At 68.2% G+C, this 56,715-nt stretch carries 50 protein-coding genes (1 of these 50 cut by a window edge); 17 read left to right on the forward strand and 33 right to left on the reverse strand.

From position 1 onward, the window contains the following. Window positions 1–64 precede the first annotated feature (64 nt). Window positions 65–985, reverse strand: coding sequence for an AraC family transcriptional regulator (locus E9536_RS22350; RefSeq protein ID WP_136470662.1), 921 nt, complete (start codon window positions 983–985; stop codon window positions 65–67). Window positions 986–1,124: 139 nt separating this feature from the next. Between E9536_RS22350 and E9536_RS22355 the strand changes: the two genes are divergently transcribed. After that, window positions 1,125–2,090 carry an SDR family NAD(P)-dependent oxidoreductase gene (locus E9536_RS22355; protein WP_136470663.1) on the forward strand — a complete coding sequence of 322 codons (966 nt, stop codon included), beginning with the start codon at window positions 1,125–1,127 and terminating at the stop codon, window positions 2,088–2,090. A gap of 562 nt (window positions 2,091–2,652) precedes the next feature. On the opposite strand, the gene E9536_RS22360 is transcribed toward E9536_RS22355, so the two are convergent. From E9536_RS22360 to E9536_RS22405, 10 genes are all read right to left on the reverse strand, one after another. Further along, complete coding sequence (locus E9536_RS22360) at window positions 2,653–3,057, reverse strand: cupin domain-containing protein (protein ID WP_060194527.1); 405 nt, start codon at window positions 3,055–3,057, stop codon at window positions 2,653–2,655. 4 nt (window positions 3,058–3,061) lie between these two features. After that, window positions 3,062–3,541: a carboxymuconolactone decarboxylase family protein gene (locus tag E9536_RS22365; protein ID WP_059693446.1), complete on the reverse strand. Its 480-nt coding sequence runs from the start codon at window positions 3,539–3,541 to the stop codon at window positions 3,062–3,064. Window positions 3,542–3,696: 155 nt separating this feature from the next. After that, window positions 3,697–4,197: an Ohr family peroxiredoxin gene (locus E9536_RS22370; RefSeq protein WP_136470664.1), complete on the reverse strand. Its 501-nt coding sequence runs from the start codon at window positions 4,195–4,197 to the stop codon at window positions 3,697–3,699. A gap of 295 nt (window positions 4,198–4,492) precedes the next feature. Further along, on the reverse strand, window positions 4,493–4,960 hold the full coding sequence (locus E9536_RS22375; RefSeq protein ID WP_211097483.1) for an MEKHLA domain-containing protein: 468 nt from the start codon (window positions 4,958–4,960) through the stop codon (window positions 4,493–4,495). Window positions 4,961–5,038: 78 nt separating this feature from the next. Then, on the reverse strand, window positions 5,039–5,842 hold the full coding sequence (locus E9536_RS22380; RefSeq protein ID WP_136470665.1) for a lipid II flippase Amj family protein: 804 nt from the start codon (window positions 5,840–5,842) through the stop codon (window positions 5,039–5,041). 222 nt (window positions 5,843–6,064) lie between these two features. Beyond that, window positions 6,065–7,069, reverse strand: a complete 1,005-nt coding sequence (locus E9536_RS22385; protein WP_136470732.1) for a DedA family protein/thiosulfate sulfurtransferase GlpE — start codon at window positions 7,067–7,069, stop codon at window positions 6,065–6,067. 181 nt (window positions 7,070–7,250) lie between these two features. Then, window positions 7,251–8,522, reverse strand: coding sequence for a patatin-like phospholipase family protein (locus E9536_RS22390; protein ID WP_136470734.1), 1,272 nt, complete (start codon window positions 8,520–8,522; stop codon window positions 7,251–7,253). 10 nt (window positions 8,523–8,532) lie between these two features. Further along, on the reverse strand, window positions 8,533–9,315 hold the full coding sequence (locus E9536_RS22395) for a 3-hydroxybutyrate dehydrogenase (protein WP_136470666.1): 783 nt from the start codon (window positions 9,313–9,315) through the stop codon (window positions 8,533–8,535). A gap of 15 nt (window positions 9,316–9,330) precedes the next feature. Further along, window positions 9,331–10,110, reverse strand: coding sequence for an acetoacetate decarboxylase (locus E9536_RS22400; RefSeq protein WP_081078915.1), 780 nt, complete (start codon window positions 10,108–10,110; stop codon window positions 9,331–9,333). Window positions 10,111–10,480: 370 nt separating this feature from the next. Then, window positions 10,481–11,482, reverse strand: coding sequence for a bestrophin family ion channel (locus E9536_RS22405; protein ID WP_027792590.1), 1,002 nt, complete (start codon window positions 11,480–11,482; stop codon window positions 10,481–10,483). 224 nt (window positions 11,483–11,706) lie between these two features. Here E9536_RS22405 and E9536_RS22410 point away from each other — a divergent pair, with 224 nt between their 5' ends. After that, on the forward strand, window positions 11,707–12,915 hold the full coding sequence (locus tag E9536_RS22410; RefSeq protein ID WP_124840323.1) for an NAD(P)/FAD-dependent oxidoreductase: 1,209 nt from the start codon (window positions 11,707–11,709) through the stop codon (window positions 12,913–12,915). A 112-nt stretch (window positions 12,916–13,027) separates the two neighbouring features. Here E9536_RS22410 and E9536_RS22415 read toward each other — a convergent pair whose 3' ends face one another. Together E9536_RS22415 and E9536_RS22420 are read right to left on the reverse strand one after the other, a co-directional pair. Beyond that, a complete protein-coding gene (locus E9536_RS22415; protein ID WP_027792592.1) occupies window positions 13,028–13,528 on the reverse strand; it encodes an Ohr family peroxiredoxin in 501 nt (166 codons plus the stop codon). 292 nt (window positions 13,529–13,820) lie between these two features. Beyond that, the gene (locus E9536_RS22420; RefSeq protein WP_124919896.1) at window positions 13,821–15,338 is read right to left on the reverse strand and encodes a PLP-dependent aminotransferase family protein; all 1,518 of its coding nucleotides are present in this window, start codon (window positions 15,336–15,338) and stop codon (window positions 13,821–13,823) included. Between the two features lie 192 nt (window positions 15,339–15,530). On the opposite strand from E9536_RS22420, the gene E9536_RS22425 reads away from it, so the two are divergent. Together E9536_RS22425 and E9536_RS22430 are read left to right on the forward strand one after the other, a co-directional pair. Next, a complete protein-coding gene (locus E9536_RS22425) occupies window positions 15,531–16,274 on the forward strand; it encodes an SDR family oxidoreductase (RefSeq protein ID WP_136470667.1) in 744 nt (247 codons plus the stop codon). An 80-nt stretch (window positions 16,275–16,354) separates the two neighbouring features. Further along, on the forward strand, window positions 16,355–17,392 hold the full coding sequence (locus E9536_RS22430; RefSeq protein ID WP_027792595.1) for a LysR family transcriptional regulator: 1,038 nt from the start codon (window positions 16,355–16,357) through the stop codon (window positions 17,390–17,392). A 92-nt stretch (window positions 17,393–17,484) separates the two neighbouring features. Here E9536_RS22430 and E9536_RS22435 read toward each other — a convergent pair whose 3' ends face one another. After that, entirely contained in the window at window positions 17,485–18,789 is a 1,305-nt protein-coding gene (locus tag E9536_RS22435; protein WP_124817519.1) for a HipA domain-containing protein, read from the reverse strand. Further along, window positions 18,779–19,063, reverse strand: a complete 285-nt coding sequence (locus tag E9536_RS22440) for a helix-turn-helix domain-containing protein (RefSeq protein WP_021158233.1) — start codon at window positions 19,061–19,063, stop codon at window positions 18,779–18,781. Before E9536_RS22440 ends, E9536_RS22435 begins: the two co-directional genes overlap by 11 nt. 299 nt (window positions 19,064–19,362) lie before the next feature. Here E9536_RS22440 and E9536_RS22445 point away from each other — a divergent pair, with 299 nt between their 5' ends. Continuing rightward, entirely contained in the window at window positions 19,363–20,604 is a 1,242-nt protein-coding gene (locus E9536_RS22445) for a DKNYY domain-containing protein (protein WP_136470668.1), read from the forward strand. Window positions 20,605–20,829: 225 nt separating this feature from the next. Beyond that, window positions 20,830–22,047 (forward strand): acyl-CoA dehydrogenase family protein, encoded by a 1,218-nt coding sequence (locus tag E9536_RS22450; RefSeq protein ID WP_136470669.1) that lies wholly within the window; start codon window positions 20,830–20,832, stop codon window positions 22,045–22,047. Window positions 22,048–22,102: 55 nt separating this feature from the next. Here E9536_RS22450 and E9536_RS22455 read toward each other — a convergent pair whose 3' ends face one another. Together E9536_RS22455 and E9536_RS22460 are read right to left on the reverse strand one after the other, a co-directional pair. Then, window positions 22,103–23,290, reverse strand: coding sequence for an LLM class flavin-dependent oxidoreductase (locus E9536_RS22455; protein ID WP_136470670.1), 1,188 nt, complete (start codon window positions 23,288–23,290; stop codon window positions 22,103–22,105). A 288-nt stretch (window positions 23,291–23,578) separates the two neighbouring features. Beyond that, window positions 23,579–24,763, reverse strand: coding sequence for a porin (locus E9536_RS22460; protein ID WP_136470671.1), 1,185 nt, complete (start codon window positions 24,761–24,763; stop codon window positions 23,579–23,581). A gap of 487 nt (window positions 24,764–25,250) precedes the next feature. Here E9536_RS22460 and E9536_RS22470 point away from each other — a divergent pair, with 487 nt between their 5' ends. Together E9536_RS22470 and E9536_RS22475 are read left to right on the forward strand one after the other, a co-directional pair. After that, window positions 25,251–25,595 carry a DUF3088 domain-containing protein gene (locus tag E9536_RS22470; RefSeq protein ID WP_027792602.1) on the forward strand — a complete coding sequence of 115 codons (345 nt, stop codon included), beginning with the start codon at window positions 25,251–25,253 and terminating at the stop codon, window positions 25,593–25,595. Window positions 25,596–25,647: 52 nt separating this feature from the next. Continuing rightward, the gene (locus E9536_RS22475) at window positions 25,648–26,646 is read left to right on the forward strand and encodes an ABC transporter substrate-binding protein (protein ID WP_060084561.1); all 999 of its coding nucleotides are present in this window, start codon (window positions 25,648–25,650) and stop codon (window positions 26,644–26,646) included. Window positions 26,647–26,729: 83 nt separating this feature from the next. Here E9536_RS22475 and E9536_RS22480 read toward each other — a convergent pair whose 3' ends face one another. Continuing rightward, complete coding sequence (locus tag E9536_RS22480) at window positions 26,730–27,050, reverse strand: hypothetical protein (protein ID WP_027792604.1); 321 nt, start codon at window positions 27,048–27,050, stop codon at window positions 26,730–26,732. Between the two features lie 407 nt (window positions 27,051–27,457). On the opposite strand from E9536_RS22480, the gene E9536_RS22485 reads away from it, so the two are divergent. After that, on the forward strand, window positions 27,458–28,732 hold the full coding sequence (locus E9536_RS22485; protein ID WP_136470672.1) for a hypothetical protein: 1,275 nt from the start codon (window positions 27,458–27,460) through the stop codon (window positions 28,730–28,732). A gap of 51 nt (window positions 28,733–28,783) precedes the next feature. Here the strand turns inward: E9536_RS22485 and E9536_RS22490 are convergent, their stop codons facing one another. From E9536_RS22490 to E9536_RS22500, 3 genes are all read right to left on the reverse strand, one after another. Beyond that, the gene (locus tag E9536_RS22490; protein WP_136470673.1) at window positions 28,784–29,926 is read right to left on the reverse strand and encodes an FAD binding domain-containing protein; all 1,143 of its coding nucleotides are present in this window, start codon (window positions 29,924–29,926) and stop codon (window positions 28,784–28,786) included. A 39-nt stretch (window positions 29,927–29,965) separates the two neighbouring features. Next, window positions 29,966–30,841, reverse strand: coding sequence for an alpha/beta hydrolase (locus tag E9536_RS22495; protein ID WP_027792607.1), 876 nt, complete (start codon window positions 30,839–30,841; stop codon window positions 29,966–29,968). A 294-nt stretch (window positions 30,842–31,135) separates the two neighbouring features. Further along, the gene (locus tag E9536_RS22500) at window positions 31,136–31,855 is read right to left on the reverse strand and encodes a TetR/AcrR family transcriptional regulator (protein ID WP_027792608.1); all 720 of its coding nucleotides are present in this window, start codon (window positions 31,853–31,855) and stop codon (window positions 31,136–31,138) included. Between the two features lie 344 nt (window positions 31,856–32,199). On the opposite strand from E9536_RS22500, the gene E9536_RS22505 reads away from it, so the two are divergent. The 3 genes from E9536_RS22505 to E9536_RS22515 are packed head-to-tail and all read left to right on the forward strand — an operon-like array spanning window position 32,200 to window position 35,396. Next, a complete protein-coding gene (locus E9536_RS22505) occupies window positions 32,200–32,931 on the forward strand; it encodes a YoaK family protein (RefSeq protein WP_136470674.1) in 732 nt (243 codons plus the stop codon). A gap of 48 nt (window positions 32,932–32,979) precedes the next feature. Further along, entirely contained in the window at window positions 32,980–33,921 is a 942-nt protein-coding gene (locus E9536_RS22510; protein WP_027792610.1) for a glyoxalase, read from the forward strand. Between the two features lie 14 nt (window positions 33,922–33,935). After that, window positions 33,936–35,396 carry an alginate export family protein gene (locus tag E9536_RS22515; RefSeq protein ID WP_136470675.1) on the forward strand — a complete coding sequence of 487 codons (1,461 nt, stop codon included), beginning with the start codon at window positions 33,936–33,938 and terminating at the stop codon, window positions 35,394–35,396. 38 nt (window positions 35,397–35,434) lie between these two features. On the opposite strand, the gene E9536_RS22520 is transcribed toward E9536_RS22515, so the two are convergent. Beyond that, the gene (locus E9536_RS22520) at window positions 35,435–36,340 is read right to left on the reverse strand and encodes a LysR family transcriptional regulator (RefSeq protein ID WP_027792612.1); all 906 of its coding nucleotides are present in this window, start codon (window positions 36,338–36,340) and stop codon (window positions 35,435–35,437) included. 120 nt (window positions 36,341–36,460) lie between these two features. On the opposite strand from E9536_RS22520, the gene E9536_RS22525 reads away from it, so the two are divergent. Next, window positions 36,461–37,111, forward strand: coding sequence for a DsbA family oxidoreductase (locus E9536_RS22525; protein WP_119336824.1), 651 nt, complete (start codon window positions 36,461–36,463; stop codon window positions 37,109–37,111). A 181-nt stretch (window positions 37,112–37,292) separates the two neighbouring features. Beyond that, the gene (locus E9536_RS22530; protein ID WP_136470738.1) at window positions 37,293–38,234 is read left to right on the forward strand and encodes an MBL fold metallo-hydrolase; all 942 of its coding nucleotides are present in this window, start codon (window positions 37,293–37,295) and stop codon (window positions 38,232–38,234) included. Between the two features lie 91 nt (window positions 38,235–38,325). Here E9536_RS22530 and E9536_RS22535 read toward each other — a convergent pair whose 3' ends face one another. Beyond that, window positions 38,326–39,240: an AraC family transcriptional regulator gene (locus E9536_RS22535; protein ID WP_027792615.1), complete on the reverse strand. Its 915-nt coding sequence runs from the start codon at window positions 39,238–39,240 to the stop codon at window positions 38,326–38,328. Window positions 39,241–39,651: 411 nt separating this feature from the next. Here E9536_RS22535 and E9536_RS22545 point away from each other — a divergent pair, with 411 nt between their 5' ends. The 3 genes from E9536_RS22545 (at window position 39,652) to E9536_RS22555 (ending at window position 45,384) form a co-directional block, all read left to right on the forward strand. Then, entirely contained in the window at window positions 39,652–42,558 is a 2,907-nt protein-coding gene (locus E9536_RS22545; RefSeq protein ID WP_136470676.1) for a winged helix-turn-helix domain-containing protein, read from the forward strand. A 158-nt stretch (window positions 42,559–42,716) separates the two neighbouring features. Beyond that, on the forward strand, window positions 42,717–44,606 hold the full coding sequence (locus E9536_RS22550) for an amidohydrolase (RefSeq protein ID WP_168799557.1): 1,890 nt from the start codon (window positions 42,717–42,719) through the stop codon (window positions 44,604–44,606). A 106-nt stretch (window positions 44,607–44,712) separates the two neighbouring features. After that, window positions 44,713–45,384 (forward strand): phosphohydrolase, encoded by a 672-nt coding sequence (locus E9536_RS22555; RefSeq protein ID WP_136470677.1) that lies wholly within the window; start codon window positions 44,713–44,715, stop codon window positions 45,382–45,384. Between the two features lie 79 nt (window positions 45,385–45,463). On the opposite strand, the gene E9536_RS22560 is transcribed toward E9536_RS22555, so the two are convergent. From E9536_RS22560 to E9536_RS22605, 10 genes are all read right to left on the reverse strand, one after another. Further along, window positions 45,464–46,576 (reverse strand): alkene reductase, encoded by a 1,113-nt coding sequence (locus E9536_RS22560; RefSeq protein WP_136470678.1) that lies wholly within the window; start codon window positions 46,574–46,576, stop codon window positions 45,464–45,466. Window positions 46,577–46,749: 173 nt separating this feature from the next. Then, window positions 46,750–47,967, reverse strand: coding sequence for an MFS transporter (locus tag E9536_RS22565; RefSeq protein WP_027792620.1), 1,218 nt, complete (start codon window positions 47,965–47,967; stop codon window positions 46,750–46,752). A 524-nt stretch (window positions 47,968–48,491) separates the two neighbouring features. Further along, window positions 48,492–49,409, reverse strand: a complete 918-nt coding sequence (locus E9536_RS22570) for a LysR family transcriptional regulator (protein WP_136470679.1) — start codon at window positions 49,407–49,409, stop codon at window positions 48,492–48,494. A 75-nt stretch (window positions 49,410–49,484) separates the two neighbouring features. After that, on the reverse strand, window positions 49,485–51,746 hold the full coding sequence (locus E9536_RS22575; RefSeq protein WP_060317661.1) for a molybdopterin cofactor-binding domain-containing protein: 2,262 nt from the start codon (window positions 51,744–51,746) through the stop codon (window positions 49,485–49,487). Continuing rightward, window positions 51,746–52,246 (reverse strand): (2Fe-2S)-binding protein, encoded by a 501-nt coding sequence (locus E9536_RS22580; protein ID WP_124817479.1) that lies wholly within the window; start codon window positions 52,244–52,246, stop codon window positions 51,746–51,748. Before E9536_RS22580 ends, E9536_RS22575 begins: the two co-directional genes overlap by 1 nt. After that, the gene (locus E9536_RS22585) at window positions 52,243–53,523 is read right to left on the reverse strand and encodes a cytochrome c (protein WP_059693322.1); all 1,281 of its coding nucleotides are present in this window, start codon (window positions 53,521–53,523) and stop codon (window positions 52,243–52,245) included. The genes E9536_RS22580 and E9536_RS22585 overlap by 4 nt, the downstream gene beginning before the upstream one ends. Further along, window positions 53,520–53,765, reverse strand: coding sequence for a hypothetical protein (locus E9536_RS22590; RefSeq protein WP_124545382.1), 246 nt, complete (start codon window positions 53,763–53,765; stop codon window positions 53,520–53,522). The genes E9536_RS22585 and E9536_RS22590 overlap by 4 nt, the downstream gene beginning before the upstream one ends. 169 nt (window positions 53,766–53,934) lie before the next feature. Continuing rightward, window positions 53,935–55,059 (reverse strand): FAD-dependent monooxygenase, encoded by a 1,125-nt coding sequence (locus tag E9536_RS22595; protein ID WP_136470681.1) that lies wholly within the window; start codon window positions 55,057–55,059, stop codon window positions 53,935–53,937. Window positions 55,060–55,210: 151 nt separating this feature from the next. After that, a complete protein-coding gene (locus E9536_RS22600; RefSeq protein WP_247873494.1) occupies window positions 55,211–56,347 on the reverse strand; it encodes an amidohydrolase family protein in 1,137 nt (378 codons plus the stop codon). Between the two features lie 28 nt (window positions 56,348–56,375). Continuing rightward, on the reverse strand, window positions 56,376–56,715 hold the 3' portion of the coding sequence (locus E9536_RS22605; RefSeq protein WP_136470683.1) for a cation acetate symporter. The gene runs 1,319 nt beyond the window's last position; 340 of the gene's 1,659 nt are visible here — the last part of the coding sequence; its start codon lies off the right edge, out of view; it ends in the stop codon at window positions 56,376–56,378.

Below are 56,715 nucleotides of genomic sequence, written 5' to 3' on the forward strand. Positions count from 1 at the left end.
CGATGGCGTGACTGAAACGGGTTCTGGGGCGCCAACAGAGGCGGTAGCGTGCCGGGCGATGACGCTAGCCGCCCGTCCCGCCCGTGATGTCATGTCGATAGGCACGAGGAGAGCAACCCACGATGCGCTTGAACGCATGTCCGAACGCGCTATCCGAGTCGTAGCCGAGCATTTGCGCGATTGCCGATATCGATGCGTTCGAGCGCCGCAGTTCCCGCATCGCGAGCTGCACGCGCCAGCGCAGTACGTACTCGAGCGGCCCGAATCCCAGCCGCCGCTTGAAGTGCAGCGCGAACGTCGACCGCGATACGTGGCAGCAGGTCGCGAGTTCGTCGACCGTCCAGCGTCGCGCGGGCTGCGCATGAATGGCGACAAGTGCCGTGCTCACCCGGGAGTCCGCGAACCCGGCAAGCCATCCGACATCGCTGTTCGCGCCGTCGTCCACGTAGCGGCGCAGGATCTCGACCAGCATCATGTGGCCGAGATGCCGAACCATCAGCGACGCCCCCGGCGATGGTTTGCCGAATTCATGTGCGAGCCGCTGCAGCGCCCAGCGTAACACCGCCGCCTGCTCGGAGTCGCCGCTCACGATCACCACGGGCGGCAGGCTGCCAAGCAGCAGCGGCATGCCTTCCTCGTACGAGAAGCGACCGCCGATCAGAAAGCAGTTCGCCGGTTCGCCATAGTGCGCGATGCCGTGTTCGACGTTCCGGTACACGTCGGCAGCAGGGACCGGCGTAACCGATGGATCGCTCGCCAGCGAAAATGCCCGCGGCGATGCGAGCAGGAAGCAGTCTCCCGTGCGCAGCCGGATCGGCGCCCCGGCGCCGTCGACGGTCAGCCAGCAACTTCCCTCGACAACCGCATTGAACTTGATTCCCTCGGGCGGGGGAATGGCAACCGCCCACTGGCCGCCTGCTCTCAGGCCGGTGAAATACGAGTCGCGCGTTTCCAGCAGCGACAGCACTTCCGACAGGGGATCCACGTTCAAGCTCCGGACGATCTCGACGAAAACTCGGATTCTATTGCATTCACAGTCCGGGGGCGCCGCCGGAAAATGGCCTCGTGCAGTGACGCGACCGACAGGCGGGCGCGTGCTTCACGCATCGTTCCAGGAGCCTTCGATGACGAGCAGGCAACACCCCCTTCATTCCGGATTCGGCGCAGCATCGACGGCAAGCGACGTACTGGCCGATCTCGACCTTCGTGGCAAGACCGCCATCGTCACGGGCGGCCATTCGGGCCTCGGCCTGGAAACGACGCGCGCACTGGTGCAAGCCGGTGCGACCGTCGTCGTCGGCGCGCGGGGCGTCGATGCCGCGCGCGAAGCAACGCGCGGCATCGACGGTGTGGAGATTGCGACACTCGACCTCGCCGATCTCGCGAGCGTGGCCACGTTCGTGGCGCGGTTCGTCGATGGGCGGCGCAACGTGGACATCGTCATCAACAGCGCGGGCATCATGGCGTGCCCGGAGACACGCGTCGGCGATGGCCGGGAAGCGCAGATGGCCGTCAATCATCTTGGCCATTACGCGCTCGTCAACGGGCTGTGGCCCGTGCTCGCGCATGGCGGCGGCGCCCGCGTGGTCGCGGTGTCGTCGCTCGGGCACCGGCTGTCGCCGATTCGTTGGGATGACGTCCAGTTCGCACACGGCTACGACAAATGGCTCGCGTATGCGCAGTCGAAGACCGCCAACGCGCTGTTCGCGGTGCAGCTCGACGCGCTGGGCGCCCCGTTCGGCGTCCGCGCCTATTCGCTGCACCCGGGCAAGATCGCGACGCCGCTGCAGCGTCATCTGACACGTGAAGAGATGATGGCGCAGGGCTGGGTGGACGAGCACGGTGTGCCGGTCGATCCGACTTTCAAGACGCCGGCCCAGGGTGCCGCAACCCAGGTATGGGCGGCAACGTCGCCGCGCCTTGCGGCGATCGGCGGTGTCTATTGCGAGGATTGCGACGTCGCGGTCGTCACGCAGGGAAACGAGGAATTCGGCGTGCGGCCGCATGCGATCGATCCGGATGAGGCGGCGCGTCTGTGGGCGTGGTCCGCAAAGCTGACCGGAATCGATGCCTTTGCGGCGAGCCGCTGACGCCCGAGCGCGTATGAAGGAGGGCACCGGCACCGGCGGAGACAGGGCATGCGGCCGGCGCGAGATCCGCGCGCGGCCACTTGGTCACGCGTCGCGCGAAGCGCGCGGCTCATCTCCGCGATCGGTATTGCGGAAAGCGAGTCGGGGTTCGAGGCAAGTGCATCGAAGGTTGATGCGAGTTGGCTGATCGCGAAGCTTGAGAGGGCGATTGATTCCAATCAAGAGGGGGCAGTTCACGGCGGCTGATTGCCGCCGAGAACACTGTGCATATATCAGGGGTGGTAAGCAAGATCAGGCCGGTGGTCGCATCCGCCGTGTCAACTGGGTCAGGTTCCGACGCCACCGCGGTGTGCCGGCGCCCGATCGGGCGATCGCCCGTCGCGTATCCGTTCAAGTCGCCCGATCGCCTCAGCGTGGCCTCGAACACGAATCAATCCGCTGCTGTCTGCCGATCCGAAGTGGATCGAGTCGTCGCCGTACACGAATCACATGGGTTCGACGCACTGTCGCGATTGAAACCGGAGAAGCGGCCCGGCATTGCCGGGCCGCGACGACGATTACCTTACTTCACGGGGGTGAGGACCGGCGCGCCTTTGTTCTTGATCAGGAACACGACGAATTTTGCCGGCTTCGTGCTGCTGGCATTCCGCCCGACCGTGTGGACGTCATCCGGGCCTTCGTGGAACGTGTCGCCGGCATGGAGCGTGACCTCCTTGCCGCCGTTCAGGCCCATCACGATGCTGCCGTCGAGCACGTAGACGAACGCGTGTGCGTCGTGACGATGAACGGGGTCGACGCTGCCGGGCGGATAGTCCACGACGATCATCTGGACTTCCTTGCCCGGATACTCGGGCAACGGCTCCGTGGTCAGCGGCGTGACCTTCGCTTGCGGTGCGGCGACGGCCGGCTGAACGGCCATCAGCAGCGACGATACCAGCGGCGCGAGTACGAGCATGATGCGTTTCATGTCGTCACTCCAGGTTGGCCTTGTCGAGCCCGAACATCTTGTCGAACGATCCCGGCACGATGCGGAATGCGACATTCAGCCGGTTCCAGCTATTGATGGCACCCACGAGGACGGTGAGATCCGACAATTCCTGCTCGGAATAGTGTTCCCGTACGCGTGCGTAGAGATCGTCCGGCACGCCATGCGCAGGGAGGCGGGTCAGTACCTCGGTCCATTCCAGCGCGGCGCGCTCTCGGGGTGAAAACAGCGTCGATTCGAGCCAGATCGCGACGTGATGCAGGCGCAATTCACGCTCGCCATGAATCTTTGCCATCTTGATGTGCATGTCGACGCAGAATGCGCAGCCGTTGAGCTGCGATGCCCGGATCTCGACGAGCTCGCGGACCGGCGCCTCGATCGTCGTCTTCTGAAACAAGCCGTCCAGCTCGATGAGCTTCCTGACCAGTTCCGGCGATTGCTGAAAGTAGTTGATACGTTGCGTCATGATCTGTTCTCCTGATCGGTTGAAGCGGTGCCGTGGGCGCGTCGGATGGCGATTCGCCGCAGCACCTGCCCGGCAACCATCGTAATCGTGCGTCCCGGGAGCTAGTAGTGCCGGCAAGGTGCGCACTCTGTTGCCGCTTCCGAACCAATCGCCCATCATGCCGACACGGCGATGAAGCCGCATATGCCTTGTCGTGCCATCTTCGTATAAGGACAGAGACGTTCGGTGTCGCGTACGAGACCTTCCGCGACGGGCAACTCGACACCCGGCATGCGGACGGTGACGTTGGCAACCAGCGCATATCCGCCATCTACCGGATCGCGGCCGAACGAGACTTCGACGGTGACGGTCGTTTCCCGGATATCGACCCGCGCGCGTTGCGCCAGCAGGCTCAGCGCGCCGTGAAAGCACGCGGCGTAACCGGCGGCAAAAAGCTGCTCGGGATTGGTGCCGCCGCCCGGGCCGCCCAGTTCGGCGGGCAAGCGCAGATCGAGGACGAGACTGCCGTCGTCGGATTTCGCGACGCCCGATGCACGGCCGTGCCTGGACGTGCCGCCAGAGACCGTGACCGTGGTCGTGTAGAGCGGGGAGAATTCCTTCCCGCGATATTTGTCGAGCAGTGTCAGCGGCGGAGGTTGCAACCTCTCGTTCTCCATATGCCTCCCGGTTGCCGGTATGGCCAACGCGAGCGGCTCTCGAACCTTGGGTATCGAGGCGATGCGTTGTTCTTCGAAGCGAATCAGCGCAACGGCGCAGCGCTTGCCTGCCAGTCAATCCCCACGAGCGCCATCCCGTCGATGGACCACACGTACTTGCATGCTAGGCAAAGACGAGCCGACGCACCAGATCGACTCGGGATGCATGGTGTTGCCCGGTCCGCACCAATGCAGTCGATGGAAGAGTGGGGCGTGCAGGGCGGCCAAACCCTGGTCCAGACACCGGGTCGTCCGATCAGATGTCACGCGTGCGCGGGATGACAACCGCCTGGCCGTGCAGTGTGCCGTCGGCGTCGAGCAGTTGCCACAGCGTGGCTTCCTCGATCATGAAGCGCTGGCCTGACTTGGTGACCCGCACGCCCTTGTAGCCCGCCTCGTAGCCGAGCCGCTGTACGCGTGCGAGGAATTGCTGCCGCTCCTCACGATTCGGGGCTTCTGCTGAAAGCCGGGACGGCAGTCGGGTGATTTCATCCCAGCTGTACCCGAACCGGCGCTGCGCGGCCTTGTTGCCGTAAATGAAGACCGGGTCGGGATCGGTGTTGTGCGCGAGTACCGCGAACGGCGCACGCTCATAGAGCCATTCGGTAGCTTCGTCCACGTGCATGGCCTGATGCACCAGGGGGCGGCCAAGCAGCCGGGCGTAGCTGTCGGCAAGGAGCTGATAGAACGCTGGATCGCGGTGGAGTGGGATCATCTGGGACATCTCGACGGAGATCGTGGGACCCGTCTGCGCGACTGTGAGGGTGCTTACGATACAGCATCTGCAGACGACTATTCCTGGTTAAATGATTTCCGCGACACGGACAATGACCAACGCCGCCGGAACGAGCGCCGCCTGAGCGCACAGCGTGCCGAGAACTCGCGCACCGGCGAGCGTCGTGATGGCCCGCCGGAAGCTGTTTTCCGATATCCGGCCTTCGATGACATCGTCGGTCATGACAGAAACCTGCGGGTCGATGACGACGGCCAGCACCACGGTCGCGAAGCCGTTGATGACGGACGACAGGTTCGCGCATGTCACCCTCAGGTCGGGTTTCAGGTAACCCGCATACAGCGACGCGAACACACCGACCGTCCAGATCGCCATGGCTGCCACGTTCAGCACGATGACTTTCCAGGACACGCCGGTGCTCGCGGTCAGTTGCGTGACGTTGTGGCGGGAAGGCAGTCGTGCGCCCACGCGAAGATAGTTGACGCCGGCGGGACTGCAGGCGTCGACCAGCAGCCGCGGAATCGAGCGGTTCACCTGGAAATGTTCGACGGCGCGGCTGAAATAACGCTGGAAAGTCGGGATCAGGAAGGCGCCGGCAATGCTCGCCACGGTGGCGCTCAGCAGGAAGAGCCGAAAATCGGTGAGCAGCCCGCTGCCCATCCGATGCGCGATATCCATTTCGACTCGTTTCGCGATGAACGGCCCCTGAAAGGAGTTGGCCGTCCGGGAAACCAGCGCGATGATCCCGAACAAGGAAAACGACAGGGCGATCCGGCGCGTTCGAACGCCGGCGATCCGCACCGCATAGGCCAGTGTCGCGATCACATGGATGACGAATGTGAGCCCGCAAATGATCCAAAGCTGACTGTCCATGCTGTGACGGCGCGTTTAACGGAGGCATGAGTGTACCCGAGCAAAGTACCGGCCCGGTTGTCGCGAGGCGCGCAGTCGCGGGAGCGCAAGGCCCGGCTCGTCGAGGATCGGGGTGGGAGGACGCGCGAAGCCGGGGCAGCAAGAGTCGTGATGCCGATTCGGTCGTCCGCCGCACGAGCCGGGCGATACGCGCTGCTTCGGCGCATGAAGGCGCCATGGCAGTCATTGCGTGAAAAGCTGCTGCCCGGCGGCGCCGATTGCCGTGTCGTTCATCGCGATCATCGGTTCCACGTCGAAGCCCGCGACACGCCATGCCTCGATGCCGCCGGTGAGCGGCAATGCGAGCTTGACGCCGGACAGCCGCAGCTGCCTGGCCACCGACGCAGCAGACGCTTCGTGCGGACACGCGCAATAGATGACCAGCGTCCGGTTCGTTCCAAAGCGCTCCATGATCTGGCGGGGCTGGCGTTCATCGGCGATCAGCGCGCCCGGAATGACAAACGGATCGCGCGTTCTCCACTCGGCGGAACGGATATCGATCACGGCCGGCCGCGGCTTGTTCGCGAGCAGCGCATGCAATTCGCCCGCGCTGATCCGCGCCTTCCCGAGCGCATTTGCCATCATCTGCCTGCGGCAGTAGCCATACAGAAAGTACAGCACCGGGGCGATGCCGATCACGACGAGCGCTTGCCAGCCGAGCCGGGCGACAGTCGCGAAGATCGCATCGATCTGCGAGGCGAACAGCGTGCCGATGGCGAGGCCGATCGATGCCCACAGTGCAATGCCGGCGCAATCGTGCAGGACGAAGGCGCGCACCCGGACGGCCATCGCACCGCAGAGCGGAACGGCAACGAGCGAAAGGCCGGGTACGAACCGCGCAACGACGAGCACGCGAACGCCCCAGCGCCCGAAAAAGCGCTCGGTCGTCGTGACGCACGCTTCGCGCGACGGCGACAGGCCGCAGACGGTGTGAAGCGTGCGCTTGCCATACCGTTTGCCTCCCTGGAACCAGACCAGATCGCCGAGCAGGCCGCCGACCACGGCGGCACCCAGTATCGTCAGGAAATGCAGCAGCGTCGACGACCCGACATGCGTGACGAGCGCGGTGCCCGCACCTACCGTGATCAACGTCGGTATGGCAGGCAACGGGAGGCCGAGCGAAGACCCGAGCACGTTCAGGAATACGACCCATGTGCCGTACCGCGCGATCAATTCATGCGACATCATGATGCTCTCCTTGAGGCTGCCGCGTAGCCGGTCCGGTCCCGAAGACCGGCTGCGGCGCCGCCTGATCCGGTCTTGCAGGGCGGATACGTCGAGTCGGGGGCCGCACCGGCCGGGTCGCTCGTCACGCGATGCGGGCGCTTGAACGACCGCCTTGCTGCCCCGTGGCGGGTGTCGACGCGCGTTACCTGGCGACGGACGATTCCTGCTCCGGCGAATGTTGCCGTGCCGGCAACGCATCCTTGCCCGACCAGCCGGGTTCGTCGACGTCTTGCCGATAGCGGTGCACGTCCCGCGTGACGAAGCCGATTTCCCGGCTCGGAATCTCGAACCACTCCGGGTGCCCGAACGTACGGCGAATATCCTCGAGGCCGCTTGCCCAATGCTCGCGCATCGTGTCCTTGCTGAACTCGTAGTCCTTGTAGTGCCCCTCGAACGTCTTGTTCTTGTAGATCAGGTGCACGACGTTCACGGCGCTGCCGTCCGCCGTTTTCTGCGCGTCGCGCAGCAGCGGGTGGGCAAGCCGAACGTGTTCGGGAATATGTTCGAGCAACGCCTTGATCATCTGGGCGTGCTTTTGGTTCTGCGACATGAACGCGGTGATGGCGCGCGTGCGGCTCGAATACTGAATGTCCTTGGTGCGCTCGCTGACGTCGAGAAAATCGCCCGGCAGCTTGCCTCGCGCGCTCCACAGGTCGAGCTGGAACACGAGCGTGTCCTTGTGCTGGCTTTCCCGGATGATCTCGGTGAGCGGCGTGTTGGACACCAGGCCGCCGTCCCAGTAAAACTCGCCGTCGATCTCGACGGCGGGAAAGCCCGGCGGCAATGCGCCCGACGCGATGAAATGCTCCGGCGCCAGACGCATTTTCGAATTGTCGAAATAGACGAGATTGCCTGTTCGCACGTTGACCGCGCCGACGGAGACGCGAATGTTCCCGTCATTGATGCGATCGAAGTTCGCGTACCGCAGAAGCGTGTCGCGCAAAGCCGACGTGTCGTAATAGCTGACCTGGTCGGGACGCTTCCTGCCGAATCCGCCGAAAGGCGCATGCATGCGCGGAGCGAAGAATCCGCCCTGGCCTTCGATCAGTGTGCGCGTGGCGGCCCATGCGCTCGACCACCTGCGCCCCACGTCTTCAAGCCCCGGCCAAGCCGACAGGTACGCGCCGACGTGCGAGAGCGGGTCGGTCGGCTGGCTGACGGTGTTCCAGAAGCCGCGCAACGCTTCCGTGCGATCGGCAGGCGCGTTGCCCGCGATGATCGCGGTATTCAGCGCGCCGATCGAGACGCCGGCGATTTGCGTCGGTTCCACGCCGACCTCGGCCATGCCTTCATAGACGCCGGCCTGGTATGCGCCCAGGGCGCCGCCGCCCTGCAGCACGAGCCCGATTTCGTCATAGGCGGGGAGCTCGATCCGATGGGGCTGCTTCAGCTTGTTTCGCTGGCTCGATTGCATGGTGTTCTCCTTACTGCATGAACCAGCCGTGGCTGACCACGATCGATTGTCCGGTGAGTGCGTTCGACTCGAAGCCGGCCAGGAACGCAACCGTGTTCGCGACGTCGGCCACCGACGTGAATTCGCCGTCGACCGTTTCCTTCAGCATCACGTCCTTGACGACCTGCTGTTCGGAGATGCCCAGGACTTTCGCCTGCTCGGGAATCTGCTTGTCGACCAGCGGGGTCCTGACGAAGCCCGGGCACACGACGTTCGCGCGGATGCCGCGCGACCCGCCTTCTTTCGCGACGACGCGCGCGAGGCCGAGCAACCCGTGCTTCGCGGTCACATAGGCGGACTTCAGCGGCGACGCTTCGTGCGAATGCACCGAGCCCATGTAGATCACCGAGCCGCCCTTGTTCGACGCGTACATGTGCCGCAGCGCAGCGCGGGTCGTCAGGAATGCCCCGTCGAGGTGAATGGCCAGCATTTTCTTCCAGTCGGAGAACGTGTAGTCCTCGATCCGGTTGACGATCTGGATGCCCGCATTCGACACGAGCACGTCGATGCCGCCCAGCCGGTTCACGGTATCGGCCACGCCCGCATCGACGGCTTCCTCGCAGGTGACGTCCATCGCGACCGCCGATGCTTTCCCGCCGCCGGCGACGATGTCGTCGGCGACCTGTCGTGCCGCCGCGAGATTCAGGTCGGCGATCACGACCGTCGCGCCGTCCGCCGCGAGCTTGCACGCGCACATTTCGCCGATACCGCTTGCTGCGCCCGTTACGAGCGCGACCTTGTCATTCAGTGCCATATGTCCTCCGGGAGCTTACTGGTTGACCGCGAGCTTCAACGGCTCGGCGGGGGCGAGGTAGTCATGGGCGACTTCGCCGATATCGAGTGTGAGATTCGCAATGACGTGACGCGCGCCGATCACCTTGCGAACCGGCAGATCGGCAACCGATGCGAGCGCATGCGGCCGCAGCTCGAGCGCGGCAGGCCCCTCCCATGCGCCGATCACGTCGACGTCGCGCAGGAAGAAACGCACCAGTTCGCAGATGCGCGCCGAGCCGTCGACGTGCGGAATGACCTTGAGCAGATAGTTGGGCGTGTCGGCGAGCTTGCGGCGCTCCGCTGCCGTGTCGAGCGCGCGGTACTTGTAACCCATCGTGCCGGTGGCGATGCGCTGCGTGCCGTAGTCGAGCGTGCCGAGCAGCGTGTCCTTGCCGTCGATGCAGAGCCTGGGCGAGGCCAGTTTCTTCGGAAATCCCCAGATCTCCCGTCCGGCTGCGATCGGGCCTTCGTCGTCGAGGTACATCGAGTGCGTGAAGTTGGCCCGGTTGCCGTCCGCGTCCAGAACGGAGATCACCTGACCGCTTTCCGTGTAGTCGCCGAATCCCGACGAATCGGGCATGCGGATGAACTCGTAGTGAACGACGGCATGGTCGACCGTCAGCGGTGCCGGCACGACGGCACGGAGGGCATCCAGGTCCGTCTCATACGAGATGATGAAGTACTCCCGATTGACGAAGCGGAAGGGCGGACGCGGATACGCCGGATTGGGGACGGGCATCGCGAACGCTTTGCTGCGGATATCTTCTTCTGTCACGGATCGTTCCTCGGTAGGTGAGGTGCCGGGGGCACCCGTCGCGACGGCGTTTGCCGTCGCGACCAATGACGCGTGAAGACGCGACGCGGCGCAGATTCGCCGCATGGTTTCGCGCGTTGCGCTTGCGGTGTCGTCCCTGTGCTCCGGAACGCACCGGGCAGCATGTACGGCCACCGTCAGCGCCAAGCGTAGGCGATGTGGCCGCGCGGCAGTAGCGCCGCGAAGGACCTCACCATGTTGTCTCGGCGACAACAATCGACGAAAGGAGGATTGCCCGGCAGGGCACGCGGTGCGGCCCGAACGACGGCATCGACGGCGGCACGTGCAGCGTGAATTCGTGCCGAGCGGCGTCGGAAAGGCGCTGAACGCCCTATAGCGCGATGATCGTGCGGCTCGACGATTCGCTTTCGTGTTCTCCGAGCATCGCCTTCAGGTCGCGCTCGATCGTGCTGCACAGCGTTGAAATGGGTACATCGTTCGCGCCGCCTTCAAACGGATTCTCGGTGCTTTCGCCCACCTGTTCGAGCGACGTATACATCCACGAAACGGCGACGCTGCACGGCACGACCAGCCATACCATGTTGCCGTGCATGAAGCCGCTCACGCTGTCGTTCAATCGATTGAATTCGTTCAGAAGACCGAACGGAAGCGAAAGGCAGAAGAACCGCACGAACAGCGAGCTGACGGTCGCGTACTGGCGCGGATAGGGGAAGTTCTTGAATCGCTCCGACCTCGACTGGAGATCGACGAAGTCCCCGATCGTCTTTTGAAGCTCCATGTAAAAACCCGAATTCAGCTGGCCGGCCAGGTAAAGCGTCTTGAGCGACGTACCTTGAAGGCTCAGCACGCATGTCGTGATGGAGGAGGACGACAGCGCCTGCGCCGTTTCCGCGGGAGACAGGTATTGGGGCAGCAGTTCCCTGATGTCCTTTTCCCATTCGGGAACACGATAGAAGCGGCGGTACTCCGCGTTGTAGCGTTTGGTCGTGCTTTCCCAGACCCGCGGGCGACGCAGGTCGTATCGCAGCGCGGTCAGCCAGGCGAGGTGGCGGTATACCAGCTTTCGGGCAACCTCTTCATCCGCGACGAAGTCGCGCGCAATTTGTCCCCAGCGGCGGCTCTTGCTCAGGATGCCGGTCCAGATTTCGAGCGCGTCCGCTGCACGGTTGTACGTCTGGACGTTCTTGAAGCCGACGATGAACGACGTCGCGGTGCCGAGGAGCACCACGATCGTCAGGGGGATCGACAGCCACGTGATCGAAAAGAACTTGTACAGCACGACCGGAACGGAACCGAAAATGAGCAGCTCGTAGATCTTCCAGCGCGTCCAGATCAGGAATTCCGATAGCTTGTACGATCTTCCGAGATGCATTTCATTTGCCTCATCGACGATTCAGGTGGGTGACGAAGGGGGCGGCAACGCACGAACTTCGCCGCACATCATGCCTGCGATCGATTCCGGTGACATGCGATCGATTGGTGCCGCGAAGGCAACATCGTGAGCACGGTTGCGGATCTACTGCACGCGGCCGCATCGCCCTACGATGATTTCGCGCGGCGGATGGCCGCGGTCGACATCAACCGAGGGCAATGATCATGTCGCAGAAAATCCTGATAGTGGGTGCCGGTTTTGCCGGCGTGTGGGGCGCACTGGGCGCGGCTCGCGTGCTGGACGGTGCCGGCGTCACGAGCAGTGACGTTGAAATCACGCTGGTTTCCCCGAAGCCGGAGTTGCAGATCCGGCCGCGGTTGTACGAAAGCGGGCCGCAGCAAATGGCCGCGCCGCTGCTGCCGCTGCTCGATGCCGTCGGCGTGAAATTTCTCGAGGGCAGTGTCGAGGAGATCGACGTTCGCGAGAAGACGGTCGGTGTTGCTTGCGCCGACGGCGAGAAGCGCCTGATCGCGTATGACCGGCTGTTGCTGACCAGCGGCAGCAAGCTGAGCAGGCCGCCGGTGCCGGGGCTCGCGGAACACGCGTTCTCCGTCGACTGCATCGAGGACGCGGTCGCACTCGACGCGCACTTCGCGACGCTCGCGAAACTGCCGGAATCGCCGGCACGCAATACGGTCGCGGTGGTCGGCTGCGGCTTCACGGGTATCGAGGTCGCCACCGAGTTGCCCAAGCGATTGCGCGAGTGGTTTGGCCCGGATGCGAAGCGCCGTGTCGTCGTGATCGGCGCGCAGGACGACATCGGTCCCGATCTCGGGCCCAATCCTCGCCCGTACGTCGCTGAAGCCTTCGATTCGCTGGGCGTCGAAGCCGTGCTCGGTTCGCGTGTCGTGTCGATCGCGGCCGACGGCGTTCGCACCGCGTCGGGCACGCATATCGAGGCGATGACCGTGATCTGGGCAGGCGGAATGCGTGCCAGCCCGCTGGCGGCGCAAGTCTCGTCGCATCTCGATGCGCTCGGACGTGTCGCGGTCACGGCCGATCTTCGGGTCGCCGACGCACCGCACGTGTTCGTGGCGGGAGACGTGGCGCGGGCACGGTGCGACGACGACGGGCACGATGCATTGATGTCGTGCCAGCACGCGATCGTGATGGGGCAATTCGGCGGACACAACGTCGCCGCGGATCTGATCGGTGTGCCGACGCTGACGTACCGCCAGCCGTTCTATGCGACATGCGTCGACCTTGGCGAGTGGGGCGCTGTCTACTCGGAAGGCTGGGATCGGCAGATCAAGCTGACGCACGCGGAAGGAAAGGCGCGCAAGCAGATGATCAACACGCAGTGGATCTACCCGCCGGCGCCGAATCGTACCGACGCGCTGGCAGCGGGTAATCCGCTGGCATCGTTCGGCTGACCGGTCGGCAACCCGCGCGTGTCACGAGATGCGCGGCGGGGCGCGCAGTCACGCGGCGGCGGCTGAAGAGTGTCGGCGAACAAGACGCCGCCGCGGCACGCAAGGCGTCGATTCAGTCGACGACGGTCATGATGTTGACGGTGCCTTGCCGCGCCATCTTTGCATACGGGCACAGGCGCTCGGCGGTGCGGACCATTTCCTCCGCGAGGCTGCGATCGACGCCCGGCATCCGCACCCGAACGTCGACGAGCAATGCAAAGCCGCCGTCCATCGGATCGCGGCCGAACGACACCTGCACTTCCACGGCCGTATCGGGGGCCTCCATTTCGGCGCGTTTCCCGAGCAGATTGAGCGCGCCGTGGAAGCACGCCGCGAACCCTGCCGCGAACAACTGCTCCGGATTGGTCCCGTTGCCGGGCCCGCCGAACTCGGCGGGCAGGCGCAGGTCGACCGCGAGATTGCCGTCGTCGGAGCGGGCCACGCCGGATGCGCGGCCGTGTCCCGTCTCACCGCCGGAAACGGTGACGGTCGTCGTGTAAAGGGGTTGAAAGTCACGGCCCCGATACCTGTCGAGGAGAGACAGCGAGGGGGCTTGCAGCTTCTTGTCATCCATGATGCTTGCTCGAGTTCAGCGACGCGCTTCGACGGTCGAAACGTCTTGCGAAGGGGGCTGCACGTCCCACGCAAATTGCGTCTGCCGCGAATGGTGGGTGTCGAGCGATCGTATGACGAATACGGCAATCGCCCGGTGCAGCCTGATTCCTGGTTCGTCCACGAAAGAACGACGTTTCCATGCTAGAGGCGTGCACATGGCGGCGGTATAGCCGTTCAGGGCGATTGTCTGTTTCCCGTCGGACACCAATCCGGAACCCGGTGCGACGGGCGCAGCCGCGAATTTCCGTGCGTCAGCGGTCCAGGCACGCGCGCAGCGTGTGTGCGTGACGGTGCGCTTCGGCCGCATCGACGATGTTCGCGAACCCGATGACGAGCCCGCGCGGCGTCTGTGGCGTGTGGCTGTTCGTATACCAGATCGAGAGCGGCAGGATCGCAAGGCCCGCTTCGCGGGCGCGCGCGGCAACGGCGACGTCGTCGACCGGCCCGTCGGGCCCGTCCGGGAACTGCACCGCGAACTGGATTCCGCCGGGCGGCAGCTCGACGATCAGCCGCTCGCCGAATGCCTGCCGCAATGCGTTCACGATCAGCGTGCGCCGCTCGCCGTACAACGCACGCATGCGCTTCAGGTGCCGGGCAAAGTGCCCCTGTTCGATGAAATCCGCCAGGGCGGCCTGCAGCAGGGTCGGCGAGCCGGCATTCATGCTGCATGCGACGCGATCGACACGCTCTACCGCGCGCTCGGGCACGACCGCGTAGGCGAGCCGCAAACCGGGATACATCGCCTTGCTGAAGGTACTGCAATAGATCACGTGATCCCGGCGGTCGAGACTCTTCAGCGCCTGCAGCGGGCGGCCGAGATAGCGAAACTCGCTGTCGTAGTCGTCCTCGACGATCCAGCCCGACGTCTTTTCCGCCCAGTCCAGCAGCGCGATGCGCCGGGCAAGCGACAGGGTGTGCCCGAGCGGGCTCTGATGCGACGGCGTCACCAGCGCGAAGCGCGCGTGCGCGTCGAGCTGCTTGCCGCGCTCGACGTCGATGCCCTCGGCGTCCACCGGTACCGGAACGAGCTGCACACCGGTCTCGGACAGGAAGGTGCGGGCCAGCAGGTAGCCGGGATCCTCGAACCATACGCGATCGTTCGGCCGCGCGAGGCTGCGCAGCACGAGTTCCAGCGTGGCGCGATAACCGCCGGTGATGAACACCTGTTCCGGCACGCAGGTGACGCCGCGCGACAAGCCGAGATAGGTGGCGATGTGCTCGCGTAGCGGCCGGTAGCCGGCCGGATTCGGGTAGCCGAGCAACGCGCGTTCGGCGCTGCGTGCACGTTGAGACACGAGCCGGTGCCACACCTTGCGCGGAAACGCGTCCAGTGCGGGGAGCCCCGGTTGCAACGGGCGCGGCTCGCCGCTCAGCGCGACCGCGATCGGCTGTGGGCGGCGCGGAGGCGGAAGCTCGCGCGACTTGCCCGGCACCCGGAGAGGGGCGTCGTCGGGGCGCCATGCCTGCTCGTCGCCGCGCGCGGGCGTCGGCCGCGTCAGCGATTTCGGCAGGGACGGCGAGACGAACGTGCCGGCCGCGCCGCGCATTTGCAGATAGCCCTCGTCGACCAGGATCGTGTACGCCTGCTCGACGGTGCCGCGCGCCGTGTTCAGCTGCGTCGCGAGGCCGCGCAGCGCGGGCACGCGATCGCCGGGGCGCAGATGGCCCGCCGCGATCGCGGTTCTGAATCGCTCGCAGATCTGCAGGTAGATCGGCAACTGATGGTGCCGGTCGATTTCGATGGTCAGGGCGGGCGTTTGGGCGGGCATCACGGTCTCGTGGGCGACGGGAGCGGACGGCATGGACCAGTCCGATCGACGATTCTTGGCACTGATGGATAGGACATGATTCTTCCACAATTGCGCCATGCGATGCGACGGTCATGACCGTTTTCATCGGAGGCGGCGAGCGTCACGCGCCGCGCGCGTTCCAGGAAAACCCTTTCGTCAGGAGATTTTGCGATGAAGATCGTTGTCATCGGTGGTTCGGGCCTGATCGGCTCACGCGTCGTCACGTTGCTCGGCGAGGCAGGGCACCAGGCGCTTGCGGCGTCGCCGCGCACCGGCGTCAATTCCATCACGGGCGAAGGCCTGACCGACGCATTGACGGACGCCGACGTCGTCGTGGACGTCGCGAACGCGCCGTCATGGGAACCGCAGGCGGTGCTGGATTTCTTCCGCACGTCGGCCCGCAATCTCGGCAAGGCCGAAGTGGCCGCAGGCGTGCGCCATCACGTCGCGCTGTCGATCGTCGGCTGCGACCGGATGCCGGAGAACGGCTATTTCGCGGCCAAGGTCGCGCAGGAACAGGCGATCGAGGCGGCCGGCGTGCCGTACACGATCGTGCGTGCCACGCAATTCATGGAGTTCATCGGCGGCATTGCGGATTCCGGCACCGAAGACGGGACCGTGCGCATCGGCGACGGACTGTTTCAGCCGATTGCCGCGGAAGACGTCGCGGCGCTGCTCGCGCAGATCGCGCTGGCCGGGCCGCTGAACGGCACGGTCGAGATCGCGGGCCCGGATCGCGCGCCGTTCGCGGAGATCGTCGCGCGCTACCTGAAGTCGGTCGGCGACACGCGTGCGGTGGTGACCGATCGCGAGGCCCGCTATTACGGCGGCCGTGTCGAGGAACGATCGCTCGTGCCGCTCGGGGCAGCGCGGCTCGGCACCATCGGCCTGAACCGGTGGCTCGCAAGAAGCTGATTCGCGTGTCGAAGGTGGGGGTGCAGGCGTACGCCTGCGACGGGCAATCGGGATGGGCGGGATGTCTGGGGGCAGCGGAAATGAATCGATCGGATACGTCGGAGCACGGCGTTCGTCGCGACTTGCCAGGGCGCGCCGACGCGTTGTCGGCCAGCTTCGGTGCAAGCTACGCGGGCATCCTTGCGTTCGTCGCGGTGGCGAGCGAGGGGAGCTTTACCAAGGCCGCCGAACGTCTCGGCGTCGGCCGGCCGGCCGTGAGCCGCAACGTCCAGAAGCTGGAGGCGCAGTTGAGTACGCGGCTGTTCCAGCGGACCACGCGCATGACGGAACTGACCTGCGAAGGCCAGCGATTCTTCGAGAACTGCCACCAGGGCGTGGCGCAGATCGTCGAAGCCATGAACGACATGCTGGAACTGCGGGAGGGGCCGCCGCGCGGCCTCATCCGGATCAGCTCGGCGGTGGGTTTCGGCCGGAAGATCGTTGCGCCGCTGCTGGAAACGTTTGCGAAAGCCTACCCCGACATCGTCATCGATCTGCTGCTCGACGATCGGCCGGTCGATCTGGTATCCGAACGAATCGACGTGTCGTTCCGCAATGGACGCATCGAGGATTCGAGCATCATCGCCCGGCAACTGATTCCGATGCAGATGGCGCTCTGCGCGTCGCCGTCGTATGTGGCCGCGCACGGGCTTCCGCAGAGTCTGGAGGATCTGGGCCGGCACGAGTGCATCAACTTTCGCTTTGCGAGCGGCCGCATATTCGAATGGGAGTTCAACGTCGACGGCCGCGTGCAGAAATACCTGCCGAAGTCGCGGCTGACGTTCAACGACGCGGACCTGGTGCTGCGTGCGGTCCTGAACGGTTCGGGCATCGCGCAGATGGCGGGTTACCAGATCCGCGACCATATCGCTTCGAGCGAACTCGTCGTCGCGCTCGCGCAGCATGTGCCGGAAGATCGCGGCCACTATATCTGCTATCTCAGCCGGCAGCATCTTCCGACGCGCATTCGTATCTTCGTCGACTTCATGACCGAGCAGATACGCGCACTCGACCTGAACTGCATGACCCGATTCAATCCGGATGTCGCGGTTGCGTCGCCGACCGGACTCGCGGCGTGACGAGCTGGTGATGCGCATCCATCACGGGCCAGGGCCGGTTCGTCAGGCATCGGCCGCGGTGAGCGGACGGCACGCGACCCGTGCGCGGCCGCTTACCCGCGCCCCTGCCGCAGCGCGCGGCCCATCTCCGCGATCGGCATCGAGACGATCGAGTTCAGCAGGCGCATTTCCCCGGCGTCGGGGCGCGCGACCTCGCGCACTTCGTCGAGCGTCTGCGCGACGCTGCGATCGAGCGGTTCGAGAAAGCGCCGCAGCTCGTTTTCGGCTGCCTTCTCCCTGAGCCCGAGCGCGTTGCCGAACGCGACCAGCGCACCCAGGTCGATGTCGGCGAAGCGCGTCGCCGCGCCGAGCGGCATCGTCAGCTCGCAGTGCGGCCAATGATCGCCGCGATGATCGGGCCGGTGCGTGGGCGTGTGATAGACGACCGTGCTGACGATGTCGTAAAACGGCGCGAGCCGGTAGCCGCGCGCGTCGACGAAGAACGACAGGTTCTTCAGGTGCGCGTCGCCGTTGCCGACCACCACGTTGAAGATCGTCCAGCGGAACACCGACAGGCGCGCCAGCGCGCGCGTGCTGGTCTGCCCGATCGCGCGGCCGAGTTCTTCCGCGTTCGCGCGCTGGTACTTGAAGCCGCGATCGTAGTTCAGCAACTGCATCGCATCGATCGTATGCAGCCGTGCGGCCGGCTCCGATGCGGTATCGCGGTCGAAACGGTCGATCACGTAGCACGCGGACGGCGCGCGCAGAAAGTGCACGTCGGGCACGTCGAGGCCCATCCGCTTCGCGAGCTTCATGCAGAAGAACTCGTTGATCGCCGAATGCGGATAGCCGGCGGCGCGCATGTCCGGTTTCAGCAGATGCATCGACGGTTCGCTGCCGACCGGTTCGAACAGCGTGTAGTCCGGCGCGTCGCCGCGCAGGATCAGCAGCAGCTTCTGCTGCGCGCCGGCCGCCGACATGCGCTTGGGCGCGGTGGCCGTCAGCGCGCGCTCGGGCATCGCCTGGATGCGGCGTTCGAGTTCGTCGAGCGGGAGCGGCTGCATGCTGCCTGCCGCTTCCTGCTCGCCTTCCGCGAGCAGCGTGAGCGCGCCGGCCGATTCGCGCCCGAAGTACGCGAGCAGCCCCCACGCGTCGGCGGCGTCGACCCTGGCCTCGCGCGCAAGCGACGTGCGCATGCCTTCTTCCGGCAGCAGGTTGTCGAAGAACCACTGGACCGGGCGATCGGTCGAGGTATCGGTGAAGGTGCCGGCGCGCAGCGGGAAAGCGGGGGACAGCGGGTACGCGCGTGGCGATGCCAGCCACTGTGCGTCGTACGTGAACGACCAGACGCCTTTGTCGTCGGTCAGCGCGCCCATGCGCAACCCGTTCGCGGAGGCGATCAGCGTTCTACTCGCCATGGCGGCTCCTGCGGCGTTGCGCGGCCTTCAGCACGTTTGCTGCCGAAATCTCGATGGACGATTGCGCGAGCAGGGTGATGCCCAGTTCGCCGAGCAGCAGCAGGATCTTGCCGACCTGCGCGGTGGGTTTCCCGGCCTCCACCTGGCTGATGAATTTCGGCGAAAGCCCCGTGGCGTTCGCGAGTTCGTCCCGCGTAAATCCCTGCTGGAGCCGTGCCGCGCGGATGAGGTTGGCGAGTGCGCCGATCGTGCCGACGGGCAGGATCTCGTGCATGACGTCCTCCGTGCTTCGTATCTGATCGGGAACAGTATTGCACAACTCGTTGGCGCAGGCATCAATTCGTATCCGAGCGGAAACGAATTGATCGTACCGGCAACGGAATGCCCGTTTCGTTCCCGATCGGGAACCGGATGCAGCGAAATGACGATCGTCGACGTGTTCGTATCCGGGCGGATACGCGACGGATCGACCGAATGTCCCGAAGGAGGCCGGGGCAGCGCACGTCGCCATGGTTAGAATGACCGCCGCACGTCCGTTCATTCCGTGGCCCGTCACCGGGTCGACACGCGCCCATGACCTTGCAAGAACTCGAAAAACTGATGCGAAGCCTGTTCGAGGATGAGAGCCTCGACATCGTCCGTGACACCGGCTACAGCCTTTCCTTCGTCGTGCCCGGCAAGGTCCGGGACGTCAAGGCCGCGCTGCTCGCGCGCACCGACCCGGCCGGATGGGACGGCGAGGCGATCCACTGGTTCTACCGGTGCGACGACGAGGACTGGGCGCTGTATCTGCGCTCGGTTCCGCATTCGGTGTACTGCATCGCGACCGTGCAGTCGCTGCATGCGCGCCACATGCAGCAGTACGAGGATGCGGCGCGGGTCACGCCGGAGCAGCAGGCCATCTACGACGCCGAGGAGGCGCAGCGCCGTGAGGAGGCGGAAGCGCGGCGGCGGCGCGACACGCGCAACGAGCCGCTTGCCCCGCTCGGCGGGCCGTTCCATAGCGATGGCGAACGCGTCTGGGCCCGCACCGGCAGCGGGCACCAGTATCGCGCGCTCAACAACTTCGATCTGGGCAGCTTCCGGCACCTGGTCGACCACTTTGCCGTCGATGCGTCGGGGCTGCGCTACTACGCGGGCGGCGCCGCGTTCAGCTACGACGATGCAGGCGAAGGGCTCGTTGCCGACGGCGATGCCGCCACGCTGGAACCCCTGGGCGGAGGCTGGTATCGCGATGCACGGCAGGCTTACCACGTCGAGCGCGACATCCACGATCCCGATCGCGGCCCATGCCACCTGACCGTCGTCAAGGCCGACGTGGCCAGCCTGACGCATATCGGCGGCGCGTACGCGCGGGATGCGAAGCACCTGTTCTGCGCCGGTGTGCGCAAGCGCGGCATCGACGATCCGGCCGGCGTGGTGAGCCTCGGCTACCGGTATGCGCGGCTCGGCGCGCAGATCCTTTACGACGGCAAGATCGTGACGAAGCCGGGGCGCGTCGACGTCGAGACCGCGCGCGGCGTCTTTCACGACATGCTGATCGACGCCGACGGTCACGTGCTGTGGGGGAAGAACTACCGCAAGCCGCTGCCGGGGATCGACGCACGAAGCCTGCGCTTTCTGAACTGGGCCTTTGCGGTCGACGACCAGCGCGTGTACTACCGCACCAATACGAACCTGGCCGTGTGCGAGGGCGTCGACCGTGCGAGCGTGGAGGTCGTGCCGCCGATCCGCATCCGCGACAAGCACGGGCTGATCGACATCCGGTATCCGGAGGGCATCGTGCGCGTACCCGACCCGTCGACGGAATCGTGACGGTCGCCACGCGCGACCGCGCCGCGCCGGGGTATCGCGCAACGGCGCGATGGTGCGATGGCGCGCGACCATTCCCGGCACACGCATAACAAAAGCTGAAATCGGCTTTTCACGCACACCGGGGGCATCCCTATACTTTGCGGTGCCGTATGTGCGCCGGTTCGCGGATGCCGCGATCGCACCGCGCAGCGGCATTCCCGAATCTCTCGTACAAGGAACCGCAGAATGACCGCCCGTGATGCCGTCGATCCGCGCGACGCGTTGCGCGACGCGCTCGCCGCACTGCCCGATCTCGCGAGCGCGATCGGGCAGGATGCCGCGCAACGCGAGGCGCGTCGCGAATTGCCGTTCGACGGTTTCGCACACTTCCGGCGCTCGGCGCTGGGTGTGCTGCGGATTCCGGTCGCGCGCGGCGGCCTCGGCGGCACGCTGGTCGACCTGTTCGACACGATCGCGACGCTGGCCGCCGCCGATTCGAACCTCGCGCACGCGCTGCGGATCCACTACGACCAGACCGAGACGCTGCGGCTGTCGCCGCGCACGCCGTTCAACGACGTGCAGCTCGAGCGGGCACTGGCCGGCGCGATCTTCGGCGGTGCGTCGACCGAGCGCGGCACGTCGCGGCCGGGCGAGAACACCACCGTGCTGCGCCGGGACGGCGAGCACTATCGCGTGACGGGGCGCAAATACTATTCGACCGGCACCGCGTTCGCCGATTTCGCGCGCATCAACGTGGAGAACGAGCAGGGCGACGCGGTCGCCGTGATCATTCCCGTCGCGCGCGACGGCGTACGGGTGCTCGACGACTGGGACGGCATGGGCCAGCGCATGACCGCGAGCGGCAGCCTGCTGCTCGACGACGTGCAGGTGTTCGCGGACGAAGTGGCCCCGCGCGACGGCTCGACGCTCGTCGGCCGTCATTGCGGCGCGCTGCGCCAGCTGCATCTCGTCGCGACGGGTGCGGGCATCGTGCGCAACGTGGTTGCCGATGCGCGCCGTTACGTGCTCGCGCACGGCCGCCCGGTGCTGCACAGCCCGGCGCCGACCGCGCGCGACGATCACTTCATCCAGCAGGTCGTCGGCGAACTGTCCGCGCACAGTCACGCGATCGACGCGCTCGTGCGCGAAAACGCGCGGGCGCTCGACCGTTCCGCCGACGCGATCGAGGCCGGCGACGCCGATGCGGATGCACACGTGCTCGACAGCGCGCTCGCAACCGCGCGTACGCAGCTCATCGTCAGCAAGCTCGCGCTGCACGCGGCCGAGCGGCTGTTCGAAGTCGGCGGGGCATCGGCGACGGCGCGCGAACACAACTTCGACCGGCACTGGCGCAACCTGCGCACGATCTTCAGCCACAACCCGCTGCTGCACAAGGCGCGCGTGATCGGCGACTACGACCTGAACGGCGTGACGACGCACCTCACCGAAGGCCGCGTGTTCTGACCCGGCCGTGTCGAAACGGTGAGTGCCGCGGCGGGCGATGCGTCCGCAGTCCGCGTCAGCGCCGCAAGCCGGCGTCGTGCAGCAGCGGCAGCACGCGCTCGCCGAAGAAGTCGAGATCGGGCTTGAAATCGTAGAAGCTCAACTGGATGCCGTCGATGCCCGCACGGTGCAGCCGCACGATGGTGTCCGCCACTTCCTCCGGCGAACCCGTGATCGAGATGTTGCCGCCGATCGCGCGCGCGTCGGCCTGCGCGCGTTGTTCGAAGCCGCCTCGCCACGCATGCGCGTCGCTGTCGAAACGGTGGAAGCTGCCTTCGTCCGCATGCGCGACGATCGCGTCGCGATACGCGCGCGCTTCGGCTGCCGTTTCGCGGCAGATCACGAGCGGGTTGAGCAGCGTGCGGATCGTCCGGCCGCGCGCGGCGGCGGCCGCCTTCACGCGCGCGGTATGCGCGGGCAGGGCGTCGATCGCGCGTTCGGCGTCGGGGCCGGCAGGGCTCGTGACGAACACGATGTCCGAATAGCGCGCCGCGAACTCGATGCCCGCGTCGGAGCCGGTCGCGTTGATCAGCAGCGGGCGGCCGTAGCGTGGTTTCGGCGTGACGAACGCGCCGCCCAGCCGCCAGCCCGACAGCGCGGGCGTGTAGCTGAAATTGTCCGGTTGCGCCCACAACTGCTGCACCGCGTCGACGAACTCGGCGGCCATTTCGTAGCGCCGGTCGTGCTCGATCCGGTTCCAGCCGAACATCTCGTGCTCGATGGCGCGATGACCGGTCACGACGTTGATGCCCCAGCGCCCGCGCGAGATGTGATCGAGCGTCGCGGTGAACTTCGCGAAATGCAGCGGATGCCACGGCCCGTACAGCACATGGCTCGTCGCGACCAGGATGATCCGCTCGGTGCGCGCGGTCAGCGCGGCCAGCGTCATGAACGAGTCGAGCGCGTGGCCGTCGAACACGCCGCCGTAACCGCCTTTCGGCAGCCATTGCGACAGCGCAAACACGAGATCGAAGCCGAGCGCTTCCGCGCGCGCGACCAGCTCGGCGTTGTAGTCGAACGTCCAGTCGGTCGTGCGCGGCAGCGTCGACGCGCTCCAGCCGCCGGCCTGGATCGGCAGGAACAGCCCGAGCATCAGCGGCTGCGCGAGCACGCGCGACACGGGGCTGTCGGGGAAATCCGCCGGCGAGCGGACGTCGACGAACGGTGACGTCGCGACTGGAGCGGCGACGGAGGGGGCGCTCATGATGGCTTCCTTGCGGGTTGGGCACGCACCGCGCGACAACGGCGGGCACGTGCGGCGGCGAATCGCCCGGGTGCGATGCCCGATGCGCCGGCGTGCCGACGCAGTGCCGCACGCCGGCTGCTGCGCGGCACGCGGGGAGGGAGTCGGTCATCGTCGAACGCGTATCGCGCCTGCGGGCAGCGCACGGGAAACGCACATTCTCGGCAACCGGGCACGGCGCGGCAAACAACGATTCCCGCTTTGCTTATCGCGCGTCACCGCATCGCACCGCACCCGCTGCGCATGCCGTCAGAACTTCACGCGCAGCCCGCTGACGAGCGCGACCTGGCGGTTCGTCGACGACGCGCTGCCGATGTTCGAGATCGCCGCGATCCTGCGATAACCGCCCGCCGTCGCCGTGCTCGCATCGCCGGCCGCGAGCTGGTAGATGCCCGACACGTAGATATCGGTACGCTTCGACAGCGCATAGTCGAACCCGAGCGTGAACTGGTGCCAGCGCGGCTTCAGCGTCTGGCCGCCGGTGCCCGGCAGGCCGCTCGCGCGCCCGTCGGTGAACGTATAGACGCCGATCAGCGTAGCCGCCGGCGTGATCTGGTAACGCGCGTTCACGTCGTAGTTGTTGAACTTGCGCGACGAGCCGTCGAGATAGTTGAGCTGCGTGTGGCTCCACGCGAAGCCGAGCGTCGCGCGGCCGAGCGCGTAGTTCGCGCCCGCCACGCCGATCTGCTGCTTGAGCACACCGCCGTTCAGCCCGTAGAAGAACGCGCCGCTGTAGTCGTTGCCGGTGGTCGAGGTCGCGCCGCCCACCGCGCCGGTCGTGTTCGACGTCGCATTCGGGTGATTGAGTCGCACGTAACCGCCGCCGACCGACAGCGGCCCGTTCACGTAGTTCGCCGACACGCCCCACGCATTGTTGTTCGAGAAGCCGGTGCCGGCGCCGCCGTTCGCCTGGTTGCTGAACGCATAGAGCAGGTCGGCCGTGAAGCCGGCGATCGTGTCGCTGCGGAACTTCACCGCGTTGTTCAGGCGGAAGCTCTGGTTCATGTTGTCGTTGTCGCCCACGTGCGTGGCCGGCGACCAGAAGCCGGACCCCGAGTACTGCGCGACGAGATCGGTGATCGGCTCGTACTGGCGGCCGAAGGTCAGCGTGCCGATGCCGGACTTGGCCAGGCCGACGTACGCGGAACGGCCGAACTGCCGGCCGCCCTGGCCGAGCCCGCCGTCGCTCGGCCGGAACCCGCTTTCGAGCGTGAAGACCGCCTGCAGGCCGCCACCGAGATCTTCCACGCCTTTCAGGCCCCAGCGGCTGCCGCTCAGCTTGCCGCTCGTCTGCTGGATGTTGCTCGCGCCGCCCTGGTTGTTCGTATAGGCGAAACCGGCATCGACGACGCCGTACAACGTGACCGAACTCTGCGCATGCGCGCTGACCGAACCGATCGAAACCAAACCCAGGACCACCGTTTTTTTGATCATGACTTTCCTCTGTTTTTATGAGTAAGACTGTAAGGAGCACGATGCTATTGACGCGGGGTGAACCGGCGAACGGTCGATCCGTGGTTTGTAAATCGCTGCGCGGCCGATTTGTAATGTGCATTGCTGCAAGTCCGGCATGTGCGTCGCGATCGCGTCCGGCACCCCTGCTGCGGCGAACGCATCGCTCGAACGGCGAACGTCGGGCGCCGGCTACCCGCGGCCGCCGTCATATCGATCGATGAAATGGTTCGATATCCGCAATGTCCGCGATGCACCGGGCGATGCATTTACGCAACGGCCATCTGTGCGGCGCACGATCGATGCGCTACGCGCGCCGGCATATCGATTTCTCAAAACGTTGGTAGGGCGGTGCGACGCGCAACGGTAGAGTCGGGCATCCGGCCGCGGGCCGGCCTGCTCCGGGACCATGACTGCGCCGACGTGCGCATGCGTCCCGGCTGAACAACGAACACGGGAGCCGTTTGACATGAGTCGCGATGTACTGTTTTTGCTGGAACCGGGCTTTGCCGATCCGAAGCATCCGGGCCAGCGTTTCGTCTGTCCGCACGGACTGTCGATCGAGGGGCTGTTGGCGAGCGCGCCCGAGCATGCCGGCCGCATCGACGTGAAGCGCGTCGGCTTCGAGCGGCCGCGCCACGCGGTGATCGAGGCGCTCGACGATGCGCACCAGGGCTTGCCGGTCCTCGTGCTCGGTCGCGACCAGCCGGCGCCGGACGACGCGCAGACGCTCGGCGACGTGCGGTTCGTCACCGACGCGCGCCGCATCCTCGAACTGCTGGCCGAGCGCCACGGGTTCCCGGTGCTGCATTGATGCAGCCGTGCGGGCTTCCGCTCAATTCGCAACCGATCGACAGGAGGATTCGATGGCGTCAACGTCGGCGGCACGCCGCCGCCTGATTCTTGCCGGCGCCGCAGCCGTGGCGGCGCCGTTCGCCGCGAAGGCCGCGTTCGCCACGCCGGCCGTCAACACCGATCTCGCCGGCACGACGTTGCGCGTCGCGACCTACAAGGGCGGCTGGCGCGCGCTGCTGCAGGCGGCCGGCCTCGGCGACACACCGTACCGGATCGACTGGCGCGAACTGAACAACGGCGTGCTGCACATCGAGGCGCTCAATGCAGATGCGCTCGATATCGGTTCGGGCAGCGAAATTCCGGCCGTGTTCGCCGCGCGCCAGAAGGCCAGCGTCCGGCTCATCACCCGCGTGCGCGAAGACCTGAACAACCAGGTCACGCTCGCACGCAAGGACACGCCGATCCGCAGCATCGCGGACCTGAAGGGCAAGCGCGTCGGCTACGTGCGCGCGACGACGTCGCACTACTTCCTGTATCGCCAGCTCACGGAAGCGGGCCTGGGCTTCGACGACATCCAGCCGATCAACCTGTCGCCGACCGACGGGTTGTCGGCCTACGATCGCGGCGACATCGACGCGTGGGCGATCTACGGCTACAACGGCCAGCTCGCGCGCAATCGCTACGGGGCGCGCGTGCTGAAGACGGGGAAGGGTTATCTGTCGGGCAATTTCCCGGTGTACGCGAACCCGCGCACGCTCGACGATGCGCGCCGTCGTGCGGCGACGGGCGATCTGCTGCTGCGGTTCCGGCGCGCGTATGCGTGGGCGAACGGGCATTTCGGCGACTACGCGCGGGTGCAGAACCAGGAGACGCGCGTGCCGGTGGCCGATCTCGTCGCGATGTTCGACCAGCGCAGCGAAGACTATGCGCTGCTGCCGGTGACGCCCGACGTGGTGGCGCAGCATCAGCAGGTCGCGGATGTGTTCGCGCGGATCGGCGTGCTGGATGGGCCGGCGAATGTCGCGCCGTTGTGGGATACGTCGTTCAACACGCTGGTGGCGTCGGCGTGACGCGATGCGCCGGGAAGACGCGCTCGTGACCCGGCGGCTTCAGGCCCGACGCAGGTTTCGTCGGGCGCGCCGGTTCGGCGGGATCAGGCGAACGTCGTCGCGACCATGATGCCGAACACGAGCCCGAGCGCGATCCCGCAGAGCCGGCCGTAGATCGACGCGCGCACGTTGTCGTCGAGCACGAACGGCGAGCGCTTGTGCTTCCACACCGTGCTGAATGCGACCGGGCGGGTCAGCAGCGCAATGCAGGCGAGCAGCACCGGCGTGGCGATCAGCATCGCGATGCGCTGCCCGTTCCAGTCGACGCCGTGCATGGCGAGCGACACCAGCGCGGCGAGCGGCACCTCGACGCACAGGCCCAGCAACGAGCCGTTGACGAATGAATCTCCCGGGGTCTGGAACATGATCGGTCGTAGCGTCCGGATGAAATCGGTGCCCCGTTCAGGCACCTGAAAAATGAAAGCCACGGCCGGAGTCCAGGGTCGGTCAACCGTGATCGGCGTCAGTCGAGATGACGGCCGGATGTTAAGGCAAATTGCCGGCCGGTTGTCGGTCATTCAAGCTATTTAACAAATGTTCCGGATCGCGACGCATTTTCAGGTCGCGCGGGAATATCGCGCCGTGGTAAAAATCGAGCATCCATTTTCCGGCGAACGGCCCCGGCGAACGGGGCTGCCGCCGAATGGATATCGCTCGCAATCGTATGACGATAACGGGTATTCGACTGCCTTCCGATAATCGGCGTCGCGTGTAAAGGAACACCGGCAGCCGGACCGATCGGAACGACGGACTGACCAATCTCACCACACGCATGAACACGTCCGACAACAACGAGACCGACCGCCAGCAACTCGTCGCGTTCGCGATCGACGACAACACGCAGGCCTGGTACGAAATGGTCATCCCGTTCATCGTCTCGCTGCGCGCGACGGACTACCGGGGGCGCATCGGCGTTATCGGCTACGGGTTGTCCGACGAGAAGCAGCAGCGGCTGCGCGCGAACGGGATCGAGGTGTACGCGGCGGCGGGCGTCGGCGACCTTGCCTGGGACCGCTACATCTCCGCGGCCGCGATCTTCGACACCGATCCGGCGTTGCAGACGCTCGCGCTCTACGATGCCGACATCTGGTTCCCGGGGCCGCGGTTCGACATCTTCGACGTCGTGCCGCACGACGACGCCCTTCACGTCGCGCCCGATGCGCACTTCTGCGCGTTCGTGATGACGCCGCTCATCGGCGAACGGCGCGACGCGCTGATCCACCAGTGCGTGCAGGACGTGCTCGAGCGGCTGGGGCAGCCGCTGCAGGCGGGGCTCGTGGTCGGCGGCCGCGAGCCCTGGGCGCGATTCGCGCGGTTTGTCCGCGAACAGGCCGGCAGGATCGGCCAGGACTTCGCGGCGATCTACGGGCTGGACACGACCTTCCTGCATCTGTGGGGCGGCCGCGGCCACGTGCGGCTCGTGGGCTGCGAGCAGAATTTCGTCACGAAATGGGGGCTGCACGAGCGGCACGATTTCGACGCGGTCCGCATCGTGCTCGAGCATCAGGGCAAACCGATCCGTGGCCTGCACATGACGGGCGACGTGCGCTTCCTGAATCACTGGCGCTACCTGGCGCGTCATGCCGAGCATGCGATCGCGCTCGGGCAGGCGTTCGCGCTGGCGCCCGAGGCCGGCAAGCGGGCGCAGCCGGCCGATCCCGGCCTGCTTCGGCCCGAACGCTTCGTCGCAAGCGGGTTGTCGGTGCTGGCCGCGCACGAGGACGTGCTGGCGAACGTGCCGCGTCTGGCCGCGGGGCCGTCGTTCCGCAACCCGCAGGGCCATGCACTGAATGCGTGGGCGGCGCACACGGTCGAATTCGCGGTGACGCGCGACCGGCTGGTGCTGGACATCTGGCTGTCGCATCTGAGCGGCCAGCCTGCGGCGCCGGGCTTGCAACTGGAGCACAACGGCGCGACGGTCGCGCTGCTGGCGCCGCATAAGTTCAGCGTCGCGACGCAGCAGGGCGATCGGGTGGTGCTGCGCGCGCTGACGCTGCCGGGGCAGGCGTGTCATACCGCGTGGGATATCGTCGTGCGCCACGCGTGACGGGCCGGCCGGCATGCGCGATCGACCGGAGCGGCGCGCACCGCCGGACGGTCACGCGCGCCCCATGATCCGCGTGCCGAGCGAGATGCCGAGGTCGGACAGCGACGCGTTGGTCGCGAGCTGACGGCGTTCCCAGCCCGCCAGCGCGGCGTCGAACGCGGGGCCGTGCACGACGCCGCGCAGCGCCTCGGCGAGCCCGACCGCATTCTCCGCCGCTTTCGCGACGCCCGCGGCCGTATGCGGCCGCACGAGGCAGGCCGCGTCGCCGAGCAGCACCGCACGGCCGAACGCCATGCGCTCGACCGAGAGATCGAGGATCGCCTGCGCGAACGGCGCCTGCGTCGCGTCGACGAGCGCGGCGAGCGTGGGCGCCAGCATCCGGCGGCCCGCGTCCACGAGTTCGAGCCGGTTGTCGTCGCGCATCGCGCCGGGCGGCAGCGAACCGTCGCGCTGCGTGCCGTCCCGCGCGAGAAACAGCGACGGCAGGCTCGCCGGTGCGAGCCGCCGGTACCAGACCCAGTTCACGCGCCGCTTGCCCGGCTCGATCGCGCCGTCGCGGCCGGGGACCAGATAGGTGAGGAACAGGTGCGCGTCGCCTTGCTGGAACGTGAAGCGGTTGCGCAACACGTCGAGCACCGGGGCCGGCAGCAAGTGCTCGTCGACGAGCCCGCGCCACGCGACATAACCCGCATACGCGGGCCGCGCATCGGGCAGCAGTTGCGCGCGCACGTTCGAGCGGCCGCCGTCGGCGCCGACCAGCAGGTCGGCCGGCTCGACCCGGCCGTCCGCGAAGTGCGCGATCACGCGTTCGCCGTCCTGCTCGAAGCGCTCGAACGACACGCCGCCATGCACGACGCCGGCGGGCAGCGCGCGCTTCAGCGCCGTATAGATCACGTTCCACGCGGTCTGCGTCTGCGGCATGGCCAGGCGTTGCACGATCCGGTCGTGCGCGTCGAGATAGATCCGGTCGCCGGAATCGACACCCGCATCGTGCGGCACGGGCACGCCGCCGAACGCGAACGCGCGTTCGATCGGCGTTTGCAGCACGATGCCGCCGCCGCGGCTGTCGAGCTCGTTCGGCGATTGCTCGAAGACCTTGACGCGCCAGCCGGCCGCCCGCAGTGAAGTGGCGGTGAACAGCCCGCCCACCGATCCGCCGATCACAACCGCCAGCGGGCCCGAAACGTCGTTCATGCTGCCTGCCTCCCGATGGTTCGTTGCGTGCGCATCGAATCAGCCTTCCCAGTGCTGCAGGAAGTCGAGCAGCAGCGCGTTCACGCGCTCCGGCTGCTCCTCTTGCGGCAGGTGCCCGCACTGTGCGATCGGCTCGGCGCGCAGGTCCGTCGCCATGCTTTCCCACACGGATTTCATGTCGAACATCTTGCCGACCGCGTAGAAATCCTCGCCCCAGAGCGCCATCGTCGGGCACGCGATCTTGACGTCCGCGTCGACGAGATCCTGCTGCACGTCCTCGGCGTTCGCGCGATAGTCGGCCAGCGCGCCGCGCACGGCGCCCGGGCGCCGGTACGCGCGCACGTAGGTGTCGAACGCGTCGCCGGAGATCGCGTGCGGGTTGTAGCACCAGTCGGAGAAGAAGTGGCTGAGCCACTCGGCTTCCTTGCCGGCGATCAGCGCCTCGGGCAGATCCGGCACCTGGTGGAACAGGAAGAACCAGTACGCGCGCGCCGTTTGAGCGGTCATGTTCTGCGCGACGATGCGCGTCGGTACGTTGTCCATCACGACGAGCCGGTCGACGCGCTCGGGGAAGTCCTTCGCGAAACGCGTCGCGACGCGCGCGCCGCGGTCGTGCCCGACGAGCGCGATGCGGCCGATGCCGAGCGCGTCGAGCAGCCCGGCGACGTCGCGCGCCATGTTGCGCTTGTCGTAACCGGCGGCCGGCTTGTCGGTTTCGCCGTAACCGCGCAGGTCGGGCGCAATCACGCGGTAGCGCTGCGCGAGCGCGGGAATCTGGAAGCGCCACGCGAAGCTGGTCTCGGGAAAGCCGTGCAGCAGCACGACAGCGGGCCCGCTGCCGGCGTCGATGTAGTGCTGGCGGATGCCGTTCGCGGTGACGGTGTGATGGGTGATCGAAGGCATGGAGAGGGTCATGGGTCGGTCGCTGTTCGGTTCGGCCCGCGCGAAACCGGCGCGGCCGCAAATGCCTTTCGAGAATAGGCGAATCGTGCGGCGCGCCGAATAAATTGTTCTGAATTCGCGTGATTGCGCGCACGGCCGGAACCGGCTTGCCTGGTCACGGGCCGGCCGTGGCAGGCGGTTGCCGATCCCCATTTGATTCGCTCGGCCGGTGGCGTCCCGTCGCGTGCGGGCCTGACGAAGACGCACAAGCGTGAACATGCCGGACGACGATGCGACCGTCGTCGCACGGCATGCCCGCCACCCGTGTCAGCCGCGCCGGCGCCGCCGCGCGGGTGCGTCCGACGTGAGCTGCTTCAGCGCGGCGGGCGTGCCGTGCAGGAACGCGTCGATCAGCCGTTCGATCTCGGTGTCGAGATCGTCGGGCACCGGCAGGCCGTAGACCCACTTGCGCACGCCGAAATAGAAGATGCTCGCGTGCAGGCTCCAGACCAGCTCGACTTCCGCATTGCGCTGGGCCTCGGTGGTGGGCGTCGCGATGTCGTATTCGTGCCGCAGCTCGCGCAGCACCGGCAGGAACACGCGTTCGCGCAGCCGCGACAGGTAACGCGTGTTGAATCCCTCGCGGCTGAGCCCCGCGAAGATGAACGTGCGGATCCATTCGCGCCGCAGGATGGTTTGCGCATAGTCGCGATAGAACGCGACGAGCCGCTCCTGCAGCGACACCGTGCGGTCACCGATCAGTTTTTCCCAGTCGGGGTTCCACGTGTAGATCTCGTCGTACACGCGGTCGATCAGCGCCTCCTTGCTCGGGAAGTAGCGGTACAGCAGCGGCTGGGTGACGCCGATCTGCCGCGCGAGCTCGCGGGTGCTGCCGGAAAAGCCGTGCGTCGCGAAGTGCTCGATCGCCTTCTCGACGATCTGCCGCTCGCGCGCTTCCGGCGCGAGCCGGCGGCCCGGCGTGACGGCGTTGCCGTCGGCGTCCGTCCCGCGCTCGCGGGCCGGCGTGCTGCGTTTTCTTTCGGTCATGCATCGGCTCCCGATGGTGCGCCTGCGTTAACTATCGATCGAAAAATAGCACGGTTGACGGGCCGCATGCCGCGCGCGGCGGGGCTTTCGGCGCGCTGCGGGGCCGGTGCGGGGCGCAAACCGCGTCGTGCCGGCCCGGCCCCCCGGCCACGCGAGCCCGCCGCCGATTCAGAAAAATTCAGGCGGCCGCCATGACATTAAGGTCAGCCTTCACTAGTCTGGCTTCCGAACCGCCGCACGGGCCGGATGCCAGTCGGCAAGCCGGGCCGGTCGGCGCAACCGGAGCGGAACATGCGTTATCAGATCTCGCCGGGCGCCGGCGCCACCATCCAGGAAACCGGGTCATGCCGTCGCAGCCGGTAACCGCGGGCGCCGTGCCCGACCGCGTGCGCGGCGAGGACGTGTTTCTCGCGTCGATCGCGGGATATGTCGACACGCTCGGCTTCGTCGCGCTGTTCGGCCTGTTCACCGCGCACGTCACCGGCAACTTCATCCTGATCGGCTCGGGCCTGGCCGGCGTCGGGCAAGGGCTCGCGATCAAGTGGCTCGCGTTTCCGTCCTTCATCGCGGGCATCGTCGTCGCGCGCGTGCTCGACCACCGGATGCGCCAGCTGGGCCACGGCGTGCGTGCGCGTTCGCTGTATGCGCTGCAGGCCATGCTGCTGGCCGGCTTCATGCTGGCCGGCGTGATGGCCTCGCCGATCGCCGATGCCGACGCGCCGAGGACGATCCTGTGCGGCCTCCTCGGCGCCGCGGCGATGGGCGTCCAGAACGCGCACGCGCGGCTGACGGCCCGCTCGGTCGTCGCCAACACGGTGATGACGGGCAACGTCACGCAGGCGGTGATCGATGCATTCGACTGGCTGGTGCCGCTCGCCGCGCCGGCCGAACGCGAAGCCGCACGCGTGCGGCTGAGGCGCACGCTGCCGCCGGTCGCGGGCTTCGCGCTCGGCGCCGGCGCGGGTGCGATGGCCTATCTGTTCGCGGCGTTCTGGGCGCTCGCGCTGCCGCTCGCGGTGCTGTGCTTCCTCGCCTATCAATCCGGTCGGCCCGACGAGCGGCCGACGTCACGCTGAATGCGCGCGCGGCATGTGGCCGCGCGTGCCACTTTCAAGGAGAACCCGATGATCGCACTGAAATTGCAACAGGCATGGCGGCTGACGGCCGCGTCGGCGGCCGTGCTCGGCGCATTGCTGGCCACCGCGCCGGCCCATGCCGACGAGACGCGCCTGCTCGAGACGACGTCCGCGAAGGTGCCGGCCGTCGCGGTCGGCCCGCAGTACGACACGACGCACGTGTGCGTCGCGCCGGAAGATTTCGACCGCTTCACCGACAGCTTCGTCGCGACGTTCGGCGGCAGCAAGTCGAAGCAGGGCGTGTTCCAGGTCACGCCGACGCCGAGCCAGACGATGTCGCAGCTCGTGTTCACGCCGGCCGGCACGATCTCGGTGTTCGGCTTCAAGACGCCGATCCCCTATCCGTTCTGCGAGGAGCGCACCGGCTACCTCGTCACCGACATGGACGTCGCGATGAAATCGGCGCGCGCGCACGGCGCGGACGTGGTCGTCGACACGTTCCCCGACCCGATCGGCCGCGACGCGATCATCCGCTGGCCGGGCGGCGTGAACATGCAGCTCTACTGGCACACGCAGGCGCCGAAATACGACCCGCTGCAGACGGTGCCGGAAAACCGCGTGTACGTGTCGCCGGAAAGCGCGAGCAAGCTGGTGCACGACTTCGTCGCGTTCTCGCGCGGCAAGGTGGTGTCCGACGTGCGCAAGGCGCCGGGCATCGAGATCGGCCGGCCGAACGATACGTATCGCCGCATCCGCATCGAATCGGGTTTCGGCAAGATGACCGTGCTCGCCACCGACGGCCATCTGCCTTACCCGTTCGGCCGCGAGATGACCGGCTATGAAGTGCCGGACCTGGCCGCGACGCTGAAGCAGGCGCAGGCCGCGGGCGTGACCGTGCTGGTGCCGACGTTCACGTCGGACGGGCGCGATGCAGCGCTCGTGCAGTTCCCGGGCGGCTATGTCGCCGAGATCCACGCGCGGTCGAAGTGATGGAGCGCGGGTCGATGGGGCGCGCATGGCGCCGCGTGCTGCCGGCCGCCGTGCTGGCGGGCGGCGTCGCGGGCTACGCGGGTACGGCGGCCGGAGCCGAGGATGCCGCTTCGGCGGCTTCGGCGGCTTCGCCGGCCCCGGCCGCCGGCACGACGTGTACCGCGAAGCGGCCCACGGTGCTGTTCAACCGCTGGCAGGAGGACTGGTCGGTGCTCGCGAACCCGTGCGTGCCGCGCCAGCCGGGCGATGCGCTGAAGTACATCCCGCTCGGCGGCGACCCGTCGACCTACCTGTCGCTCGGCGCGAACCTGCGCGAGCGCTTCGAGCTGAACAACGCGCCGCTATTCGGGCTCGGCGCCGCGCACGACGACAACTACGTGATCCAGCGTGCGACGGTGCATGCGGATCTGCGTTACGCCGGGCATTTCCAGGCATTCGTCCAGTTCGTCGATGCGCGGCCGTTCGGCAAGGACACGGTGTCGCCCGTCGACAAGGATCAGTTCGACATCGAGCAGGCGTTCGTCGCGTATGTCGACCAGATCGGCGGCGGCACGTTCAAGGCGCGGATCGGCCGGCAGGAGATGGCGTATGACCTGCAACGGTTCGTGTCGGTGCGCGACGGCCCGAACGTGCGCCAGGCGTTCGACGCGCTGTGGGCGGATTACGAAATCGGCAAGTGGCGGCTGATCGGCTATGTGACGCGCCCGGTGCAGTATCGCAACGACGCGGCGTTCGACGACGTGTCGAACCGGCACCTGCGGTTCGACGGCGTGCGTGTCGAGCGCACCAACACGGGCCCCGGCGACCTGTCGGCGTACTGGTCGCGTTATACGCGCGACAACGCGCGCTATGTCGCGGGGGCCGGCACCGAGCGGCGCGACGTGTTCGACATGCGCTACGCGGGCAAGTCCAGCGGGTTCGACTGGGACGTCGAGGCGATGCTCCAGACCGGGCACATCGGCCAGGACACGATCGGCGCGTGGGCATTCGGCGCGCTGGGCGGCTACACGTTCGCGAAGACGCCGGGCACGCCGCGCGTCGGCATCCAGGTCGACGGCGCATCGGGCGACAAGCATCCCGGCGACGGACGCATGGGCACCTTCAACCCGCTGTTCCCGAACGGTTATTACTTCACGCTCGCGGGCTACACCGGCTACAGCAACCTGATTCACGTGAAGCCGTCGCTGACGTTCAAGCCGTCGAGCAGCGTGACGGTGCTGACCGCGGTCGGTTTCCAGTGGCGCGAAACGACGGCCGACGCGATCTACGGGCAGGGGATGTCGGCGGTGCCCGGCACGGCCGGCAAGGGCGGTTCGTACACGGGGATGTATGCGCAGGCCCGCGTGGACTGGCTCGTCAATCCGAACATGGCGCTGGCCGTCGAGGCCGTGCACTTCCAGATCGCCGACTCGATCCGCGCGCTCGGCGCGCGCAATGCCGACTACGTAGGCGTCGAAGCGAAGTTCGGCTGGTAGCGCGGCGCCGCGCGTCGCGTGGCACGCCGCCGGACGGCTCAGTGCGGCGCGCGCACCAGCGTTTCGACGAAATCGATGAACGCGGTCACGCGTTTCGAGCCGCGCTGCGTCGGCAGGTAGAGCGCGGTGACGACCGAGCGGGCCGTGCCGGGCGTCACGTCGTATTGCTCGAAGAGCCGGCGCAGGCGGCCCGACTGGACGTCGGCCTCGACCAGCCAGTCGGGCAGCAGCGCGATGCCGGCGCCGTCGAGCGCCGCATCGCGAAGCACTTCGCTGTGGTTCGATTTCAGGCGCCCGGTAACGCGCACCTGCGCCGTGCCGTGCGCGTCGACGAACGACCACGCCTGCTGGTCGCCGCCGAAGTGAAAGCGCAGGCACGCGTGATCGACGAGCTCGCCCGGCTCGGCCGGCGTGCCGTGCGCGGCGAGATAGTCGTGGCTCGCGACGACGTAGCGGTGGAACGTGCCGAGCGTCCGCGCGACGACTTCGGCGGACGGCGCCGCTTCGCCGAGCCGGATCGCGACGTCGATGCGGCCCGCGACGAGATCGACGCGTTCGTCGGTGAGCTGCAGGTCGAGGTCGAGCTTCGGATGGCGCGCGAGGAACGCCGCGACGTGCGGCGCGATGCGGCGCACGCCGTACGCGACCGGCACCGACACGCGCAGCGGCCCGGACGGCTCGTCGCCGCGATCGGAGACCAGCGCGTCGGCTTCCGCGAGTTCCTCGAGCAGCTGCTTCGCGCGCGCGTAGTACATCGCGCCCGCATCGGACAGCGTGACCTGGCGCGTCGTGCGGTTCAGCAGCACGGTGCCGAGCGACGCCTCTAGCGCATCCACCGCGCGTACCACCGACGATGCCGCGAGGTCGAGGCGGCGCCCCGCGCTCGAGAAGCCGCCGGCTTCCGCTACTTCGACGAACGCGCGCAGCGCGGAGAATTTGTCCATGTCGTGCTCTTCGAGTCTTTGTGCCTTTGTGCAGGCCGCAACGATGCGTTGCGTGCCGTTCGCATTCTATCGTCGCCGCGCAAGCGTTATCTTCCGGACTGCAATGTACAGGAGATGACGATGAAACCCGTCGAAGTAACCGTGACTTACGACCTGATCTGCCCGTGGTGCTGGATCGCGGAGCACCGGCTCGCGGAGGCGATCGAAGCAGCCGGCCTGGCCGGCGCCGTGAACGTGCGGTTCGTGCCGTTCGAGCTGAACCCGACGATGCCGGCCGGCGGCATCGACCGCAAGGCGTACCGGAGCGCGAAGTTCGGCAGCTGGGCGCGTTCGCAGGCGCTCGACGCGCATGTAGCCGACGCCGGCCGCGCGGCGGGCCTTGTGTTCGACCACGCACGGATCGCGCGCACGCCGAACACGCGGCTCGCGCACCGGCTCGTCTGGTTCGCGCAGCAGCGCGGCAGCGCCGTCGCGCTCGTCGATGCGCTGTTTGCCGCGTATTTCCGCGACGGCCGCGATATCGGCGATGCGGACGTGCTGGTCGAGATCGCGGCCGGTGCCGGCCTGGCCGGCGATGCGGTGCGTGCATTCCTCGCGTCCGGCGAAGGGCTCGACGCGGTGGTCGCGCTCGAGGAGGCGGCGGTGCGCGACGGCATCGCGTCGGTGCCGTCGACGCGCATCGGGTCGACGGTCGTCAGCGGCGCGCAGCCGGCCGACGTGTTTCGCGCCGCATTGCTCGACGCGCAGCGCGCGCGGGATCGGGCCGCGTAAGCCGGGCCGGCGCCGGCGGGTGCCGGCTTTCAGAACGATTCATGTCGCGCTCAGGATTATTGCGAAACCGGCCGGTAAGCTCGGTGTCGCGCGCCTGACCGGCCGGGCCGGCAACGCGCGCGATATCTCGATACGCAACCGGGGAGCGGACATGAAGAACCTGAACTGGCGTACCGGCGGCATGCTGGTCATCGCGTGGTGCTTCGGCATCCTCGCATCGGCCGCGTGTGCGGCCGGACCGGGCGGCGCGGATCAGGCGCCCGGCTTCTATCGGCAGCAGCTCGGCAGCCTGCGGATCGTCGCGCTGTCCGACGGCACGCATCCGTTTCCGGTCGATACGGTGTTCCGCGGCATCTCGAAGGACGACATCCGGCGCGATCTCGACCGCGCGTTTCTCGAGCCGCCCGTGCAGGGCTCGATCAACGCGTTCCTGGTCGATACCGGCACGAAGCGGATCCTCGTCGATTCGGGGGCCGGCGTCCTGTACGGCGATTGCTGCGGCAAGCTGCTCGCGAACCTGCGTGCGGCCGGTTATGCGCCGGAGCAGATCGACGAGGTGCTGCTCACGCACCTGCACAAGGATCATGTCGGCGGCATCGTGACGAACGGCAGGATGACCTTCCCGAACGCGGTGGTGCGCGTGAACGAGATCGAAGCGAACTACTGGCTCGATCCGGACAACAAGGCACAGGCGCCGGCGTTCCTCGCGTCGTTCTTCGATGCGGCTGCCGCGTCGGTCGCACCGTACGTCACGGCGGGCCGCTTCAGGACGTTTCGCGGCGAAGCGACGCTCGCGCCCGGCATTCGCGCGGTGCCGATGCCTGGCCATACGCCGGGCCATACCGCGTACCTGATCGAGAGCGGCGACGCCGGGCTGCTCGCGTGGGGCGACATCGTGCACGTCGCGGCGATCCAGCTGCAGGACCCGGACGCGACGGTCCAGTACGACAGCGATGCGGACGCGGCGCGCCGCACCCGGCGCGATACGCTGAAGCGCGTCGCGGACAAGCGTTACCTCGTCGGCGCCGCGCACATCGCGTTTCCCGGGCTCGGGCATTTGCGCAGGGACGGGGAGCAGTACGACTGGGTGCCGGTCAATTACGACGCGACGCCGCTCCGGTGAGCGACGGGCGATGCGCGCCGTGATGTGCCGTGATGTGCCGTGTCGTGCAGTGAGGTGCGGGGCGCGCGCGTAGCGGTGGCGCGCGGCCGGGTCAGCGCGTCAGTTCGCGCCGCCAGGCGCCGGGCGGATGGCCGACGATGCGCGCGAACACGCGGTTCAGGTGGCTCTGGTCCGCGAAGCCGCAGGCGGCCGCGATTTCCGCGAGCGACATGTCGGTCGTCTCGATCAGTTGCCGCGCGCGGATCACGCGCTGTTCGAGCAGCCATTGATGCGGCGTGCGCCCCGTCGTGCGCGAGAACGCACGAATGAAATAGCCGCGCGACAGATCGCACTCGCGCGCGACTTCCTCGATCGACACGCCGAGATCGGCCTTCTCCATCAGCAGCTCTTTCGCGAGCGCCGTTTTCGCCGGCGACAGCAGGCCCTTGTGCTGCAGGTCGCGCGCGTCCGCGTTGCCGTACTGGCGCGCGAGATGCGCGCCGATCGCGAGCCCCATCTGCTCGACGAACAGCGCGTTCAGCACGCCGGGCTCGTCGAGGCTGTCGGCCACCGCGTGCGCGAGATGGCCCAGCACCTCGTCCTGTACGTCGGGCGCGCAGGTCAGGCCGCCGATTTCGGTGCCGTCGTGCTCGCGGCCGAGGCCGTCGAGATACGCGTGCGACAGCTCGACCAGCAGAAAGTCGAACTTGCCGTACAGGTCGGCACGAAAATTCCGGGAGAAGTCGCGAATGTAGATCGAGTTGTGCTGGAACCGCCGCTCGGAGCGGGATTGGCCGGTGCCGCCGTAGATCGTGCGCCGGTGCCCGCCGTTGAGCGACACGCCGATCAGGAAGCCGCGATCGCTGGCCGCCATCTCGATGCGCTCGAAGTGCTCGTCGCGCATGCATTTGCGATGGAGCGTGAGCCCGCCGACCGGGCGTTCGATGTCCTTGGACAGCAGGCTCGACAGGCAGCCGAGCGTGTCTTTCGGCCGTGCGGCCGGGGACGCGACGAGGGAATCTGGCATGGCGGAACAATCCTTCGATGGGGGGCGGCGCGCGAACATATTTACGCGAAGTTTAAACGGTGCATTCGACCGGCCCAAGTTAACTTGAATAAATGTCCACTTGCTGACGAAATGCTTGCCAGCGGCCCGACCCGCACCGCGCCGGCCTCGACGGGCACGCGAGCGCGCCGCCATGGCCAACGCGGGGCCGATGTCGCCCCATTTTCATTCGGCGCGGCGCCCGCCCGCGGGCGCGCCGGTGTGCGGGAGGCCAGCGCATTTTCCTTCAAGATTTTTGTTAATTCGGTGTTTACACTCAGTCCACATTTTGAGACTTTGCGCCCGGCCGGCAGCGCTGGACGGGTGTGCATTCCCGCCCTGGTGAACGGCCGTGTTCACATGGCGGTCATCGTGGGGAACCTGGAGGCGGCCATGATCCAGATCGGGACGTTGTCGGTGGATTTCGAGCAGCGTGACATTCGCCACCACGGCGCGTCGCTGCGTATCGGCGCACGCGCGCTTGACATACTTGAAGTGCTGCATCGCGCCAACGGTTCCGTCGTGTCGAAGGACGACATCATGGATGCCGTGTGGCCGGGCCTGATCGTCGAGGAAAACCGGTTGCAGGTCCACGTCGCGACGCTGCGCAAGGCGCTGGGCGCGGACCGCGACCTGATCAAGACGGTGCCGGGCCGCGGTTACCTGCTGATCGCGCCTCCCGCCGTCGCGCACGAGGCCGCGCCGCGCGCGGCCGCGTTGCCGGCCGATCCCGTCGCGGCGGCCCGCCCGGTTTCGCTCGTCGGGCGTCAGGCGGAGATCGGGCAGATCGTCGACATGATCGAGCGCGCGCCGGTCGTCACGCTCGTCGGGGCGGGCGGCATCGGCAAGACCAGCCTGGCCGGCCGCGTCGCCCACGAGCTGCGCGAGCGGTCCGGCGAACGCGTGCTGTTCGTCGCGCTCGCGAGCGCCGCGACGCGCGACGACGTGCTGCTCGCGATCGCCGCGGAACTCGGCCTCGAGACCGACGGCGTGCCGGGCATCGACCGGATCGCCGGAGCGTTCGCCGCATCGCCGGCCCTGATCGTGCTCGACAACGCGGAACACGTCGTCGATCTGGTGGCCGATCTCGTCGATACGCTGACGTCGCGCGCGCCGTCGCTGCGCGTGCTCGCGACGAGCCGCGAACCCCTGCATATCTCGGCCGAAGCCGTGTTTCGCGTGAGCCCGCTGGCGGTGCCGGACAGCGACGCGCCGCTCGACGAGATCGTGCGTCATTCGGCCGTCGAGCTGTTCCTCGCGCGGATCCGCGCCGCCACGCCCGACTGCGCGGTCGATGCGGCCGGCATCCGGCTGATCGGCGACATCTGCCGGCGCCTGGACGGGCTGCCGCTCGCGATCGAGCTGGCTGCCGCGCGCGTCGCGACGCTCGGGCTCGAGGCCGTCGCCGCGCGTCTGGACGACCGGCTGAACCTGCTGACCGGCGGGCTGCGATCGGCGCTGCCGCGCCACCAGACGTTGCGGGCGACGTTCGACTGGAGCTACGTGCTGCTGGATGCGGCCGCGCGCTCGCTGTTTCGCCGGATGGCGTGCTTCACCGGCCCGTTCACGTTCGATGCCGCGCGCGAGGTCGCGATGGATCCCGGGATGTCGGCCGCCGAGACGATCGCGGTGCTCGGCGAACTGGTCGCGAAGTCGCTGGTGACCGTCGAGTTCCACGGCGCGCACGCGCGTTACCGGTTGACGGAATCGACGCGCGCGTATGCGCTCGAGAAACTGCGCAACGAAGGCGAATTCGACCTCGTCGCCGAGCGTCATGCGTGCTACGAGCGCGAGCAGGGGGGGGCGCGGATGCAGGCGCCGGCGCCGGCCGCGGATCTCGCGAGCCCGCGTGTCGCCGCGGACGCACCGGCGCCGGCGCCGCGCGAGCCCGTCGCGGTCGAGCCGCGAGGGCACGAAGCGGACGCACTGGCGCTCGCGTTGCTGGAACCGGCGCGGATGCGCGAATGCGCGCATCCGGCGCGGCGGGCGCTCGACGCGATCGAGGCCGCTGGAACCGGCGATGCCGGCGGCATCGACGCGGCACGCGAGCTGCGCCTGCGCGCCGCTTACGCGACGGCGCTGCTGCATACCGACGGCGATACGCACGCGGCGGCCGCGATGTGGGACCGGACGCTCGTGCTCGCGGGCCGGATCGGCGACGAGGCGTTCGACGCGTGCGCGCTGGTCGGGCTGTGGAACACGATGCTGACGCGCTCCGACATCCACGAATCGCTGCGCTACGCGACGCGCTTCGAGCGCGCGGCCGAACGGCGCGGCGACCGGCCGCAGCGGCTGCTGGCGAACGCGATGGTCGCGACGTCGCTGCATTACTTCGGCGAACACGCGCAGGCCCGCGAGCGGCTGGAGGCCGCGACCGCCGGGCTGGCCGTGGCCGGCGAGCCGTCCTGCGCGGAAGCCGCGCTCGGGGTCGACGTCGCGACGCTCGGCCGCACGATGCTGATGCGGCTCGTCTGGATGCAGGGCGATCCGGAATACGCGATGCGGCTGGCCGCGCAGGCGGTCGAATCCGCGCGCCGCACCGGGTCGGGGCTGGCGCTGTGCGTCGTGCTCGGCGCGGCGGCCGTGCCGATCGCGCTGCGCTACGGCGATCACGACGTGATTTCCGACTATCTCGGCACGCTGCGCTCGACCGCGGAGGCGAACGGGTTCGACATCTGGCTCAGCCACGCGGAAGGCCTCGCCGGGCAGTTCGACATGCAGGCCGGGCATCCCGGCGCCGGTCTCGCGCGGCTCGAACCCGCGCTGCGGCGCATCGAGGCGAGCGGGTTCCGGCGCCTGCTCGCGCCGCTGGTCGTCGCGTACGCGGAAGGGCTGACGCGCACCGGCCGCGCGGCCGAGGCATGCGTGAAACTCGACGCGACGCTCGCGCGCTGCCGCGCGCACGGCGAGCATCTGTTCGTGCCGGAACTGCTGCGCGTCCGGGGGCTCGCGATGCTCGAGCAGGCCCGCACCGCGGAGCCCGATGCCGCGCTCGCGTACGAAGTCGAAGGGCACCGGCATCTGCTGACCGGGATCCATACCGCGAACGGGCAAGGCGCCGCGATGTGGGCGCTGCGCGGCACGCTCGATCTCGCCGATCACCTGATCGAGCGCGGGCGGACGGGCCAGGCGTCGTCGCTGGTGGCGAACCTGTCGGGGCATTTCGATCCGCAATCGCGCGCGTTCGACGTGCGACGGCTCGCGCGCCTGCAGAACTTCGTGCGCCCGGAGCCGGTACTGCCGGCGGGCCGGTCGCGCATGCGGCACGAGGCGGCGGATGCGATGCAGCAGGTGGCGTAACGGCATGCCCGGTTCGCGCAGGACGACACCGCGCCATCGCGCCGCGGCCCGTCGGTCCGATCGTTCAATGTTCAAGGGGGAGTGGATGGTCCGTGTATCGTCGAACCGGAGGCAGGCGGCATGCGGCCGCGTGCCGGCTCACGGCGCAAGCGGAGGGCATGACGGTGCTTAGGGCGACGGCATCCGCCGCGGCGGCGGACCTCATCGTATGCAACGGCAAGATCGCGACGCAGGACGACCGGCAGTCGTTCGTGACCGCGCTCGCCGTGAAGGACGGCCGGATCCTCGCGGCCGGCAGCGGGCACGACGTGATGCGCCATGCGCATGCCGGCACGCAGTGCATCGACCTGAACGGCCGCACCGTGATCCCGGGGCTGAACGATTCGCACCTGCACATGATCCGCGGCGGCCTGAACTTCAACCTGGAACTGCGCTGGGACGGCGTGCCGACGCTGGCCGACGCGCTCGCGATGCTGCGTCGCCAGGTGCTGCGCACGCCTGCGCCGCACTGGGTGCGCGTGGTCGGCGGCTGGACCGAATTCCAGTTCGCCGAAAAGCGCGGGCCGACGGCGGCCGAACTGAACGAGATCGCGCCCGACACGCCGGTCTTCATCATGCACCTGGGCGACAGCGCGCTGCTGAACGCGGCCGCGCTGCGCGCGATCGGCTACGGCCGCGACACGTCGAACCCGCCCGGCGGCGAGATCCAGCGCGATCGCCTCGGCCGGCCGACCGGCCTGCTGATCGCGCGCCCGGACATGGCCGTGCTGCACGAGGCGCTCGAACGGGCCCCGAAGCTCGGCCACGACGACCAGATGAATTCGATGCGGCATTTCATGCGCGAGCTGAACCGGCTCGGCGTGACGAGCGCGATCGACGCGGGCGGCGATTTCCAGGCCTTTCCGGACGACTACGGCGCGATCCTGGCACTCGCGCGGCGCGGCGAAATGACCGTGCGCGTCGCGTACAGCCTGTTCGTGCAGCATGCGGGGCGGGAGCTCGACGACTACGCGCGCTGGGTGACGCTCGCGAAACCCGGCGACGGCGACGCGTTCCTGCGGATGAACGGCGCCGGCGAGCTGCTGGTGTATTCGGCCGCCGATTTCGGCAATTTTCTCGAACCGCGCCCCGATCTGCCGGCGGCGCTGGAGGCCGAACTGGCCGCGGTGGTGCGGCTGCTGGTGCGGCACCGCTGGCCGTTCCGGCTGCATGCGACCTACGACGAATCGATCGGCCGCTTCCTGAACGTGCTCGAAGCCGTGAACCGCGAGACGCCGTTCGACGGCCTGCGCTGGTTCTTCGATCACTGCGAGACGATCACCGATGCGAACATCGCGCGCATCGCCGCGCTCGGCGGCGGCGTGACGGTCCAGCACCGGATGGCGTTCCAGGGCGAGTACTTCATCGCGCGTTACGGCGCGCAAGCCGCGATGCGCACGCCGCCGATCCGCGCGATGCTGGCGGCCGGGCTGCCGGTCGGCGCGGGCACCGATGCAACGCGCATCGCGAGCTACAACCCGTTCGTGTCGCTGTACTGGATGGTGTCGGGGCGCACGGTCGGCGGCACGGCGCTGTATCCGGAGCGCAACCGGCTCGGCCGGATGGAAGCGCTGCGCTGCTATACGGTCGGCAGCGCGTGGTTTTCCGGCGAGGACGACTGCAAGGGCGCACTGGTGCCCGGCCACTACGCCGATTTCGCGGTGCTGACGGACGACTACTTCACGATCGACGAAGCGCGGATCACGTCGCTGTCGTCGGTGCTGACGGTCGTCGGCGGCAGGATCGTGCATGCGGACGACGAGTTCGCATCGCTCGCACCGCCGCCGCCGGCGGTCAGCCCCGCGTGGTCGCCGGTCGCCGAATTCGGCGGTGCGGGCCGGCGTCGTTCGGCCGAGTCGGCTTCGCTGCGCGCCGCGTCCGGCGCGGGCCTGCCGGCGGCCGGTGCCGCGCGCGGGCTCGGGCGCACGTTCGTGCAGCGCCTGCATGCGGCCGCGATGGAAACCGCCGAGCAGTGCGAAGCATCGGGTTACCCCGGTTTCGCGTACTAGGCCGACGCCGTACCGGCCGCCGGCGTGCCCGCGCCGGCTGCGTCGGCGCGGGCCGCGCGAGGCATGGACAATTTTCCGCCCCCGGCGAGGGGCAGAAGGAGACGAGATGAGTTCTGCGCACACGTGCGCGTCGGCCGACGACGAAGTCGCCGGTGTCCGCATTCCGCGGACGCCGATGGCGATCGAAGCGGCCGAAGCAGCCCGCGCGTCGCTGCCGCGGGCGATCACCGGGCATGCGAGCCGGGTGTTCGTGCTTGCGTCGCTGGCCGCGCAGCGTGCCGGCGAGACCTGCGATGCCGATGCGCTTTACGTGGCCGCGATGTACGCGAACATGGGACTGAGCACCGCGTATGGCCGCTCGGCCGCGCGCTACGAGCTCGACAGCGCCGATGCCGCCGATACGTTCCTGCTGCGCCACCAGACGTCGCAGCGCCTGCGCGACGACGTGTGGCACGCGATCGCGCTGCATACGACGCCCGGCGTGGCCGCGCGCGTGTCGCCGCTCGCGCGCGTGCTGGCGGCCGCCGTCTCGACCGACCTGATGGCCACCGATTTCGACGCGTATTCGGCCGACGAGCGGCGCGCGCTGCTCGCCGCCTACCCGCGCGACGAAGGCTTCGGCGACGCGTTCCTCGATGCGGTCGCGCGCGGCGTCGCGCACCGGCCGGCGTCGACGTTCGGCACCTGGAGCGCCGACGTGCTCGAACGCGCCGATCCGGATTTCCACCGGCTGAATTTCTGCGGGCGCGTGCTCGGCGCACGCTGGCAGGACGCCTGACGGCGTCCCGCGGGTTCCGGCTGGTTCCGGCGGCGTGAGCCGGGTGCACAGGTGCTCGCGCGCCTGCGCACCCGGGCGCTTACGCATTCACGCCCGCCGCGTCGTGACGCGCATAGTCGACGTAGCCCGCGCGGTCGCCGCCGTACCAGCCGACCGCTTTCGGCGCGGCGAGCGGTGCGTTCGCCGCGAGGCGTTCGACCAGATCGGGGTTCGCGATGTACGCACGCGCGAACGCGACGAGATCGGCGTCGCCCGCGTCGATCAGCGCATTCGCGGCATCCGGCGCGATGCCGCCGTTGACGATCAGCGTGCCGCCGAAATGCTTGCGCGTGTTCGCGACGATGCGCGGCAGGTCGGGCTCGCCGCTCCAGCCGTTGGTGTCCGCCGCGTGCACATAGGCGACGCCGGCTTCGTCGAGCATGCGGCCGACGTACGCGTACGTCGCATCCGGATCCGCGTCACGCACGTTGTTGTATTTCGCGTACGGCGAGATGCGCACGCCCACGCGGCCGAGCGGCATCACGGCGCCGACCGCGTCGACGATCTCCTCGAGGAAGCGCGCGCGGTTCGCGACCGAGCCGCCGTAGCGGTCGTCGCGGCGGTTCAGCGTCGACGACAGGAACTGGTGCGGCAGGTAGCCGTTGGCCGCGTGGATCTCGACGCCGTCGAAGCCGGCCGCCATCGCGCGTACGGCCGCGTCGCGGAATTCGTCGACCGTGTCGGCCACCTCGCCCGTCGTCATCGCGCGCGACGGCGTCGCGTGAATCTTCGTGTAATAGCCGTTCTGCAACTGCGCCCACACCTGCAACTGCTCGAGATCGTCGTTGACGCCGGACGGCGACAGCGGCGCATCGCCGCCGAGCAGCGTCAGCGAGCTCACGCGGCCGCCGTGCCACAGCTGCGCGAAGATCCGGCCGCCGTTCGCATGCACGGCGTCGGTGACCTGCTTCCAGCCGGCCGCCTGCTCGTCGGTGACGAGCCCCGGCGTCAGTTCGAACGAAGCGGACGCCGGGCTGACGTTGGTCGCCTCGGTGACGATCAGGCCGGCGGACGCGCGCTGCGCGTAGTACTCGGCCATCAGTTCGGTCGGCTGGCCGCGCGACGGCGCGCGCGAGCGCGTCATCGGCCCCATCACGACACGGTTGGGAAGCGGCAGGCCGCGCAGGTCGTAGTGGCTGAGCAGGGAAGACATGATGGATTCCTTTTTGCGGGAGGCAGGGCGGCGCCGCGTGTCGCGTGGTGGCGACCGGTCAGGCGGCGAGCCCTGCGGAAAGTTCGGGAAAGAAAGACGGGGGTAACGTGCCGGCAGCGTTCCGGCGCGAGCGGCCCGAAGGGCGCCGCGCGTGAACCGGTGCCGGCGCCGGTTCAGGACTGGGCGTGGCGTCGTGCGTGCGGACGCCCGATCGCGAGGTAGTGGGCGAGCGCGACGACCGGGAACGCACCGGCCACCGCGGCCACGAGCGGCCAGCCGCCGTGTTCGTACAGCGGGCTCGCGAGCGCGGAGCCGATCGCGCCGCCGACGAAGATGCTCGTCATGTACAGCGCGTTCAGCCGGTTGCGGCTTGCCGCGTGCAGCGCATAGATCTCGCGCTGGCCGAGCACCATGTTCATCTGCACCGCGAAGTCGAGCACGATGCCGGTGACGACGAGGCCATACAGGCCGGCGCCGTGGATCAGCGCGACTGCGTACGACAGCGCGCCGGCGACCAGCGCGATCAGCGTCGCCCGCACGCCGTGGCCGGCATCGGCGAGGCGGCCGGCGACCGGGGCCGACGTCGCGCCGATCGCCCCGACCAGCGCGAACAGGCCGATGGCCGATTGCGACAGCCCGTAGTGGCGCGTGAGCTCGACCGGCACGGCGGTCCAGAACAGGCTGAACGACGCGAACATCAGGCCCTGGTAGAACGCGCGATGGCGCAGCACCGGCATCGTGCGGACCAGGTGCAGCAGCGAGCCGATCAGCTCGAAATAGGTCGCGCGGTGATCGGGCTGGCGCGACGGGATCGTCAGCGCGAGCACGGCGGTCACGAGCGTCATCAGCACCGCGGCGGCCGCGAACACGAAGCGCCAGCCGAACGCGTCGGCCACCACGCTCGACAGCGGGCGGGCGAGCAGGATGCCGAGCAGCAGCCCGCCCATGATCGTGCCGACCACGCGGCCGCGCGAATGATCGGGCGCGAGGTGCGCGGCGAGCGGCACCAGGATCTGCACCGCGACCGAGCTGAAGCCGATCAGCAGCGAGATCGCGAGGAACAGCCCGGGCGTCTGCACGACGGCGGCCGCCGCGAGGCTCGCGATCGACACGACGGCCGTGACGATCATCAGCTTGCGGTTCTCGAGCAGGTCGCCGAGCGGCACGATGAAGAACAGGCCGAACGCATAGCCGATCTGCGTCAGCGACACGATCAGGCTCGCGGTTGCGCCGGACATGTGCAGGCTGGGCGCGATGAGTTCGGTGATCGGCTGCGCGTAGTACAGGTTCGCAACGATCGCGCCGCAACTGAACGCGAACAGCAGGATGAGGCCCTGCGTGAGCTTGGCTGCGTGCCCATGGGCCGCGAGCGGGGTGGATTCTGCTGACATGGTCGACTCCTTCGAAAGAGATGTCGGGTGCCCGGTCGTCGGGCGGGCGTGATGGGATACGGTGTTCGGTTGTTCCGGTGTTCGCCGCGGCGAAACGCAAGCCGCCGCATTGCCGTCAAGGTTATTGATCGAGCGATAACAAGAGAATACGGCCGGCGCGCAATCGAGCTTTGCGTGCCACGCAAAGGGGTCGGAGCGCGTGCGGGTTCATGTGAGGGGGGCGAGGCCGAGACCGGTCGCGAGCCGCATGCCGGCGAGGGCGGCCGCTGCGATGCGGCCCGTGCGCGAACGCGGGGTCGAGGACATCGAAAACGTCCTGGACGGACGGGCCGGCGGTCGCGATCGTCATGTCGGGCCTCTCGAAACGGGCCTCCGGCGCGGATATCGCGGATCGCAAGGCCCCTGAGAGCAGTCTGGATCGGGCGGACTGAATAGTCCTAAACCGCGTCTTAATTCACTTGATCGATGCGGTGCGCGCGGGGGCGCGGCCGCGCGGTTTCAGCGACGGGCATCGACGGCGGGCGTCAGCGGCGCTGCCCCTGCAGCGTCGGAATCTGCGCGAACAGCCCGGCGAGCCAGTCGACGAACACCTTGAGCTTGACGGGCGTATGCCGGTTGGGCGGATACAGGATCGAGATCGGCCGCGGCGGCGTGTTGAAATCGGTCAGCACCTCGCGCAGGCGCCCCGATTGCAGGTACGGCTCGACCAGGTACAGCGAGGTCTTGATCAGGCCGATGCCGGCGAGGCCGCATGCGATGTAGGTGTCGGCATCGTTGACCGCGACGGCGCCGCACATCTGCATGATGCGCGTTTCGCCGTCGACCACGTAGTCCCACGGCCGCGGCCGGCCCGTATCGGCCGACATGTGGCTGACCGCGATGTGCTGCGTGAGATCGTCGACGGTTTCGGGCGCGCCGCAGCGTTCGAGATACGCGGGCGCCGCGCACGTGCAGGTGGTCAGGCTGCCGATCCGTTTCGCGACCAGCCCCGAGTCATCGAGCGCGCCGATGCGCACGACGCAATCGACGCCTTCGCCGACGAGGTCGATCTGGCGGTCGGTCACGCCGAGTTCGACCGAGATGCCCGGATGCGCGGCGAGAAACTCGGGCAGCGCGGGCACCATGATCTGCTTGGCCATCGCCGGCGGCAGGTTCACCTTCAGGCGGCCGCGCGGCACGTTGCGAGCCTGCGAGACGGCCGCCTCCATGTCGTCGATCTCGCGCAGCACGCCGATGCAGCGCTCGTAGTAGGCCTGTCCGTCCTCGGTCAGCGAGATCCGGCGGGTGGTGCGGTTCAGCAGCCGGCAGCCGAGATGCTGTTCGAGCGTGCTCAGCAGCGCGGATACGCGCGGCGTCGTCAGCCCGGTCGTGTCGGACGCGCGCGTGAAGCTGCCCGTTTCGACGATGCGCGTGAACACGCGCATCGAAAGCAAGGTATCCATCGTTCGGAAATCTCCAGCCTGTTCGTTGCCTGCGCCGGTGCATGCCGGCGCGGCTTTTATGTCGGGGTACCGCCGCTACGCGTCGATGCGCTTCCTGAGCCCGTCGCCCGCGAACGGCATTTCGCGCATCCGCTGGCCCGTCGCATCGAAAATCGCGTTGGCCAGCGCACCCGCGGTCGGCCCCATCGACGCCTCGGCCGCGCCGAGGAACGGCGCGCCCGGGCGGTTGATCAGGTGCACCTTGATGCTTTGCGGTGCCGTGCCGAAACGCAGGATCGGGTAGCTGCTCCAGTCGAAGCTGCGGATGCGCTGCGTATCGTATTTCAGCGCCTCGTACAGTGTCCAGCTCGCGGCCTGCACGATGCCGCCTTCGATCTGGTTGCGGATGCCGTCCGGCGACACGACCTGGCCCGCGTCGACGGCCACTTCCGCGCGCTCGAGCGTCACGTGGCCCGTTTCCGGCACGACCGTGATCTCGACCGCCATCGCGACGTAGGCCATCAGGTTCTTGTATTTGCCGAACGCGAAACCGACGCCGCGGTTGCGTTCGCGCGGCGGCCGGGGCCAGCCGAATTTCGTCGCGGCGAGCTTGATCACCTGGCTCGCGCGGTGATCCTGCAAGTGCCGCAGCCGGAATTCGACCGGATCGACGCCGGCGGCGTGCGCGAGCTCGTCCATGAAGCTCTCGATCGCCCACACGTTGGTGTGCGCGCCGAGCGAGCGCATCGCCGAGGTCTGCAGCGGCATCGTCGGCGAGAAGTTGTTGACGATGTGCATGGTCGGCAATGCGTACAGCGGGATCGCGTTGCGATCGCCGCCGCCCTCGGGCTGCAGCATCGGCGTCGACGGCGCGGGCACGAACGGCGGCTCGAGCATCCGCGCGGGCAGCAGCCGGCCCGCATTGACGATCCGTTCGTTGTGCGAGCTGCTCCACAGCGCGTAGTTCCAGTCGACGATATGGCCGCTCGCGTCGAGCGACGCGCTGAGCTCGGTGACCATCGCGGGCGTGAAGTGGTCCCACGTATGTTCCTGCTCGCGCATCCATTGCACGCGGATCGGCTTGCCGGGCAGCGCCGCCGCGATCAGTGCCGCATGCGCGGCCACGTCGTCCGCGCCGTTGTGCCCGTAGCAGCCGGAACCCTCGGTGTGGATGCAGCGCACGTTCGCCTTCGGCATCGACAGCATCTCGGCGAGCGCGTCGCGCAGCGGATACACGCCCTGCGAGTGGGTCCACACGGTCAGCATGCCGTTCTCGAGATGCGCGACCGAGCACGACGGCCCGATCGAGCCGTGCAGCAGGTAGTTCTTCAGGAACGTCGCGGACAGCGTTTTCGTGGCCGGCGCGGTGTTGCCCTTCGTGTTCGCGATCTCGATGCGCTGCGTCGCGATCCGCTTCAGGTCCTGGTGCACGGTGCCGCGCTCGGGCAGCGCGCGGCCGGCCGACCAGCGGCTGCCGGCGGCCAGCGCGCGCTGCGCGACGACCGCCTGCCATTCGCCCTGCGCGACGACCGCGAGCATGCTGCCGTTGCGCACGATCCGCACGACACCGGGCATCTTCAGGATCGCGGCTTCGTCGAACGACAGCAGCTTCGCGTCGTACACGGGCGGCATCACGACACGCGCGTGCAGCATGCCGGGCAGCTCCATGTCCTGCACGTAGCTGACGCCGCCCGTGACCTTGTTCGGAATGTCCACGCGCGGCAGCGACGTGCCGATCACCGAGAACGTGGCCGGCGGCTTCAGCGGCGACGTCGGTGTCGCGTTGCGGTGCAGGTCGACCGTGCGCACCGCGTCGCCGTAGCGCATCGTGCGGCCGTCCGGCGCCTTGATCACCGCGTCGGCGACGGTGAGCGTGCGCGCCTCGACGCCGAACTGTTTCGCCGCGCCGTCGACCAGCAGCCCGCGCACCTGCGCGGCCGCGTTCAGCAGCGCGGAGCCGCTGTCGGCCATCGTGTGGCTGCCGGCCGTCAGGCCCTCGTCCGGCGATGCGCCGGTGTCGGCCGTCAGGAACGTGATCAGCGAGGGCTTCATGTTCAGCTCCTCGGCCGCCACCTGCAGCAGCGCGGTCCGCACGCCGGTGCCGAGCTCCACCTTGCCGGTGAACACGGTGACCTTGCCGTCGGGCGTGATCTTGATCCATGCGTCCAGCAGCGGGTTGGTCTTCAGGCTGCCGGCCAGCGTTTCGGTCGCCTTGGCGACGTGGACGGCGGCGCCTTCGTCCGCGATCACGAGCTGCGCGGCGGCACGCGTGACCGGCGCGAGGCTGAACGCGACGAAGAGCGCGCCGGAAACCATGAAGTGCCGGCGGCTTTCGTCGATGTCGTCGGGTGGGTTCATCAGAGTCCCTTGCTGATCATGACGGGCGCGGCGGCCGGCTCCGGGTCGGGCAGGCCGGCGACCTGGCGGATCGCCGCCAGGATCCGCATGTGCGTGCCGCAGCGGCACAGGTTCGGTTCCATCTGGGTGCGCAGTTCGTGTTCGGTGGGTTTCGGGTTGCGCTCGAGCAGCGCCTGCGCGCGCATGATCATGCCCGCGATGCAATACCCGCACTGCGCGGCCTGGTGATCGATGAACGCCTGCTGCAGCTTGCCCGGATGCCCGGCGGTGCCGAGGCTTTCGACGGTCCGCACGCGGCGCTCGCCGAGCGCGGACACCGGAATCAGGCACGAGAACATCGGCTTGTCGTCGACGATCACGGTGCATGCGCCGCATTGCCCGAGGCCGCAGCCGAACTTCGCGCCGTGCAGGTGCAGGTCGTTGCGCAGCGCGTACAGCAGCGGCGTGGATGGGTCGATGTCGAGCGTGTGCCGCACGCCGTTGACGGTGAGGGTGATCATCGCGCGCTGTCCTCCTTTCTGAGCTTCGCGGCCAGGGTGTCGACGCCGCTCCACGCGGGACGATCGGAATACGTTTCCCGCAGGTACGCGGCGAGGTCCGCGATCTGCGCGTCGTCGTACTGGTCGATGAACGACGGCATGTAGTTCAGCGTGTCTTCGCCGTGCCAGCCGATCCCGTTGAACATCATCTGGATCGCGTTGCGCGGCGTATCGGCGGCGACGGCCGTGCTGAACGCGAGCGTCGGCCGCTCGCCGATCGACTGCATCGGCGCTGCCGGCCCGTGGCACTGCGCGCACGACGCCTGGAACAGCACCGCGCCGCGCTGGCCGGCGGGCGTCGTCGGGCCGTGTCCGGCACCGGCGGTCGCGGGCCGGGCGGCCGCCGGCTTCTGGATCGACAGGATGTACGCGGCGATCGCCTCGACGTCCTCCTGCGGCACGGTCGCGAGATCGCGCGTGACGGGCAGCATCGGGCCGGCCGCCGCGCCGTGCTCGCTCGCGCGGCCGGTGCGCAGGTAGGTGACGAGCTGCGCCTGCGTCCACGGCTTGACCGCGCTGCCGAGCGCATTGAGCGGCGGCGCCTCCCAGCCGTCGACGATGCCGCCGTCGAACGCCTTGCCGGCCTGTTCGCCGCCGATCGCATTGAGCGGCGAATGGCACGACGCACAGTGCCCGAGGCCGTCGACGAGCAGCTTGCCGCGATTCCATTGCGCGGATTGCGACGGGTCGGGCCGGTACGCGCCTTCGCGCAGGAACAGCACGTTCCAGAACGCGACCAGCGGCCGGAAGTTCAGCGGGAAGATCAGGTCGTTCGGCGGCGTTTTCGTCCGCACCGGTTCGCGGGTCATCAGGTACGCATAGGCGGCCGTGATGTCGTCGTCGGACATCCGCGTGAAGTGGATGTACGGAAATGCCGGATAGAGCGGATGGCCGTCGCGGGCGATCCCGCTGCGCAGCGCGCGTGCGAACGCATCGCGCGACCAGCGGCCGATGCCGGTGTCGGCATCCGGCGTGATGTTGGTCGCGTAGATCGTGCCGAACGGCGTCGCGAGCGGCAGCCCGCCGGCGAACGGCTTGCCGTCGTTCGCGGTGTGGCACACGACGCAATCGCCGAGCGCGACCACGCGCGCGCCGGCGCGAACGAGTTGCGGATCGAACGATGCGCGGGCGGGCGGATCGATCGGCGCGATCGACGGCTTGACCATGATGCCGATCGCGACCGCCAGGCCGACGACCGCGATGCCGGCCGCGCCGAACCAGAGTCGTTTGTGCTTCATGCGCGCTCCACGCGAACCGGTTCGCCGGCGATCATTCGAGCGGCGGGGCAATGGCGCGGATGCCGGCCGCGCGCGACGGCGCGGTTTCGGCTGCCGCGGCACGCGGGGCAGGATGGAAGGTCGGGCTCGCGCGTGCCGGTGGCGGTCGTTCCGGTCGGCGCGGCCGGATGACGGCGGCGCATCGCCGGGCGATCCGGCCATGGCGAGGCGGCCCGGTGGCAGCGGTTCGCGGCGGAGATCATGTCGTTGCTCCAGGTATGGGGAGGCCGCGCGGGCAATGGCGCAATCGCGTCATCGTGTGCGAGGCGGATGATGGAGGGCAGTCTACGTGGGCGTCGGCGGCATTTCCTGAAACTGCGCTGAAACGTTCTGAACTCCGCCGCGACGTGGCCCGGCGCGGGCGCCGCCGCGTCAGCGCGGCGTGCCGAGGCCGAACGCCGCGGCCAGCTGCGGGCCCTTCTCGAGCAGCGACGTCACTTCGTCGCGCCGTCGCGCCGACCATTGCGCGAGGCGCGCGACGACGTCGGTCGCGTCCGCCGGCAGCGCTTCGGCGAGCGACACCGCATCACTCGCGGCCTTCGACGTGCCCGATGCGGTATGCGGGCGCACGGTGCACGCCGCATCGCCGATCAGCGCGACGCGGCCATCGACGAACGCGGGGCTCAACGCATCGAAGATCGCCTGGTTGAACGGCATGCGCGTCGCGTGCACCAGTTGCGCGAGCAGGGCCGGCAGGCGTTCGCCGGCGAGTTGCCGCAGCGTCGCGACGACGTCGTCGGCGAGCTGCCCCGGATGCACGGACGCGTGATGGACGTGGCCGGCCCGATCGGTCAGGTGGCGGCGCAGCGTGTCGCGATCGGCTTCGTTGCGATACCACAGCCAGTTGAAGCGGCGCGTGCCCGGCACGAGCGAGCCGTCGAGCGCGGGAATCAGGAACGCCATGAACAGCTCGCCCGGCGCCTTGTGCAGCGTCATGTTCTCGACCAGCGGCGCGATCGACGCGGCGTCGAAATCCGCTTCGTCGACGATCCCGCGCCACGCGAGGTAACCGGCGAACGACGGCGCGTAACCGGGAAAGAGCTGCGCGCGCAGGGTCGAGCCGGCCCCGTCGGCGGCGATCAGCACGTCGGCGCGGAGGCGCTCGTCGCCGAGGTGGACGTCGACGCCGTCCGCGTCCTGGTCGAAGCCGGTGACCGTGCGGCCGTACCGGATGCCCCCGTGCGGCAGCGTTTCGCACAGCGAGCGGTAGACGGCGTCCCACGACGAAAACGGCAGCATCTCGGGCTCGTCGCGCGTGACGATGCCGTCGCGATCGATCCAGCGCCGCCGGTGTGTCGGCACGCTGATCGCGTGGCGGCAATGCCGGCCATGCTGTTCGAGAAACGCCATCATCCGGCGCAACACGGCCACGCCGCCGCCCTGGCCGCGCAGCGGCGACGGCGAGCGTTCGCAGACCGTCACGTCGTGTCCGACGCAGTCGAGCGTCAGCGCGGCCGCGAGACCGGCGATCGATCCGCCTGCAATGACTATCTTCATCGTGGGTGACTCCGGTGTGCGGCCGATGGCGTGCGCCGTCGGCCAGGCGTCGTGATGCACGGCGCCGCGCGCCTGCGGCCACGGCTGCTGCGGATCTTGCCATGTCCGGCCGCGGGCTGCGCCGACGGTGCAAGCGCCGCGCGCCGACCCGCTAGATCCGCAGCAGCTTGCCCGCATTGCCGCCGAGGATCATCGCGCGCTGCTGCGCGCTCAGGTCGACACGGTCGAGAAAGCGCACCGGCTGCTCGTAGCCCATGTCGAAACAGTAGTCGCTGCCGAGCACGAGCCGGTCCACGCCGACGTTCTCGATCAGGAAGTTCAGCACGGGGCCCGAATGCGACACCGTGTCGTAGCTGAAGCGCCGCAGGTAGCTGCTGGGTTTCTGCGCGAGCCGGCGCGTTTCGGGCCGCACGGTCCAGCCCGCGTCGAGGCGCCCGACGAGGATCGGCAGCGCGCCGCCCGCGTGCGGCAACGTGATTTCCAGCGTCGGGTAGCGGTCGAGCACGCCGCCGAGGATCAGGTGCGAGCCCGCGATCGCGGTATCGAACGGGTTGCCGAGCAGGTTGCTGAGGTAGAAATCGCCGAGCCGCGCGCCGCCGACCGTCTGCTGCGGATGCAGGAACACCGGCAGGCCCAGCTGCTCGATGCGGGCGAACACGGGCGCGAACAGCGGATCGTCGAGATCGCGGTTGTCGATGTTGGTGCCCATGTACACGCCGCGCACGCCCGGCAATTGCGCGGCGCGTTCGAGCTCGTCGATCGCGTCGGCCGCGTTCAGCATCGGCAGCGTCGCGAGCACGACGAAGCGCGTCGGGTGCCGCTGGTAGACGCGCGACGCCGACGCATTCCAGTCGCGCGCGAGCTTCGCGTTGAACGGCCGGTCGCCCCAGTACGCCATCGGCACGCTGAGCGACAGCGCCTGCACGTCGACGCCGGACGCATCCATGTCCTTGAGCCGCGCATCGACGTCGATGAACTTCATCGGCAGCGGGCCGAGGCCGCCGGCGGGCGTGCGGAACGTGAACGACGTGTCGTCGCACACGAACGAGCCGCCGAAGCGCTTGCCTTCGCCGCCGACCAGGTTGCAGAAGCTCTCCGGGTAGTAATGCGCGTGGATGTCGATCGAGCGCGGCCGTTGCGGCGGCGGCGCGGCCGGGGTATCGGCGCTGCCGGCGGCCGACGCGGACTGTCCAGCGACGGCGGTGCCCGCGAACGCGGCGAGCGCGCCGAGCAGGCGGCGGCGTCCCGGCGACGGGCAGCAGGTGCAATTCAGCATGGTGTCTCTCATGGTGTATCGAGGGTGCGTGACGTGCGGCTCAGCCGCGTTGCGTGATGGTCGTGGTGGTGCCCGCCGTGAGGCCCATCTCGCACGCGACGAGTTGCGTGTCGAACTGCGCGCGCTCGCGTTGCGCACGCGCCGAGCGATCGGTGACGGAGAACAGGACGACGCCGGCGAAGGCCGCCGCCATCGAGAACAGCGCCGGGTATTCGTACGGATAGACCGCGTGCGCATGGCCCAGTACCTGGACCCACACGGTCGGGCTCAGCACGGTGAGCGTCACCGCGGTGGCGAGCCCGAGCAGGCCGCCCAGCACCGCGCCGCGCGTCGTCAGCCCGCGCCAGTAGATCGAGAGCAGCAGCACCGGGAAATTCGAG

This window comes from Burkholderia sp. LS-044 (assembly GCF_004803625.1).
Taxonomy (GTDB): Bacteria; Pseudomonadota; Gammaproteobacteria; order Burkholderiales; family Burkholderiaceae; genus Burkholderia; species Burkholderia cepacia.

What these genes read in the sequence shown, in the direction of transcription:
- E9536_RS22420 (WP_124919896.1), bottom strand. Translation starts at nt 15,338, where the DNA reads ATGCCCGCCCAAACGCCCGCCCTGACCATCGAAATCGACCGGCACCAT.
- E9536_RS22395 (WP_136470666.1), bottom strand. Translation starts at nt 9,315, where the DNA reads ATGGCACTGAATGACAAGGTCGCGCTCGTAACGGGCGCAGCAAGCGGT.
- E9536_RS22435 (WP_124817519.1), bottom strand. Translation starts at nt 18,789, where the DNA reads ATGGCGAGTAGAACGCTGATCGCCTCCGCGAACGGGTTGCGCATGGGC.
- E9536_RS22360 (WP_060194527.1), bottom strand. Translation starts at nt 3,057, where the DNA reads ATGAAACGCATCATGCTCGTACTCGCGCCGCTGGTATCGTCGCTGCTG.
- E9536_RS22570 (WP_136470679.1), bottom strand. Translation starts at nt 49,409, where the DNA reads ATGGATACCTTGCTTTCGATGCGCGTGTTCACGCGCATCGTCGAAACG.
- E9536_RS22560 (WP_136470678.1), bottom strand. Translation starts at nt 46,576, where the DNA reads ATGTCTTCCCTGCTCAGCCACTACGACCTGCGCGGCCTGCCGCTTCCC.
- E9536_RS22375 (WP_211097483.1), bottom strand. Translation starts at nt 4,960, where the DNA reads ATGTCCCAGATGATCCCACTCCACCGCGATCCAGCGTTCTATCAGCTC.
- E9536_RS22440 (WP_021158233.1), bottom strand. Translation starts at nt 19,063, where the DNA reads ATGCACGAGATCCTGCCCGTCGGCACGATCGGCGCACTCGCCAACCTC.
- E9536_RS22545 (WP_136470676.1), top strand. Translation starts at nt 39,652, where the DNA reads ATGATCCAGATCGGGACGTTGTCGGTGGATTTCGAGCAGCGTGACATT.
- E9536_RS22575 (WP_060317661.1), bottom strand. Translation starts at nt 51,746, where the DNA reads ATGAACCCACCCGACGACATCGACGAAAGCCGCCGGCACTTCATGGTT.
- E9536_RS22585 (WP_059693322.1), bottom strand. Translation starts at nt 53,523, where the DNA reads ATGAAGCACAAACGACTCTGGTTCGGCGCGGCCGGCATCGCGGTCGTC.
- E9536_RS22470 (WP_027792602.1), top strand. Translation starts at nt 25,251, where the DNA reads ATGAGTCGCGATGTACTGTTTTTGCTGGAACCGGGCTTTGCCGATCCG.
- E9536_RS22555 (WP_136470677.1), top strand. Translation starts at nt 44,713, where the DNA reads ATGAGTTCTGCGCACACGTGCGCGTCGGCCGACGACGAAGTCGCCGGT.
- E9536_RS22390 (WP_136470734.1), bottom strand. Translation starts at nt 8,522, where the DNA reads ATGCAATCGAGCCAGCGAAACAAGCTGAAGCAGCCCCATCGGATCGAG.
- E9536_RS22550 (WP_168799557.1), top strand. Translation starts at nt 42,717, where the DNA reads ATGACGGTGCTTAGGGCGACGGCATCCGCCGCGGCGGCGGACCTCATC.
- E9536_RS22590 (WP_124545382.1), bottom strand. Translation starts at nt 53,765, where the DNA reads ATGATCTCCGCCGCGAACCGCTGCCACCGGGCCGCCTCGCCATGGCCG.
- E9536_RS22565 (WP_027792620.1), bottom strand. Translation starts at nt 47,967, where the DNA reads ATGTCAGCAGAATCCACCCCGCTCGCGGCCCATGGGCACGCAGCCAAG.
- E9536_RS22450 (WP_136470669.1), top strand. Translation starts at nt 20,830, where the DNA reads ATGACCGCCCGTGATGCCGTCGATCCGCGCGACGCGTTGCGCGACGCG.
- E9536_RS22595 (WP_136470681.1), bottom strand. Translation starts at nt 55,059, where the DNA reads ATGAAGATAGTCATTGCAGGCGGATCGATCGCCGGTCTCGCGGCCGCG.
- E9536_RS22425 (WP_136470667.1), top strand. Translation starts at nt 15,531, where the DNA reads ATGAAGATCGTTGTCATCGGTGGTTCGGGCCTGATCGGCTCACGCGTC.
- E9536_RS22355 (WP_136470663.1), top strand. Translation starts at nt 1,125, where the DNA reads ATGACGAGCAGGCAACACCCCCTTCATTCCGGATTCGGCGCAGCATCG.
- E9536_RS22405 (WP_027792590.1), bottom strand. Translation starts at nt 11,482, where the DNA reads ATGCATCTCGGAAGATCGTACAAGCTATCGGAATTCCTGATCTGGACG.
- E9536_RS22515 (WP_136470675.1), top strand. Translation starts at nt 33,936, where the DNA reads ATGGGGCGCGCATGGCGCCGCGTGCTGCCGGCCGCCGTGCTGGCGGGC.
- E9536_RS22600 (WP_247873494.1), bottom strand. Translation starts at nt 56,347, where the DNA reads ATGAGAGACACCATGCTGAATTGCACCTGCTGCCCGTCGCCGGGACGC.
- E9536_RS22505 (WP_136470674.1), top strand. Translation starts at nt 32,200, where the DNA reads ATGCCGTCGCAGCCGGTAACCGCGGGCGCCGTGCCCGACCGCGTGCGC.
- E9536_RS22445 (WP_136470668.1), top strand. Translation starts at nt 19,363, where the DNA reads ATGACCTTGCAAGAACTCGAAAAACTGATGCGAAGCCTGTTCGAGGAT.
- E9536_RS22365 (WP_059693446.1), bottom strand. Translation starts at nt 3,541, where the DNA reads ATGACGCAACGTATCAACTACTTTCAGCAATCGCCGGAACTGGTCAGG.
- E9536_RS22490 (WP_136470673.1), bottom strand. Translation starts at nt 29,926, where the DNA reads ATGAACGACGTTTCGGGCCCGCTGGCGGTTGTGATCGGCGGATCGGTG.
- E9536_RS22415 (WP_027792592.1), bottom strand. Translation starts at nt 13,528, where the DNA reads ATGGATGACAAGAAGCTGCAAGCCCCCTCGCTGTCTCTCCTCGACAGG.
- E9536_RS22580 (WP_124817479.1), bottom strand. Translation starts at nt 52,246, where the DNA reads ATGATCACCCTCACCGTCAACGGCGTGCGGCACACGCTCGACATCGAC.
- E9536_RS22495 (WP_027792607.1), bottom strand. Translation starts at nt 30,841, where the DNA reads ATGACCCTCTCCATGCCTTCGATCACCCATCACACCGTCACCGCGAAC.
- E9536_RS22385 (WP_136470732.1), bottom strand. Translation starts at nt 7,069, where the DNA reads ATGATGTCGCATGAATTGATCGCGCGGTACGGCACATGGGTCGTATTC.
- E9536_RS22530 (WP_136470738.1), top strand. Translation starts at nt 37,293, where the DNA reads ATGCTGGTCATCGCGTGGTGCTTCGGCATCCTCGCATCGGCCGCGTGT.
- E9536_RS22475 (WP_060084561.1), top strand. Translation starts at nt 25,648, where the DNA reads ATGGCGTCAACGTCGGCGGCACGCCGCCGCCTGATTCTTGCCGGCGCC.
- E9536_RS22370 (WP_136470664.1), bottom strand. Translation starts at nt 4,197, where the DNA reads ATGGAGAACGAGAGGTTGCAACCTCCGCCGCTGACACTGCTCGACAAA.
- E9536_RS22535 (WP_027792615.1), bottom strand. Translation starts at nt 39,240, where the DNA reads ATGCCAGATTCCCTCGTCGCGTCCCCGGCCGCACGGCCGAAAGACACG.
- E9536_RS22455 (WP_136470670.1), bottom strand. Translation starts at nt 23,290, where the DNA reads ATGAGCGCCCCCTCCGTCGCCGCTCCAGTCGCGACGTCACCGTTCGTC.
- E9536_RS22380 (WP_136470665.1), bottom strand. Translation starts at nt 5,842, where the DNA reads ATGGACAGTCAGCTTTGGATCATTTGCGGGCTCACATTCGTCATCCAT.
- E9536_RS22410 (WP_124840323.1), top strand. Translation starts at nt 11,707, where the DNA reads ATGTCGCAGAAAATCCTGATAGTGGGTGCCGGTTTTGCCGGCGTGTGG.
- E9536_RS22460 (WP_136470671.1), bottom strand. Translation starts at nt 24,763, where the DNA reads ATGATCAAAAAAACGGTGGTCCTGGGTTTGGTTTCGATCGGTTCGGTC.
- E9536_RS22510 (WP_027792610.1), top strand. Translation starts at nt 32,980, where the DNA reads ATGATCGCACTGAAATTGCAACAGGCATGGCGGCTGACGGCCGCGTCG.
- E9536_RS22485 (WP_136470672.1), top strand. Translation starts at nt 27,458, where the DNA reads ATGAACACGTCCGACAACAACGAGACCGACCGCCAGCAACTCGTCGCG.
- E9536_RS22430 (WP_027792595.1), top strand. Translation starts at nt 16,355, where the DNA reads ATGAATCGATCGGATACGTCGGAGCACGGCGTTCGTCGCGACTTGCCA.
- E9536_RS22500 (WP_027792608.1), bottom strand. Translation starts at nt 31,855, where the DNA reads ATGACCGAAAGAAAACGCAGCACGCCGGCCCGCGAGCGCGGGACGGAC.
- E9536_RS22525 (WP_119336824.1), top strand. Translation starts at nt 36,461, where the DNA reads ATGAAACCCGTCGAAGTAACCGTGACTTACGACCTGATCTGCCCGTGG.
- E9536_RS22520 (WP_027792612.1), bottom strand. Translation starts at nt 36,340, where the DNA reads ATGGACAAATTCTCCGCGCTGCGCGCGTTCGTCGAAGTAGCGGAAGCC.
- E9536_RS22480 (WP_027792604.1), bottom strand. Translation starts at nt 27,050, where the DNA reads ATGTTCCAGACCCCGGGAGATTCATTCGTCAACGGCTCGTTGCTGGGC.